Origin of the sequence: Sphingomonas sp. Leaf25, from assembly GCF_001421635.1 — a bacterium.
Lineage (GTDB): Bacteria > Pseudomonadota > Alphaproteobacteria > Sphingomonadales > Sphingomonadaceae > Sphingomonas.
The window spans coordinates 208,730-251,846 of record NZ_LMKU01000023.1; the positions used below are offsets into that span (position 1 = coordinate 208,730).

Sequence of the window (43,117 nt, forward strand, 5' to 3'; positions counted from 1 at the left end):
GAAACTCGCCCTTCCGCGAGTTTTCAAACAGCCTGTTAAGGGTTCCGCCGCCGCGATCTTCCCCCTACATTCAGGGCATGGCCCAGCCGATCCACGAACTGACCGACCGGGCGCGCGACGTGTTTCGGATCGTCGTCGATTCCTATCTGTCTACGGGCACGCCGGTGGGATCGCGCACCATCGCGCAACTGTCGGGGCTGAACCTGTCGCCAGCCTCGATTCGCGGCGTGATGCAGGATCTTGAGGAAGCCGGGCTGCTCGCCGCGCCGCATGTCAGCGCCGGGCGGATGCCGACCGAGAGCGGCCTGCGCCTGTTCGTCGACGGCATGATGCACGCGATGGAGCCGTCGGCGCAGGAACGCGCCGCGCTCTCCGCGCAGGTCCAGAGTGCCGGGCCGGTCGAGGAAGCGCTCGCCGCCACCGCGACCGCGCTGTCCGGCCTGTCGGCCAGTGCCGGGCTGGTGCTGGTGCCCAAGCGCGAACCGGTGTTGCGGCAGGTATCGTTCGTACCGCTGTCGGCCGATCGCGCGCTGGCCATCTTGGTCGGGGCCGACGGATCGGTCGAGAATCGCGTGGTCGATCTCGTCCCCGGCACCGGTTCGGCGGCGCTGGCCGAGGCGGCCAATTACCTGACCGCCCGCCTGTCGGGCATGACGCTGGAACAGGCGCGCGCGCGCATCCTTGCCGAGATCGGGCAGGAGCGCGCCGAACTAGATGCCACCGCGCGCGTGCTGATCGAGCGTGGCCTTGCGGTATGGAGCGAGGACGGCGGCCACCGCCCGGTGCTGATCGTGCGCGGGCAGGCGCGGCTGCTCGACGAGGCGGCGTCGAGCGATCTCGACCGGGTGCGACAGTTGCTCGACGAGCTGGAGGGCAAGGAAGAGATCGCCCGGCTGCTCGAATCGGCACAGGGCGGGGATGCCGCGCGTATTTTTATCGGGTCGGAAAACAAGCTGTTCGCATTGACCGGATCCTCGGTGATCGCCAAGCCGGTGCGCGCGCTCGACGGGCGTGTGGTCGGCGTGGTCGGGGTGATCGGCCCCGTCCGGTTGAACTATGCGCGTGTCGTGCCCATGGTGGATTTTACTGCCGCGACGCTGGCGCGGCTTCTTGGTTGATGAGTAAGAAGAGAGTGGAATGACCGATACTCCCGCGAACGACGATACCGCCGACCTGCGCGAAGCCACCGCCGAGGCCGCGCCCGAAGTCGCCGAGGCGGATCGCGCCGCCGAGCTGGAAGCGAAGCTGGCCGATGCGCAGGCCGAGGTGCTCTATGCCCGTGCCGATCTGCAGAACGTCCGTCGCCGCGCCGAAAAGGAAGTGGCCGATGCCCGCGCCTATGCCGCGACCGCCTTTTCGCGCGACATCCTGTCGGTCGCCGACAATCTCGCCCGCGCGCTGTCGGCGATCCCCGACGATCTGCGCGGCGAGGAGCGGATGAAGGGCCTCGTCACCGGGCTGGAGGCGACCGGCCGCGAGCTGGAGAGCGTGTTCAGCCGCCACGGCATCACGAAGATGAACGCGGTCGGCGAGTCGCTCGATCCGAACCGCCATCAGGCGATGTTCGAGGTGCCGTCAAAGGATGCCGCCCCCGGCACCGTCGTGCAGGAAATCCAGACCGGCTACATGATCCGCGACCGGTTGCTGCGCCCGGCGCTGGTCGGCGTGGCCAAGGCGCCGGAGGGCGACGCCTGACCGACCCCGCCCCGACCGATCTGGCGACGCCGCCGCGTTTCGAACGGATTCCCGATCCCCAGGCGATCGCGAATCCGCAGGCGCTGGCAGCGGCACTGGCGGCGATCCCCGACGACAGCGACCGTGCGGCATTGCGCCGCGCGGCGACCGCCGTGCTGCGCGACGCGCTGGCACGTGGCCGGTCCGAGATCGAACGACGCTTTCGCGACCGGCCGGGTCACGGGCTGGAAACGGCGGCGGCCTATGCGTGGCTGACCGACGTCATCCTTTTGGCGCTGTCGGAGGTGATCGTCGGCCGGGTCCATCCCAATCCCAACCCGACCGCTGCCGAGCGGATGACGCTGATCGCGGTCGGCGGCTATGGCCGGGGCGAGATGGCCCCGCATTCGGACGTCGACATCGGCGTGCTGACCCCGTGGAAGCAGACGCCATGGTCCGAACAGGTCATCGAATCGCTGCTCTACGCGCTATGGGATCTGGGGCTGAAGGTCGGCCATTCGTCGCGCTCGCTCGACGAGATGGTGCGCCAGGCCAAGGGCGACGCGACGGTGCGCACCGCACTGGTCGAGGCGCGCTATGTCTGGGGCGATACCGCGCTCTATGCCGAGGCGGCGCGCCGCTTCAAGGCCGAGGTGCAGGAAGGGACCGCGCGGACCTTCATCGCCGAGAAGCTGTCCGAACGCGACGCGCGGCACAAGCGGATGGGCGACACCCGCTATGTCGTCGAACCCAATGTGAAGGAGGGGAAGGGCGGCCTGCGCGACCTCCACGCGCTCTTCTGGATCGGCAAATACGCCTATAACGTCCGCCGCGCCGCCGATCTGGTACACGCAGGGTTGCTGAGCGCGCCCGAGCTGCGCAAGTTCAATCGCGCCGAGGATTTCCTGTGGGCGGTGCGCTGTCACCTCCACCTCATCACCGGGCGGGCCGAGGAGCGGCTGACCTTCGACGTGCAGACCGAGATCGCGACGCGGATGCGCTACAGCGACCGCGTCGGCAAATCGCGGGTCGAACGGTTCATGCAGTTCTACTTCCTGCAGGCCAAGCGCGTCGGCGACCTGACCGGCATGTTCCTCAGCCATCTCGACGAAACCTATGCCGCGCGCGGCAGCCGGTTCGGCCTGCCCCGGTTGCGGCGCCGGCCGCGCCGGCTGCATGGCTTCGTCCTCGATCGCGGGCGCCTCGCGCTGCCCAAGGACAATTTCTTCGCCGAGGACCCGGTCCGGCTGATCGAGATCTTCGCGCTGGCCGATCTCCACAGCCTCGAAATCCATCCGCTGGCGATGCGCGCGGCGTCGCGCGATGCGCGCCTCGCGGGGCACGTCCGCTCGCATCCGCGCGCCAACCAGTTGTTCCTCGACGTGCTGACGTCCCCGCGCGATCCCGAACTGGTGCTGCGCTGGATGAACGAGGCGGGGGTATTCGGCCGGTTCATTCCCGATTTCGGCCGCATCGTCGCGCAGATGCAGTTCGACATGTACCACCACTATACGGTCGACGAGCACACCATCCGCATGATCGGGCTGCTGTCGCAGGTCGAGCGCGGCATCTGTCGCGACGAGCACCCGCTCGCTACCGCGCTGTTCGGCGGGATCGTGCAGCGGCGCGCGCTGTTCGTCGCGGTGCTGTGCCACGACATCGCCAAGGGGCGCGGCGGCGACCATTCGATCCTGGGGGCAGAGGTAGCGGAACGGCTGTGCCCGCGTCTCGGCCTCACCCCGGCGGAAACCGAGACGGTCGCATGGCTGGTGCGCCACCACCTGCTGATGTCGGCCACCGCGTTCAAGCGTGATCTCAGCGACTTCAAGACGATCCTCGACTTTACCGGCGTGGTGCAGTCGCCGCAGCGGCTGCGCATGCTGCTTGTGCTGACCGTCGTCGATATTCGCGCGGTCGGGCCGGGGACGTGGAACGGGTGGAAGCGCCAGTTGCTCACCAAGCTGTTCGAGACGGCGGAAGAGGTCCTGCGCCTCGGCCACAAGCAGCGTGGCCGCGACGAGCGTATCGCCGAGAAGCAGGAGACGCTGCGCGCCGCGCTCGGCTGGGACCGCGAGACGCTGGCCGCCTATGTCCGTCACCTGACGCCGGCCTATTGGATCGCCGAGCCCGACGACGTCATCGTCGCCAACGCGCGGATGGTCGATCATGCCGGCGACATCCGCCTGTCGATCGAAACCAGCGTCGACGAGGATCGCGGCGCGACCTTGGTGACGGTCCATGCCGCCGACCATCCCGGGCTGTTCTATCGCATCGCCGGGGCGATCCATGCGGCGGGCGGCAACATCATCGACGCGCGTATCCACACCACCCGCACCGGCATGGCGCTCGACAATTTCCTCGTCCAGAATCCGCTGGGCGGGCCATTCGACGAGGCGGGGCAGCTCGAACGGTTGAAGAAGACGATCGGCGACGCGCTCGCCAACCGGATGAAGCTGGGCGACCGGCTGGCCGCCAAGCCGCTGTCGCGGCCGCGCGCCGAAGCGTTTCCGATCGAGCCGAACGTGCTGATCGACAATGCCGCCTCGAACCGCTTCACCGTGATCGAGGTGAATGCCCGCGACCGGCCGGCGCTGCTCCACCATCTGGCGCAGGCGCTGTTCCAGTCGAAGGTGACGCTGCATTCGGCGCATGTCGCGACCTATGGCGAACGCGCGGTCGATACCTTTTACGTCACCGACCTGACCGGCGACCGGATCACCGGGCAATTGCGGCTGAAATCACTCGAACGGCGGATGCTGGACGCGGCGGCGGGCAAGGAGTTCGCGGGCTTCGTTTAATCCCTTGCGGATTGGTGGGGATTGGGGCAGCATCCGGCCATGGACCTGCCGTTCCTGCTGCTGATCGCAGTCATCGCCGTGGTGCTGGCCACCGCCTTCATCGCATCGTGGATTCATCGCGACCGGTCGCGCCGTGCAGCCACCGGCGGCGACTGGTTCGTCTCTGATGGCGCATGGAGCGACGCAGGCCACAGCGGATCGTCGGATTGCGGCGGCAGCGACGGTGGCGGCTGCGGGGGCGGCGACTGAGCCACCCCCGGCCGGGGTCACTGCTTGTAGGCGACGAAGCGGGCCGTCGTGCCCTGCTTCAGATTGGTCGATTCGACGGTCATCTTCTTGCCGTCCGGCGTAACCGTCACGATCATCCGGCTGTCCGCCTTGCCGCCGATCGACGAATCGAGCTGGACCGCATTGGCGCCGAGCCGCCTGGCCGCGATCATCCGCCCGGCGATGTCGCCCTCGACCTTGACCGGGGGGCCACCGAACGTCGCGACATAGTGCGATCCGGTGCCGTCGGCGAACGAGAAGCGATCGCCCTCCAGCCGCATCGTCACCGTCATCGTGTTGTCGGACCCCTTGTCGAACGAGGTCGTGACCCAGCTTCCGCCCAGGACATGCGACCCGGGCGCGCCCGCCGCGCTCCGCCGTGCGGTGCTGCGATAGATGGCGGGCTGACCATTGGCGGTGGCAAGGTCGGTGTCGACCGAGGTCAGCGTCTTGCCATCGGCGGATACGCTGATCCGGTCGGTCTCGACCAGTCGCCCGCCCTTGCGATAGTGGAATTCGACGGTGCGCGGATCGATCTGTTTCAGCGCGGCTTCGTCGAAATAATTCTGGCCGGCGACGCGGTGGAAGCTTCCGTCGGCGGGAATGCCCCATGGCGTGCTGCAACTGACACAGCGATAGCCGGTCTTGTTCAGGGTCAGGACCCACGGCTTCTTCGGAATCTGGGCGCTGCCCAGATCGACCCGCCACCGTCCGTCGAACACGCTCTGTGCCGATGCCGCCGCCGGAAGCACCATCGCCGCCAGCGCGAAACCCAAACCAAGATGCCTCATGCAATCCTCCGAGATTGCGGCCATGACCTGTACCGGCGAGTCGCGTTGCCGCCCCCCACGCATCGCGGCGCGAGTATACGCGGCCCCGGCGATCGTCCCAAAACAATATGTCGGCCAAGGTTTCCGGTGCGTCAGGCGACCTGTCGCACCGGCGTCACGCCCGCCAGTTCGGCGCGGATCGCCGCGACCTCGTCGAGCAGCCGGTTGATCTGCGCCTCGGCCCGCAGGTTGGTTTCGTAATCGAGCCGCACTTCCAGCCGGTCCTTCGCCGCTTGCCGGTTCTGGCTCATCATGATGATCGGCGCCTGCAACGCCGCCAGCATCGACAGCATCAGGTTGAGGAAGATGAACGGAAACGGATCGAACGCATGGCCGCCCAGCACGATCGTGTTGAGCACCGCCCAGCCGATCAGGAACAGGCAGAACGAGGAGATGAAGCCCCACGACCCGCCGATCGCGGCGACCCGGTCTGCAAGGCGTTCGCCCAGCGTCATCGTATCGTCGAACGCGGCATTGGGATCGCGCACGGGCGCGGCGCGGCGGAAGGGATCGGTCAGGAACCGGAGGGTGGTGTTCATCGGGGAGTACCTCGCGCGGGACGACCGGCCGCATCGGCCGGTTCGCGCGCACCCCCCGAAACGATCAGGCGAGTTGCGGAAGCGGCCGATGCGGCGCGGTCAATCGACTGGAATCGTTGTCGGACATGGACCCATTCTCGGGACGTTGGCGGAGTCGAACGGACCACGGCGGGACCGTTCGGGCGGGCAGATGCGCCCGTCGGCGGCGGGCGTCAAGCGACGGGACATTAAAAAACCGTCATGTCCACACGCGGGGACATGACGGTTTTTCGAAGCGACCGGAAACCGGCGGCAGACGCTTATTTGGGCGCGAGCACCATCAGCATCTGGCGGCCTTCCATGCGCGGATAGGCTTCGACCTTGGCGATTTCGTGCAGGGCCTCGGCAACGCGCTGCAACACCGCCATGCCGAGCTGGCCGTGGCTCAGCTCGCGACCGCGGAAGCGCATCGTCACCTTGACCTTGTCGCCCTCGCCGATAAATTCCTCGACCTTTTTCATCTTCGTATCATAATCATGATCGTCGATGTTCGGACGCATTTTGATCTCCTTGATCTCCTGCGTCTTCTGGGTCTTGCGGGCGAGGTTCGCCTTCTTCTGCGCCTCGTACTTGAACTTGCCGACGTCGAGGAACTTGGCGACCGGCGGATCGGCGTTCGGCGATACCTCGACCAGATCGAGCCCGACCTCGGCAGCGGCCTCGATGGCGGCGCGCGTGAACATCACACCCAGATTCTCACCCTCATGGTCGATCACGCGGACCTTGGGCGACTGGATGAATTCGTTGAATCGGGGGCCGTTCATCGGCGGCGGCGCATTGGGGCGTCGCATCATGGGCGGACGGATAGGTGCTGCTCCTGTAGTTGACCAAAGACCTATATAATCAATCTTGCGCGGTTACGAAAGGTTCCGCGCAAGATCGGGTGCCAGCGCCTCCTGCCGGAGCATCGCGACCAGATCGTCGAGGGCGATCACCTGCTGTCCCTGGCTGCCCAGACGGCGCAGCGCGACGGTGCCTTCCTCCGCCTCGCGCTTGCCGACCACCACCAGCGCCGGGACCTTGGCGAGCGAATGTTCGCGCACCTTGTAGTTGATCTTCTCGTTGCGCAGGTCGGTTTCGACGCGGATTCCCGCCGATTTCAGCGCGGCGGCGACCTCGCTGGCATAGTCGTCGGCGTCGGACACGATCGTCGCCACCACCGCCTGCACCGGCGACAGCCACATCGGCATGCGCCCGGCGTGATGTTCGATCAGGATGCCGAGGAAGCGTTCGAACGTGCCGAGGATCGCGCGGTGGAGCATCACCGGGCGGTGACGGTTGCCGTCCTCGCCGACATAGGTCGCGTCGAGTCGTTCGGGCAGCACGCGGTCCGACTGGATCGTGCCGACCTGCCACGTCCGGCCGATCGCGTCGGTCAGGTGGAATTCGAGCTTGGGCGCATAGAAGGCGCCTTCGCCGGGCAGTTCCTCGAACTTGCCCTTGATGTCGTCGGACAGGGTCGACGACAACACCGCCTCGCGCAGTTCGGCCTCCGCCTTGTCCCACATGTCGTCGGAGCCGAAGCGCTTGTCCGGGCGCAGCGCCAGCTTCACCGCATAGTCGGTGAAGCCCAGATCGCGGTACACCGAGTCGAGCAGTTCGCAGAAGTCGCGCACTTCCTGCACCAACTGATCCTCGCGGCAGAAGATGTGTGCGTCGTCCTGCGTGAACTGGCGCACGCGCATGATGCCGTGGAGCGCGCCGTGCGGCTCGTTGCGGTGGCAGCAGCCGAATTCGGCCATGCGGATCGGCAGGTCGCGGTACGACTTGATCCCCTGACGAAAGATCAGGACGTGTGCCGGGCAGTTCATCGGCTTGAGCGCCATCAGATCGGCATCGCCGCTCAGGATCGCGCCCTCGTCCTCGGTATTGGGGATTTCGTCGGGGACGACGAACATGTTCTCGCGATATTTGCCCCAGTGGCCCGACTGTTCCCATTGCCGCGCGTCCATCAACTGCGGCGTCTTGACCTCCTGATAGTCGGTCGCGTCGAGCCGGCGGCGCATATACGCCTCAAGCTGCCGCCACATCATATAGCCCTTGGGGTGCCAGAACACCGACCCTTGCGCCTCGCTCTGGAGATGGAACAGGTCCATTTCCGCGCCCAGCTTGCGGTGGTCGCGCTTGGCGGCCTCCTCCAGTCGCGTCAGATGCGCGTCGAGCTGCTTCTTCGACAGCCAGCCGGTGCCGTAGATGCGGCTGAGCATCGCGTTCTTCTGATCGCCGCGCCAATAGGCCCCCGACACGCGGGTCAGCTTGAATGCCGCCGGATCGAGCTTGGCGGTCGATTCGAGGTGCGGCCCGCGACACATGTCGAGCCATTCGCCTTGGCGATAGATCGTCAGTTCCTCGCCCTCGGGCAGTTCGGCGGCCCACTCGGCCTTGAACGTCTCGCCCTGTGCGGTCCAGCGGTCGATCAGTTGCTGGCGCGTCACGACCTCGCGCACGAACTTTTCGCCGCGCGCGATGATCCGGCGCATCTCGGCCTCGATCAGCGGCAGATCCTCGTCGGTGAACATGCCGCGGCCCGGCGCGGGGGCGAAGTCATAGTAGAAGCCGTCGTCGGTCGCCGGGCCGAAGGTGATCTGCGTGCCGGGATAGAGCGTCTGCACCGCTTCGGCCAGAACGTGCGCGAAGTCGTGGCGGTGGAGTTCGAGCGCGTCGCTCTCGTCCTTCGCGGTCACGAGCGCCAGCGCGGCGTCGCCGTCGAACGGGCGGTTGAGATCGCGCACCTGTCCGTCGACCCTGGCGGCGATCGCCGCCTTGCGCAGCCCCGGCGAGATCGCGGCGGCGATGTCGGCAGGGGTAGTGCCCGGCGTCACCTCGCGGACGGCGCCGTCGGGGAGGGTGATGCGGAACAATGCGGACATGGAAGCGACCCGGTGTGCGAGGAAGGTAAACGCCTGCCGACTAGCCGTTGGGGCGGGGGAGGGCAAGGATGCGCGGCGGCCTCACTCCACCGCCGCGCCCTTGTCCGAATAGGTGATGCGGATGCGGACCCACACCCCGATCAGCGGCTTGCCGCCGACGCGCGGCGGCACGATGCGGAACTGCCACGCCGCCTGCCGCACCGCGCCGGCCAGCCCCGATCCCCGCGCCGACTGGCCGATCTCGCGGCAGTCGGTGACTTGATTGTTCGGGATGGTGCGGCACGCGATCTCGCCCCAGCCGGGCTGGGCGCGCGGCGACAGATAGGTCGACAGCTCGGCATGGGTCGGGCGGCGATACCAGTCGGCGGCATAGAGCCGGTCGCCGCCGCCGCTGCCGCCGCCGGCATCGGCCACCGCGTCGCCATCGCCGCTGTCGCCCTTGGCGGCACCGCTCCCGGCCCCCTCGGTCGCCGCGCTCTTGCCCGGGGCGATCGCGGCACGGGCGAAGTCGCGCCCGGTCATCGGGATCACCCGCGACCAGATGTCGTCGCTGGGCGCGGTCGGCACCGGCGGGGGCGGCGGAATGTCGGGCGGGGGGGCGACCTGCTCGACCGGGGCTGCGGTCGCGGCGCTGCCCGATGCCGCCTTGCGCGCCGCCTGTTTCGCCGGGGCGGCGGCCGGGGCGACCCGGTCGGCGGGCAGCATGTCGACCACCAGCGCCGATTCGGGGCCGGGCGGCGGCGACATGATCGTCGGCGCGATGTGCAGCAGCAGCCACAGGATCAGCAGGTGGATGCCGACGACCAGCGCCAGCGTCGCCACGCGCCGGCGCAGCGGTACGGGCGCCTGCGCGGAATATCGTTCCTGAATCACCTGCGTCGCCACCGGACCGGCCCTTAGCGCAGGCGCGACCGGCGGGCGACGGGAATCATGCGGCGCGGCGGACGGTTCGGAGTCGGTTTGAAAACTCGCGAAAGTGCGAGTTTCGGGTCAGTGCCAGCCCGCTCCCCTTCCCCGCCACCCACGCAAGTATCCTGAATGGGTGGCGGGGAGGGGGAGCGGGCTGGCACCGCCACTCAATGCGCCGCAGCCGAACGCGCCCGGCCGACGACGAAATCGTGCAGTTCGGCGGGATGATCGCTCTGGATCATCGAGACGCCGCCCCGGATCAGCCGCCCCCATACCGCATCGGGATCGGCCAGCGCGGCGGTATCGCCACCGATGCCGCTCACGAAGCCTTCCCACAGGCTGTTCGCCCACAGTCGCCCGCCGGCCTTGCGCGCGGCTTCCACGACACTGGCGAGGTCCGACAGCGCCATGCGCGGAATCTCATAGCCGACCGGGCGGACCGTCGCCTGCGACTGGCGTTCGATCACCTGCGCCAGATCGGTGGTGCCCGACAGCATCGGCATGAACGGGACGGCGGCATAGGGCGCCAGCCCGGCGAGCGGCGGGCTGGCGATCCCCGCCGTCGCCTTCACCAGCACCCGCCCCTCGGCCCCGGCGCGCCGCACCGCCTCGATTACTTCGATGTAAACCGAATCCTTGACGTCGAGGTTGAGGACGATCCGCCCCGCCGCCGCCGCGAGCATCGTGTCGAGCGTCACGACCCGGCGGTCGGTCAGCGCCGCACCGGCCCCGCCGAGATCGTCGCGCAGCCGCAGCGCCTGAATCTGCGCGAGCGTCAGGTCGGCGACCCGGCCGTGCCCGTCGGTCGTCCGGTCGACGGTGGCGTCGTGGATCATCACCAGATGCCCGTCGCGCGTCATCCGCACGTCGGTTTCCATCACGTCGATCCCCTTGGCGACGCAATGCTCCAGCGCCGCCAGCGAGTTTTCGGGTGCGCTGCCCAGGCCCCTGATCGTGGCATGGCAGCCGCGATGGGCGATCACGACCGGGCCGGCGGCGGGATCGGCGATCCGTGCCATGATGCGCAACGCCGGGTCCAGCTCGCGCCGCGCGGCGTCGAGGTCACGCCGGAATCCGGCATCGCCGTGCAGCCGAGCGACCATCGCCGCCGCCGCCTGCCGCCCGGCGGCGACCGCGCTGGCATTATGCGCGCCACAGATGATCCGGCTTTCGCCATATTCCCGGCCCCGCGCGAGGATGTCGCTCGCCCGCGCGGGCAACAGTTCGGCCAGCACCAGCGCGACCGACGTGCCCCATGCCGTATGGCCCGAGGGATAATCGTAGCTGTTCTCCAGCGCGGCGCGCGGCTGGCAGATCGCACCGGCATCGACCAGGAACGGGCGGCGGCGGGCATAACCGCGTTTGGCGACGTTCACCGCCGCCGCCACGTCGCCGCGCATCCGCGTCAGCAACCTTGCCAGCACCGGCGTCGCCTCGAGCGACAGCGGCTGGCCCGCCGCCGCCGTGAAGTCCGCGAGCATGGCGGGGGTGCTTTCATCGACGTCCGCGATCGCCTGTCGCCAGCGCGGCGTGCCCTCCTGCGACCGGGTCGCCCGGAACGTCGCGCGATCGGCTGCGTCCTCGCTTGATCCGGTCACGGGCGGCTGCGGCAGGACGTCGCGCAACGCGACGCCCGGCCCGGCCAGATAAGGTTGCCCGGCGGCGGGCGCCGCCAGCGCGAGCAACGGCAGCAGGACCGTGTACCGCATCAGTAGCGGACCAGCGCGCCGATGTAGAAGGCGCGCCCGTTGTTGATCTCCTCGCGCAGCAGTCCGAAGCCCGGTCCGAACAGGCGCTGCGGGCGGAAGTTGGTCAGGTTCTTGCCCTGCGCCACGATGGTGAAGCGACGGTCGAGCTTCAGGCGGATCTGCGCGTCGAACAGGTCGCTGGTCGCATAGCGCCGGTCCTGCAACGGATCGGACGTGGAAACCGAGAAGAGGACGGGCGACAGGTGGTTCCACGCACCCTGCACCTGCACCGGTCCGGCGGTATAGAACAGCTTGGCGTTGGCGACGGTGTTGGCGCTTTCGAACAGGCCGGACAATTGCCGCGTGCCCAGGCCGTTCGGCGACACCACGCTCGGCGGCGTCGGATCGAGCAGCGTGACGTTGGCGGAAAAGCCGAAGCCGGCGAGCGGGCCGGGCAGGAAGCGCATCCGCGACACCACCGCGTTCAGCTCCACCCCCTTGATCTGCGACGTGCTGCCGTTGACCGGACGGATGCGCGTGACCAGCGTGGGCGTGCCGTCGACCGTCTCGATCGCCTGATTGCGCGCGGTCAGGATCTCGTTCCGGATGTCCTTCAGGAACAGCCCGGCGGAGAACAGGATGTCGCGGTCGACATAGAATTCGGCGCTGATGTCATAGTTACTGGCAAGACGCGGTTTCAGGTCGGGATTGCCGCTGGTGATCGTCCGCCCGCCGCCATCGGCCTGCGAGAAGATCGACACGACCTCGCGCGCCGCCAGATCGTCGTAATTGGGGCGGCCGAGCGTCCGGCTGGCGGCGGCGCGTAGCTTGAACCGGTCGCTGACGTTCCAGTTCACCTGTGCCGAGGGCAGCCAATAGCCGTAATCCTGCTCGCGCTGACCGAACACGAAACTGGTGACGCCGGCCCGCGTGTTGCTGGAGGTCGAGGTAGTGCGCAGGTCGGTCTGTTCGTAGCGTACTCCGCTCGTCACCTCGATCGCATCGGTCGCGTAGCGCGTCATGACGTAGCCCGCGAGAATGTCCTCGCCCAGCGAATAGTCGGGCGTCAGGCTGGCCGAGGTGTTGGCGGTATTCGCGCTGAAGCCGCTGCCGTTGGCGGCGAAGAAATCGGCGGCGAGCCGGGGGTCGACGAACAGCATCGGCTGGTTGCCGCTGTTATAGGCGGAGAAGCGCGCATCGGGATCGTCGACCGCCGACAGCAGGAAATTGCTCGACGACAGCGGGCGGAAATTCAGGACGGTGAAATCGTAGCGGCGGTTGAGGAAGCGGGCATAGGCACCGGTCTGGACGCCCCAGCCGCGTTCGTTGGCCGCCATGTTGACGCCCAGATTGGCCTGCGCGGTCAGCGCGCGTTCGCGGTTGTTGTCGGCGGTCGTGCCATATTCGAACTGGCGGTAATTTGCCGGGTCGAAGGCATAGCCGGCATTGGCGAAGGTGAAGCGGGGAAAGTCGCCGGGCGTGATCGCATAGCGATAGGCGAGGTTCGGCGTATTGGCGATGCGATAGGTCGCGAGCGTCGCATCCTGACGATAGGTCGACACCGCATAGTTGACGCCGAAATCGGCACGGACGGTGTCGGCGGGGGTCAGTTCGGCATGGAAGTCGCCGTAGCGCACCCGGCGTTGCTGGGCGTATTGCGCGAGGTCGACCTGCGCATTGGCATTGGCCACCGATCCGCCGCTTGTCGTCACGTCGGCAAAATTGGTGTAGCGGTTGGTGGCGGCCGTCACCGCGGTATTGGCGATGACGATGTTCGACTGCCGCTCCTCGTCGTTGGTGTGGCGGAAGTCGGCCAGCGTGAACGCGGCGCGGAACAGGATATGGTCGTCGAATTCCAGCTTGCCGAACGCGCCGTAGCGCTGACGGACGTTATCATAGTGCAGCCAGCGGCGGCGATCCGGCGCAACGAGGGCGTTCGACACGTCGTTCGCCGGCGATGTCAGCCGGCTGCCCGTCGTCGGATCGAAATACAGATAATTGTCGGTCGCCGAATTGAGCGAGGCCGAGTCGCGGCGGAAATAGCTGGCCGACACGACGAAGCCGAACTTGCGTTCGGGACCGAAAGTGGCGGCGGCGATCAGTTCGGCCTGGCCCGACGGGGTCGCATCGGCGCGGACCCGGCGATAGTCCCAGGTGCCGATGTCGAAACGCCCGCCGAGGAAGCCCTTGCCGCCATTGTCGAACGCGCTGCGCGTGCGCAGGTTGGCGACCCCGCCGATCGCATTGCCGTTCATCGCGGCATTGACCGACTTGTACACCTCGACCCGCGAGGCGAGCGACGAGGGGATGACATCGAGCGAGACGTTGCGGCGGCCGACCTCGTTGGCGGGCAGCGTCACGCCGTCGATCTGGACGAGGTTATAATCGGCGTTGAGGCCGCGGATCGACAGGAATTGCGCTTCGCCGCGCGCATTGTTCTGCACGGTCGAAACACCCGGCACGCGGGTCAGCGCCTCGCCCAGACCGAAGTCGGGCAGCGTGCCGATCTCATCGGCGCTGATGCTGTCCGAAATGACGGCGATCGTGCGCTTCGCCTCGATCTCGCGCAGCGCCTGAAGCGGCGCGCCGGTGACGACGATCTCGCCTTCGGCCTCGTCCTGCGGCGTGCCGGCGGCGGGCGCGGGCGGCACGCCCTGCGCCATGGCGGGCGCGGCGATGGCCGATGACAGCAACAGGATCGCGCGTGTCGTAACGAACAGTTTCATGGTGTTTCCCCTCTATCCCCGATCTGGTCGGGCGGTTATTATTCACTATAGGTGACATAACTGTGACGGTATGGGAAGACGCAAACATGATTGGATGGGAACGGGAAAAATGATGACGTCGAAGATGCTGATGGCGCTTGCCGGGATGATGGCGCACGGACCCGCCGCCGCATCGGAGCGGCTCTATGCCTGTGGCGACGATCAGATTCGCGAATATCGGGTGAGCGGCGAATCGGTGGTCGAAACCTGGCGCTGGAGCGCGGCGGCGGCCGAGGATCTGCCCGCCGCCTATCGCACGAAGCTGCTGGCGCATATCGACGACTGCAAGCCGGTCGACGGTGGCCGGGCGATCCTCGTCACCGCCTCGACCGGCGGGGTGGTGCTGGTCGACCGGGCGACCGGCAAGGTCCGGTTCCGCGCGACCGCGCCGATGGCGCATTCGGCCGACCTGCTGCCCGGCGGCTATGCCGCCGTCGCGCTGTCGATCCATCCGCGCGGCGACCGGCTGGAACTCTACCGCCTGTCGCAGAGCGAAACCCCGCTGCTCACCCTGCCGCTGCCCTCGGGCCATGGCGCGGTGTGGGATGCCCGCCGCAAGCGGCTGTTCGCGCTGTCGCACGACATGGTGCAGGCGTTCTCGTTCGATCCGCGCGCGGCCACCCCGCAACTCGTCGAAACGCAGCGCTGGACGTTGCCGGGGCGGCGCGACGGGCATGACCTGTCGCCGACTCCCGACGGCGGCTATGTCGTCACCACCGATGATGGCGCATGGACCTTCGATCCGGCGCGCGGCCGGTTCACGCCGATCGCGGCGCTCAACCCGAAGCTGAAGGTCAAGTCGGTTAGCGTGTCGGCCCGTGCGACCGCATGGGTGCAGGCCGAGGAAAGCTGGTGGGCGCACGGCTTCACCGTCGCCAACCGCGCCATGGCCGCGCCGCGCCGGATCGAAACGCCGGGCATGCGGCTCTACAAGGTCCGCTGGCTCCGCTGAGCGGCTGTCTGTAAATTCGCGGGAGAGCGGGCCGGCACCGCAAACAGGGGCAGGTTCGGCGATCCCGATGCCGTCATGCTTGACAGCGGTGCGCCGACGCCGCTTTTCAGGCCGATGAACGGGATCACCGCCGGGGCGTTTCCAGCCCATTTTCTTCGCGACGATGGCCGACGGACCGCGACCGCCAACGAACGGCTGGTCATGGATTTGCTGTCGCGGCTGGGGCCGTCCAGCCGCGCCGACCTTGCGCGACTGACCGGGCTTGCCCCCCATTCGATCACCCGGCTGGTCGAACCGCTGATCGCGCGCGGCCTGTTGCGCGAGGCCGCCCCGATCGCCGCCGGTCGCGGCAAGCCCGCTGCCAAGCTGGCGCTGGAGGGAGGGGCGGCGTTCGCGGTCGGGCTGTCGGTGATGACCGATGCCGTCTCGCTCGTGCTGCTCGATCTGGCCGGCACCGTTGAGGCGGCGCGGACCGAGCGGCTGGTCGACACCGGCATCGATCGCGCCTGTCACCAGATCCGCCGGATGATCGACCATGCGGTTGCCGACGCGGTACGCGATCCGGCGACGCTGGTCGGCATCGGGATCGGCGTCACCGGCTATTTTATCGGCGATGGCGCGCGGCTCAACCCGCCACGGCTGCTCGATCCATGGGCGCTGGTCCCACTCGACACGATGTTGGCCGACGCGCTCGGGCAAAAGGTCTGGATCGACAACGACGGCAACGTCGCCGCGATCGGCGAGGCGATGCTCGGCCACGGTCGCAGCGTGCGCGACTTTGCCTATCTCTATTTCTCGGCCGGGTTCGGCGGCGGCATCATCGCGCAGGGGCTGCCGTTGCGTGGGAGCCATGGCAACGCCGGCGAATTTGCGTCGATCCTGCCGGTCGACTGGCCGCAGCCGAACTTGGAGGCGCTACGGCTGACCTTTGTCGCCATGGGAACCGCCTATCCCGACCTGCATTCGATGCTCGCCGCGTTCGACGTCGACCATCCGGCGGTCGGCGTCTGGCTCGACCGCAGCATCCCCTCGCTCGATCTGGTGGTGTCCGCGATCTCGGCGGTGGCCGACCCGGCGATGATCGTGCTGGGCGGACGCCTGCCCCCCGCCTTGGCCGCGCGAATCATCGATCGGGTCCGCTTCACCAATCCGGAACGACGCGGCCATCACCGGCCGGCCCCCCGGATCATCTCCTCGGTCATCGACGGCGACGCCGCCGCGATCGGCGCCGCGACCCTGCCGCTGCGCGCCGCGTTCTTCGATCCCGACGGGATGAGCGCTGACTGACGGTCGGTTGGAGCGGGTGAAGGGAATCGAACCCTCGTCGTAAGCTTGGGAAGCTTCTGCTCTACCATTGAGCTACACCCGCAACGGGTGGGGAGCGCCATGCGGTCCCGCCGTCGATCGCTATGGTTTCCACGAGCGATGCGTGCGCCTTATCGCGTTGTCCCGTCGGGTGCAAGCAGGGGGTGGCGATCGGACGCCCGGCGGCGGTCCGTCCTGTCGGCGGGGCGGGGCATCGCGGTTACGAATCCTGCTTAACCCGCATTTAACCCTGTCCGCCTACCTCGATACCCATGAGTTTCGAGACGGGAGCGGGCATAGTGCGGATCTTGATCGTGGACGACGAATCGGCGGTCCATGACGCCTATCGCCGGTCGTTCCGGCGCGACGACACCGCCGATATGCTGGGCGCGATGGCCGCCGAGCTGTTCGACGACGTCGAGGCGACGGTCGCGGCCGACGAGCCCGATTTCCGGCTGATCCACCATACCCAGGGGCTGGACGCGGTTGCGGCGGTCGAACGCGGGATCGCGGAGGGTGATCGCTTCGCCGTCGCGTTCATCGACGTGCGGATGCCGCCCGGCATCGACGGGCGCGAGACGGCGACCCGCATCCGCGCGCTCGACCCCGATGTGCAGATCGTGATCGTCACCGGCTATTCCGATTTCTCCCCGCTGGAGATCAGCCGCGCCGCCGGCCCGGCGGACAAGATCTTCTATCTCGCCAAGCCGTTCGAGGTGGAGGAAATCCGCCAGATGGCTACCGCGCTGTCGCACCGCTGGCAGTCCGATCGCGAACTGGCCGACATGCGCGCCGCGCTGGCGGCGAAGGTCGAGCAACTGGAGGAACAGGCGCTCGAACTGGCGGCGAACGAGAGCAAGGCCATCCACATGGCCAACCACGACGTGCTGACCGAGGCGCCCAATCGCCTGGCGTTCCTGCGCGCGCTGACCGAACAGGTGCGTGGGGCCGAGACCTTCGCGATGGCGATGATCGATCTCGACCGGTTCAAGCTGGTCAACGACACGCTCGGCCATCTGGCGGGCGACGAGCTGATCCGCATGACCTGCGCGATCCTGACCGAACAGGTGGCGGGCGAAGGATTCGTCGCCCGGCTGGGCGGCGACGAGTTCGGCGTGCTGATGCCCGTCACCGGCGAGGACGATGCGGTGATGCGCTGCGAGCGGCTGGTCCTTGCCTGTTCGACCAGTTTCCGGGTGTTCGGCCATTCGGTGCAGGGCGCGGCGTCGGTCGGCGTGGTCATCGTCGAGGGTGATACCGGGCGCGAACCCGTCGACGTCATGCGTCGCGCCGATTTGGCGCTGAACGAAGCCAAGCGTTCGGGGCGCGGGGTGGTGCGCGTATTCGACGACAGCATGGACGAATCGATCCGCTTCCGCCGCCAGATCGAAAGCGGCCTTGCCGAAGCGATCGCCAATGGCGAACTGAGCCTCGTCTATCAGCCGATCGTGTCGCGCAACACGCTGGACGTCGTCGCGTTCGAGGCGCTGCTGCGCTGGAACAGCCCGACCTATGGCGCGATCAGCCCGGCGATGTTCATTCCGATCGCCGAGGAATCGAACCTGATCCACGAACTGGGCGACTGGGTGCTCGATACCGCGCTGGCCATGCTGCCCAACTGGCCGGGGCAATATGTCTCGGTCAACTTCAGCCCCCGCCAGTTCCGGCGGCAGAATTTCGTCGGCCATGTGCTCGAAAAGGTGCAGCGTACCGGCCTGCCGCCCAACCGGCTGCAGATCGAGATCACCGAAACCGCGATCTTCGACAATGCCGAACGCGCGGCGGAAACGCTCTACAAGCTCAGGCAGATGGGCTTCCGCATCGCGCTCGACGATTTCGGCACCGGCTATTCGTCGCTGTACAACATCCGCAAATTCGCGCTCGATTGCCTGAAGATCGACCGCAGCTTCATCGACGGCATGGGCCGCGAGCGCGAGAGCGCGGCGATCGTCCATTCGATCATCCATCTCGGCCGGGCGCTGGGCCTCGAAGTCGTGGCCGAAGGGGTGGAAACCGATGCGCAGGTGCAGGCGCTGCGGGTTGCCGGCTGTTCGCATCTGCAAGGCTATTATCTCTCGCGTCCGGTGGCCGGCCCGGTAGCGATCGAGCTTGCCAACAACGGCCTGACCGGCGCGGCGATGCCCGCCACCGGCACCTACGGCGGATGACCGCGCGGTTCCGGCGGGTGCGGCTGCCCCGTCCGCGCTCGCTCGGCGGCAAGCTCATCTGGATGCTGAGTGCCGCTGGCGTGATCGGCGCGGTCGCGATCATGGTGATGCTTGCCGCCGTCATCACCCCCAGTTTCGACCGGCTGGAGGAGCAGGCGGTGCAGGGCCATGTCGAGCGCACCCGCGCGGCGCTACGCGAATTCGCCGGCAAGGTCGAAAGCGCGTCGCGCGACTATGGCGACTGGAACGACAGCTATGCCTATATGGCCGCGCCCAGTGCCGCGTTCGAGCGCGACAGTTTCTCGGTGCTGGCGATGGCCAATCTCGGCATGGACGGCATGGCCTATGTCGCGCCCGACCGCCGCATCGTGATCGCGCGCTGGGTCGATCAGGCGGCGGGCCGCGACGTGCCGGCGATGCGCGCGCAACTGGTGAAGGCGATCGGCGGGATCGATCTCGACGCGCAACTGGGACCGCGCAGTTCGGCCAGCTTCTATATCCGGCTGGGCGACCGGCTGAGCGCGATCGGCGTCGCGCGCGTCCGGCGCAGCGACGGCAGCGGCGATCCACGTGGTTTCGTGCTGATGGCCCGCGCCATGTCCTCGAAGCAACTGGCGGCGCTGGTGCAGCTTCCCGCCGTCATCCGCTCCGATACGCAAGGGACGGCGTGGCGGATGACCACGCGGCCGCGTACTCTGTCGATCGCGGTGCCGATCGCCGGGGCGGACGGTCGCCCGGTCGCCGATGCCGCCTTCACCGTGCCGCGCGATCTGACGCTGCTCGGCCGGCAGATGCTGTGGCTGGCGGTCGGGGGCACGGTGTTGCTGCTCGCGCTCATGCTGCTGGTGCTGACGCGGATCGTCGCGCGGCTGGTGCTGCGGCCGCTGGCGCGGATCGAGCGGCACATGCACGACGTCCGCGCGTCGGGCACGATGCGCGTGCTGCGCGAGGAACGACGCGACGACGAGATCGGCTCGCTCGTCACCAGCTTCAACGCGATGCTGCGCCAGTTGAACGACCTGTCCGAACAGTTGGAGGCGCAGTCGTTCCGCCTCGGCCGGTCGGAAAGCGCGGTGGCGGTGATGCACAATGTCCGCAACGCCTTGTCGCCGATCAGCACGATCCTGTCGCACGGCCTCATCCAGCCGCCGGTCGCCGACCGCGCGCTGCTCGACCGGGCGGTGGCCGAACTTGCCAACGACGATGTGGTCCCGGCGCGGCGGCGCAAGCTGGCCGGGTTCATCACCGCCGCCACGCAAGCGGCGAGCGCGGCGCGGATCGAGCGCATGGCCCAGCTCGAGATCGGGCGGGCGGCGCTGCACAATGTCCTCGACATCATCGGCGAGCAGCAGCAGGCGGCGCATGAACGCCCGCCGCTCGACCCGTGCGACGTGACCGACATCGTCGCGCGCAACGCCGCGATCGCCCGCTATTCGGGCGAACATTCGATCGCCTTCTCGTTCCCGGCACAGCCCTATTGGGTGCTCGCCAACCGGGTGATCCTCAGCCAGGTGATCGGCAACCTGTTCGGCAACGCGGCCGAATCGATCGCCGCGCGGATCGGGGCGGGGGGGCAGATCACCGTGACGATCGCCGAGGCGCAGCATGACGTGACCGTGACGATTTCGGACGACGGCGAAGGCTTCGACCCGGCTACGGCTGCGCTGCTGTTCCAGCGCGGCTATTCGACGCGGTCGCACAAGTCGGGCGGCCTCGGACTGCACTGGTGCGCCAATTCGATGGTCGCGATGGGCGGCGCGTTGCGGCTGGAGAGTGAGGGACCGGGGTGCGGGGCGCATGCGGTGCTGACGCTACAGGCGGCGCAGGCGATGCAGGCGAGCGCCGCTGCCTGATCGAATCAAAAGCCGATCGACGCCTTGCCCGCGCCGACCGCGACCGACGGTAGCGCTTCGGGCGAGGTCGTGTTGTCCCGACGCCGCAGATAGGGGGCGACGACCCCCTTGGCGCGGAACCATTCCTGTCGCTCGGGCGGCAGGCCGGCGAAATTGCCGATCACCCGGCGACATTCGGGAGCGCGGCACTGGCACAGCATGTGCCAGTTGCTCTCGCTGAGCGTGGTCGAATAGTCCCACGCCACTTCCTCGCCCGCCGCGATGTCGCGCAGCGCGACCAGCCAGACGCCGTCGTCGGCGAAGCGCAGCCCCGCGTTGGGATCGCAGCTATGGTTGACGAGGTCGTCGATCCGCCCCGACGGGCCCATATATTCGTCGGGCGTCACCTGGACATAGCGGTCGCTGTTGCCCAGCAATTGCTGCGGCACCCGCGCGGCGCGCAGGCGGGGGCCGGTGAAGGGGAACAGCCGCGCACCCTCGCGGATGGCGGTATTGGCGAACACCGCCTTGCCGAGATGATTGGTGCCGACGCGGAACCGTTCGGCGATGGCGGTCGCCGTCAGCGCGCGCGCGCCACGCCGGCGGGTGCCCCACAGCACCAGTCCCCATACCGCCGCATGCGACGCCAGCTCGACGATCGGATAGGCGAGTTCGCCGACGCTGCGCCCATGCGCGACACCCAGCGCGACCAGCAGCGTGGCAAGGTCGCCGATCGTCCACAGCCCCCATGCCGGCGAGCGTTCGCGCTGCGGATCGGCACGGGCGGCGACCCATGTCGGCCAGAAGCTGACCGGCACCGCCACCACCACCAGCATATGCGCCCAGAAGGCATCGCGGAAGCCGAGCCACAGGACCAGCGCGCCGAGGCTGGCGACGATGCACGCCGTCTCGCTCCGGCTGGGCGAGGCCCAGGCCGACCGCCGCCAGATGCCCAGCATCACGAGGATGCAGGCAAGCGCCGAGACGAGCAGGACGATTGTCTGGAGCGCGCGGGGGTTGACCGCGGCATAGGTCGCCGCCTCGACGCCGGTGCCGATGCTCCAGATCAGCCACGAGGCGCGATTGGGTTCGACCAGATCAAGCCGCAGCGCGCGCAGATACACCGCATAGCCTGCGATGTTCGCGACGAGCGCCACCATGATCCACGGATCGATCCCCACACGTCCCCCTTACCGAAACGTTATCAAGGTGGGTTAACAGCGTCCAGCGGCGTTCGGATACGATCGTACGAATGTGCGCCGCGGTCAGCCGGCGGCGATCAGCGCGAGGATGCGGTCGGCATCGCCCCGGTGGCAGATCAGCAGGTCGGGCAGCCACGTATCATGGCAATTGTAGCGCAGCGGCGTGCCGTCGATGCGCGAGGCGTGCAGCCCGGCGGCGAGCGCCACCGCGACCGGCGCGCAACTGTCCCATTCATATTGTCCGCCCGAATGGAGGTAGATGTCGGCTTGCCCACGCACCACCGCCATCGCCTTGGCCCCGGCCGATCCCATCGGCAACAGCGCGGCATCGAGTGCCTTGGCGACCGCCAATGCTTCGGGGGCGGGGCGGGTGCGGCTGACGACCATCCGCCGGCGCGGCGGGGGCGGCGGCACGAACGGCGCGGGCTCGGTCGCCAGCACCAGTCCGAGTGCTGGCAACGCCACCGCGCCGGTCATCGCCCGGCCCTCGACCGCCAGCGCGACATGCACCGCCCAGTCGTCACGCCCCTCGGCATATTCGCGCGTCCCGTCGAGCGGGTCGACGATCCAGGTCTCCGCCGATCCGCAGCGCAGCTTGTCGTCCGCCGACTCCTCCGACAGGATGAACGCGCCCGGCCGCTCGGCGCGCAGCCGGTCGAGGATCAGCGTGTTCGCCATGCGATCGCCACGATCGCCCAGCGCCTTGCCCTGCTCCGCCCCTTCGGCGCGGATCGCCAGCAGCAGCTTGCCCGCCTCCGCCGCGATCGCACTGGCGAGCAGCGCGTCGCTCACAGCGTGGGCGCCCAGATGCCGAGCACATGCTCGACGATCCGCTCGGCCGCCGCCTCGGGGCTTTCGCGCGTCGTGTCGACATGGATGTCGGGGCGGAGCGGCGCTTCATAGGGGCTGTCGATCCCGGTGAAGTTGGCCAGCGCCCCGCTGCGCGCCTTGGCGTACAGCCCCTTCACGTCGCGCGCTTCGGCGACGCTGAGCGGCGTATCGACGAACACCTCGACGAACTCACCCGCCGGCAGCATCGCGCGCGCCAGATCGCGCTCGGCCCTGAACGGCGAGATGAACGCGGTGAGCACGATCAGCCCGGCATCGGCCATCAACTTCGCCACTTCGCCCACCCGGCGGACGTTCTCGACCCGGTCGGCATCGGTGAAGCCCAGATCGCGGTTCAGGCCGTGGCGGATATTGTCGCCATCGAGCAGGAAGCTGTGCTTGCCGAGCGCATGGAGCCTCTTCTCGACCAGATTGGCGATCGTCGACTTGCCCGATCCCGACAGGCCGGTGAACCACAGCACCTTCGGGCTCTGGTTCTTCTGCGCGGCATGCGCCTGCCGGGTGATGTCGACCGACTGCCAATGCACGTTCTGGCTGCGGCGCAGGCAGAAATCGATCATGCCGGCGGCGACCGTCGCGTTGCTGATCTTGTCGATCAGGATAAACGCACCCAGTTCGCGATTCTCGCCATAGGCTTCGAAAGCGATGCCGCGATCGGTGAACACGTCGGCCACGCCGATGTCGTTGAGGCCCAGCGTACGGACCGACAGTTCGGCCAGCGTGTTGACGTCGATCGCGTGGCGCGGGGCCTGTACCGTCGCCGAGACGGTGCCCGCCGCCGTCTTGAGCCAATAGGCGCGGCCCGGCAGCAGCGGTTCGCCGTCCATCCACACGATGGTCGTGCGGAACTGGTCGGCGACCTGCGGCGGTGCATCGGCGGCGGCGATCACGTCACCGCGCGAACAGTCGACCTCGTCGGTCAGCGTCAGCGTGACCGACTGGCCGGCGACCGCCTGCGGCAGATCGCCGTCCATCGTCACGATCCGCGCGACATGGCTGGTCCGCCCCGACGGCAGCACCCGCACCGCATCGCCCGGCCGCACCATGCCTCCGGCGATCGTGCCGGCAAAGCCCCGGAAGTCGAGGTTGGGACGATTGACCCATTGTACCGGCAGGCGGAAGCCCTTGCGCGCGGCGGCCTCGCCGTCCAGCTCGACGCTTTCCAGATGCTCGATCAGCGCCGGGCCGTCATACCATGGCGTATGGGGGGAGGGGGCGGTGATGTTGTCGCCCTTGAACCCCGACAGCGGAATGGCGGTGAAGCCGGCGATGCCGATCGATTCGGCAAAGTCGCGATAGTCGGCGACGATCCGCTCGAAGACCGACTGGTCGTAGCCGACCAGATCCATCTTGTTCACCGCCAGCACGATGTGGCGGATGCCGATCAGGTGCGCCAGATAGCTGTGCCGCCGGGTCTGGGTCAGCACGCCCTTGCGCGCGTCGATCAGGATGACGGCGAGGTCGGCGGTCGATGCGCCCGTCACCATGTTGCGGGTATATTGTTCGTGGCCCGGCGTATCGGCGACGATGAACTTGCGCTTCTCGGTCGCGAAGAAGCGATAGGCGACATCGATGGTGATGCCCTGCTCGCGCTCGGCGGCAAGTCCGTCGACCAGCAGCGCGAAGTCGATCTCCTGTCCTTGCGTGCCGACCCGCTTCGAATCGCTTTCCAGCGCGGCCAACTGATCCTCGAAGATCATCTTGCTGTCGTAGAGCAGCCGCCCGATCAGCGTCGACTTGCCGTCGTCGACCGAGCCGCAGGTGATGAAGCGCAACAGCGACTTGCGCTGGTGCTGCGCCAGATAGCTATCGATGTCGGCCGCGATCAGCGCATCGGGGGTATAGGCGGGGGCGGTCGTCATCAAAAATACCCCTCCTGCTTCTTCTTTTCCATGCTCGCCGATCCCGCGTCGCGATCGATCGCGCGGCCCTGTCGTTCCGAGGTGGTGGTCAGCAGCATTTCCTGAATGACCTGCGTGAGCGTCGCCGCCTCGCTCTCCACCGCGCCGGTCAGCGGATAGCAGCCGAGCGTGCGGAAACGGATCGACCGTTCCACCGGCACTTCGCCGGGGTTCAGCCGGAACCGGTCGTCGTCGACCATCAGCAGCATGCCGTCGCGCTCGACGGTCGGGCGGGGCGCCGCGAAATAGAGCGGCACGATCTCGATCTTCTCGGCAAGGATATATTGCCAGATGTCGAGCTCGGTCCAGTTCGACAACGGGAACACCCGGATCGATTCACCCTTCGCCTTGCGCGCATTGTAGAGGTGCCACAGCTCGGGGCGTTGCGCCTTCGGGTCCCAGCGATGATTGGCCGAGCGGAACGAGAAGATGCGTTCCTTGGCGCGGCTCTTTTCCTCGTCGCGCCGGGCACCGCCGAACGCGGCGTCGAAACCATAGTGGTCGAGCGCCTGCTTCAGCCCCTCGGTCTTCCACAGATCAGTATGGAGGCTGCCATGGTCGAACGGATTGATGCCGCGCGCCGCCGCGTCGGGGTTGCGATGGACCAGCAACTCCATGCCGGCATCGCGTGCAGCCTTGTCACGCAGATCGTACATCGCGCGGAATTTCCACGTCGTATCGACATGCAGCAGCGGGAAGGGCGGCGGCGCGGGGAAGAACGCTTTTTTGGCGAGATGCAGCATCACCGCCGAATCCTTGCCGACCGAATAGAGCATCACCGGGCGTTCGGCCTCGGCGACGACTTCGCGCAGGATGTGGATGCTCTCGGCTTCCAGCCGCTGGAGATGGGTGAGGGTCGCAAATTCGGTCATGATCGCCCTTCAGGTAGGGGCGCGGGACCGCAGGACAAAGCAAGCATTACTGCGCCTGCCCGCCAGCTCTGCTTTGCCATCGGTGGGGGAGGGGCCGCGTCGACCCGCTCCCCCGACCGCCGATCAGGTGGTCTGATAGTAGGACGAATATTGCTTGGTGTAGTAATAATAGGCACCGGCCGCCTTCGAGCTCTGGTCGACCATGGTGAACATGGCCCCCACCAGATTGGCACCGTCCGACTTCAGATGGTCGGCGGCCGAGATGACCGCATCGGCCGGAGTCGTATCCCACTTGATGACCAGCACGACCGCATCGGCCAGCGCGGCGATGAAGCGACCATCGGCCAGACCGACGAGCGGCGGAAGATCGAGAATGATCGTGTCGTAGCGCTTGCTCAACTCGTCGAGCATCGTCTGCATCTGGCCGCTGCCAAACATGTTTTCCGAGCTGAAATACGGCTTCTGCACGAGGATCTGGTCGAGATTCTCGACCCCGCTCGGCTGGATTGCCTGATCGAGATCGACTTCGCCGTGCAGCACCTCGACGATGCCCGGACCGGTGCTGCTGGTGTCGAGGATGTTGCGCAGCATGGCACGGCGGACGTCGGCATCGACGAGGATCGTGCGATCGCCGCTGATCGCCATCGTGCGGGCCAGACCCAGCGACGTGGTGGTCTTGCCTTCCGACGGCAGTGCCGAGGTCAGCGCGATGATCTGCGGCCGGTCCTTTTCGCGGACACCGAGGATCGAGGCGCGGGCGTTGCGCAGCGCCTCGGCGAACTGCGACGTCGGCTTTTCGATCAGCAGATTCGCCGGTCGCGTGTTCTTGCGCACGTTGGGGATCGCGGCGAGCAGCGGGACGCCCAGCTTCTCCTCGACCTCCTCGACGGTGCGCAGCCCCGACACCATCAGTTCCTGCGTGGTGATGACCGCGATACCGGCGGCAAGGCCGACGAGGAACGACACCATGAACAGCAGCGGCTTGTTCGGCCAGCTTGGGGCACGCGGCGTTTGCGCGGCTTCGATGATCTGCGCCTGCGCGATCGAGTTCTGCGCCGCCTGACGGCTTTCGAGCGCAAGCTGCGACAGCCGGTCATAGGCGGCGTGCTTGCTGTCGGCGTCGCGTTGCAGGCTGGCGGCGATCACCGAGGCGCGGGCATTGTTCGCCTGACGCTCCTCCAGCGCGCGCATCGACGAGCGCAGGCTGGCGGCACGCGCATCGGCGGCGTCGGCATCGGAGCGCAGCGAGCTGACGACGCGGCGCGATTCTTCGGCCAACTGCTTGTCGAGCCCTTCGAGCTGATCGCGGACCTTCAGATAGTCGGGATGGCGGTTGCCGTAGCGGCCTTCCATTTCGGCGCTCGCCTGCATCAATAGCGCGCGCTGGCGGCGCAGATCCTGCACCGTCGCCGAATTGCGCACATCGGATACCGTGTCGAGCGTACCCCGGCTGACCTGTTGCTGCGCCGAGGTCTGTTTCGAGCGTGCTTCGGCGGCGATCGATTCGGCGCTGGCGAGCTGGACCGAGAGCGGGCCGACCTGCTGGTCGGTGATCGTGCCCGAATTGTTCGATGCGCCGCGCACGATGCCGGCCTGTGCCTGATATTGCGCGACGCGCTCGTCGGCGACGCGGACTTCCTGCACCAGATCGGCCATGCGCGATTCGAACCATTTCGACTGGCGCTCGGCGGTGCCGATACGGCTGCCCACCTTGTTGTCGAGATAGGCGGTGGCCATCGCATTGGCGACCTTGGCGGCGATGTCCGCATCGGGCGAGCTGTAGCGCACGAGCAGGATGTAGGTCAGCTTGTCGCGCGAGACGCTGACGTCGCTGCGCACGGCGGCGGCGACCATCTCGACCTTTTCCGTATCGGACACAGGCCCGGTCTTTTCGGCGCGCGCCTGCCAGATGCCGCGGAACTGGGGATGGTTCACGAGGTTCAGGCGGCGCACGACGGTGCGGACAAGATCCATCGAGCCGAGGTTGGTGACTTCGGTTTCGATCGCCTCGCTCGCCAACTGGGCGTTCGCCTCGCTCTGGTTGCGGGTAAGCGGGTTGCGCGACGGATCGATCTGGATCTTCGCGACACCCTGATAGGTCGGGGTGATCCTCAGCGTCAGGAAGACACCGATCGCCGTCACGGCAAGCGTGATCGCCGCCAGCGTCAGATAGCGGCGGCGGATGACGTCCTTCGCGGTGCGGACCACGTCGGCCAACCGCGTTTCATATCCGGCCGCTGCGTTGGAAACTTTCATTCTGGCTCATTCCCCACGTGCGATTCCCGAAAAGGTTCCGCACCATTCCATATCATAAAAACCGGAACGTCGTTACCGCCGTATCCGTACGGAAACCTGCCCGCGCCATTCGGTGGATCCGACACCCAAGCGCAAGCTGCGCTGCGGTGCCGACTTTCCGTAGAAGCTGTCGATTCCGAAACTGAGCGAACGGGTCATCTGAAACCGTGCCTCGAAATTTGCTTGGGTCACGTTGGTCAGTGCGTCGTTTTCCAAATAGCTGCGCCGTACCCGAATGGCGTTTGCACTAAGGATCAGGTTGCGGAGCAGTTCGTGGTCAACACTGATGCCCAAACGGCTGTCGATGAATGCGCTGCCGTTGCCAAGGTTCGCGTCTTGGATCTGCCGCTGCAATGAAACGCCAACGGTAGTCAGTTCCGTCGGGAAGAAATCAAGCCGGCTTTGCAGCGATATTCCGCTGGCATCGTTGAAACGCGGGGCAAGATAGTTGCGGTACGTATAGCCGATTCCGGCAGCTCCACGCATCAAACCGGCGATGTCGAAGCTTACCCCGCCAAGCGCCGTAGCACCGTTTGAGTCACGGTTCGACAGATTGCCGGCAAGAACATTGGGGTATCGAGTTCGATCGGACACTATTTGCGCATAAAAGGCGACAGTAGGCGTTACGCCATACTCGGCAATAGCGGTACCACGATCAATGGTACGATCGCGAAAGGCTTGGGACGCAGATCTGCCATCGATGAACCGAATTGGAGCGAAGCTGTACTCATTGTGATCTAGTATCGCTGTCGCTCGTAATCGACCGCTGGCGTACACGCCTCGCACCGTACCCGAACGTCGCGTGAAATGTGAAAAATAGGTTTGGTTAATCAATAGATCGTCGGAGAAAGGTGACTCGAACACCCGACTAATCTGCGCATCGCCAATGATCGTGATCCGGCGGCTGACGTCGAGTCTGCCCTGCGCGTTGATGTAGCCTGCGTCCTGATTACGCGCTGAAGTCGAAGCATACCGCCGCAAATCACCTGATGCGTCAATGGAAACGCGATGCACTGACCAGTTCGATGCTACTCGAAGTGCTGGCTGATACACCGTAAAAACGTCGCTGCGCTGGATAGCGTCGGTCAGCAGCACGTTGCTGGTGATACCGGTCGCCACCGACAGTTGCGGATTGATGAGGAACGAGCCGACCTGCACGCCGATGGCGTCGAAATCGGGGCGGGCGCGCTCGGTAACGCCCTGGTTCCGGTCACGGCTGAAGTCGGGCAGGACGACGGTGCGGATCAGCGATGGGTTCAACTGCGCTTGTGCCGCGCCACCCGCCAATACCGCCGGTGTGCCGATCGCACTCGACAACACCGCACGCTGCCATGGCTTCAAGCGGTATGAATTCGACGGAACGAGCTTCACTTCCCCGCGCATGCGACACCTCCTCGCCGGTTGGTCACCGGACGATGGAGCGGGACGGTCGGCCCGCGCGATCCGGCTTGCGCCACGTCGGCTCAGAAATAGCGCTCGGCGAGGCGGATGGTGTCGCCCGGCCAGACGCGCAGGTTCGGCGTCAGTTCGTAACGAAGCTCGGCCTGCTCACCGAAGCGGCGGATATTGACCCACGACCGGCGCGCGCGCGGGGTAAAGCCCTGGGCGGTCGCCACCGCGTTCAGGACGGTGAGGCCGCTGACATAGGGATATTCGCCCGGCGCACGGACTTCGCCGAGAATGAAGAACGGCCGGTAGTTGATGACTTCCATGGCGACCCGCGGCGAGCGCAGATAGCCGTCCGCCAGCATGCCCTGTACCAGTGCGGCGACATCGCCGGTGGTCTTGCCGAGCGCGGGCACGTTGCCGATCAGCGGCAGCGACAACTGACCGTCGGTGCCGACCGAAAACTCGCCGGACAGGGTCGGTTCGTTAAACACGGTCAGGCGAATCTTGTCCCCCGCACCGAGCGGATAGGCTTCGGCAGGATTGGCATCGGCGACATACCGGTCGCCGCTCGACAGCGGCGGGGGTTCCGAACTCGAACAGGCGGCCAGCGCAAGAATCATGGCGCCGCCGAAAACCGCTTTCATCTTCACGCGCACCCGCCTTGTTTACCTGCCCCGACATATGTCCTGTATCGGTACGTCCGGGCATTTACAAGAACACGGCCCGCCGCAAAATGGCGGAACAGGCCGGAATCGCGTTGTTCCTTGGTATGAATATTGCCGCTGATCCAGTATCCCGCGCCGCGATGCCCGGCCTTGTCTGTGCAAGGAGCGGCTCGTGGCCAGCAGCTATCGCAGACGCCGCGCGATCCGCTGCAACAAGGTGGGGCGAGGCGGGGTATGGAGCCAGTCGGCCAGCCGTTCGGTGAATTCGGGAGGAGCGCTGGTACTGGCACTCGGGCGGGCAAGCAGCGTATCCGCCCGATCGAGCAGCGCCACGACCTCGGCGGTATCGCGCGCGGCATAGACGCCGGGAAGCTGGGCGAAGTGGCGAATGGTCGACGTCTGGTGCGCGTTGCGATGTTCGCCCAGCCGATGATCGCGGGCGAGCAGGATGATCGGCTTGCCCAGTTCCATCGCGGTGATGATCGATCCCATGCCCGCATGGCTGACCATCAGCGAACAGTCCGCCTGAAGCGCGCGGAAGCGCCCATGGTCGAGAAAGTCGAACGCGCGGATCGTTTGCGGCCGGTAGCTCGAAGGACCGATCTGGCCGACGACATCGTCACGCGCCGTAGCGAGCGCCCAGTCATCGACAGCCCGGACGAGGCGATCGAACGGCAACTGCGTGCCGACCGACAGCAAAATCACAATATCTGTCCGAAATATCGCAGATGACGATAGCGCTTCGTCAGATGTGCCCATTGCGTCAGTCGAAGATCGGCAAAAGGCAGGACCGCCCGGCCCGACATCGACAGTTCGTCGCCATTGGCGATGCTATCGATCCACACGGTGCGCGCGCCATGCAGCTTGGCGAGGACGAGCGCGATCGCGCCGGGTGCGGCGCCGGTCGAGACGACGATGTCGGGGCGATGCTCACGGATGATCTTCCAGATGGCGCGAACGCTGCGCAACATGTCGGGCAACGTGTCGCGCGAGCTGTCCCTGATCTGCAGCACCGGCGCGCCATCGTCCGGCGCGACCATGCCGCCGGCGGTGCTGACAAACTGGCATTCGCAGCCTTCGAACGCCGCGCTCAGCCGTGCCAGTTCGATCCAGTGGCCGCCGGCCGATGCGACCAGCAGGACGCGCGGGCGGGTAACGACCTGGTCGGAGCGACGAGGGGCGCCAGCCGTGGCGATCCCGTTGGCGAGGGCGGGATCGATCATCGAATCGGTCCGCGGCGATAGCACGGGCCCGGATTTGAGGCGCAGGCCATGGCGGTCCGGGTCAGACGCAAGCGTGCCGGCGATCGTGTGCCATGCGTTCCACCCGGGCCTTTCCGCTGCAACCATATCGGCAATATCGACGATGCGCTGCCGCTCGGACCCGGCGGTGAAATCATGCGTCCGGCGCTTCGCTGCCGTGCATTGACCGCCTTGTCGTACCCGGCATAGACGCGACCCGTCTCTTCCCCCAAATAACCCCTTAACTCACGCTATATCGGGAACCGCAGCCTTGCCAAGCACGGATTCAGGCGAACGCATCTATGCTGTCGGCGATATTCATGGCTGCTATGATCTGCTGCGCCAAATGGTCGATGTGATCGGCGAGCATTCGGCAAGGTTGCCGCCGGTGGAGTCGCTCCACCTGATCTTCATCGGCGATCTGATCGACCGTGGTGGCAACAGCGCCAAGGTCCTCGAATTTCTGCATGATCTTCAAACCCGTAGCGACCGGGTGATCGTCCTGCAGGGCAATCATGAGGAAGCGATGCTGCGCGCGCTGGCCGGCGATATGGCGACGCTGCGCGGGTGGCTGAACGTCGGCGGGCGCGACACGCTGCGCAGTTTCGGCATCGATCCGCCGGGGCCGGACGACGACATGCGCGATTTCCTGCGCCGGGCGCGCGTGGCGATCCCGCGGCAATGGGTGCAGTGGATGCAGCGATTGCCGCTCACCGCGCAGTCGGGCGACTATTTCTTCTGCCATGCCGGGGTTCGTCCCGGCGTGCCGCTGCGGCGGCAGTCCCGCGAGGACCTGTTGTGGATTCGCGACGATTTTCTGTACGACGAAAGCGATCACGGCGCGGTGATCGTGCATGGTCACAGCATCGAGCCGACGGTGCAGATTCGCCCCAACCGCATCGGAATCGACACCGGTGCCTATCGGACCGGACGGTTGTCGGCGGTATATCTGGAAGATGATCGCAGCGAAGTGCTGACGGTCGGCGCATGAACGGTGCTCCCTAACCGCTTGTTTACCTCGCGCGGAGTACATTGAGATTCGGGATTTCATCGGGAACGGATCGTCACGGCCCATGGTTATTCTTTCGCGATGCTTGTTTTGCGGCAGTGCAAAAACAGGTGCCGTGGTTGACGCAAATGCCCGGATGCAGTACCGGGGGACATGATTTTCGCGCCGCAACATCATCGATGCGCGCGCAACGGGAGGCGAACGATGCTGAAGAAGGGTGCGCTCGCAATCGCGCTTGCGGGATATGTGATGGCCGGTTCGACGGTCGCGATGGCAGGCCAGCGCGCGGGCAGCGCGGCGTTCCCGGCGGTGAATGCCCCGGTGCAGTCGATGACCGCTCCGGCGAAGCGCAAGGTTGCCAAGGACGCCGAGTTCATTGCGGCCGGTGGCCTGCTGATCCCGGCGATCATCGGCGGCATCGTGCTCATCTCGATCATCGTCGTCGCGGCCAGCGGCGGCAGCGACTCGAGCCCGAACTAAGCGACGGGCGGGCCGGTCAGGCTCGCTGATCGAACGATAGTGATGGCGTCGTAGCAACAGGCTGCGGCGCCGTTGTCGTGTCCGGCGCTGGTCGCCGGGGTTCTGGCGAGCGAGTCGTTGATCTTTGGTCATGGTAGTCGGAGTCGTGCCTAGCCCATGCGGCGGGCGATTTCGTTCATGAAGCGGACGTCGTCGCCAGCCGCCAGCCATGGTGATTCGGCGGCGACCGCGCCGAGTAGGTCAGTCAGGTCGTCCAGTTCGGCCTTGGCGAAATTGCCGAGAACGTGCGGCGTTACCCGGTCCTTGTGGCCCGGATGGCCGATGCCCAGCCGGATGCGGCGGAAGTCGGGGCCGATGTGCTGGTCGGTCGAGCGCAGGCCGTTGTGGCCGGCATGGCCGCCGCCGGTCTTCACCTTCAGTTTGAACGGGGCGAGGTCGAGCTCGTCGTGGAACACGGTCACGTCGGCGGGGGTGAGCTTGTAGAAGCGCATCGCCTCGCCGATCGCGCGGCCGCTTTCGTTCATCCAGGTGCCGGGCTTGAGCAACAGCACCTTTTCCGGGCCCATCCGGCCTTCCTGAACCCAGCCCTGAAAGCCACGCCGGGGGGCGGCGAAGCCATGGACCTCGGCGATCGAATCGACGGCCATGAAGCCGATATTGTGGCGGTGCATCGCATATTGCGGCCCTGGATTGCCCAGACCTGCCCATATTTTCATACACTTAGCCTCCAAACGCGAAGAAGCGGGGCCGCCGTGTCCGGCCGCCCCGCTCCATCAAGATACCGGCGAAAGGGCGGATCAGCCCTCGGCCTTGTCCTCTTCGTCGGCGGCCGCTTCGGCTTCCGCCTCGGCAGCGGCTTCGGCCGACTGTGCTTCGGCGACTTCGGCGTCGAGCGCTTCGTCCGCGGCGGTCGGGACCGTCGGCGGCACGATGGTGGCGACGGTGAAATCGCGATCCTCAACCGCCGGTTCGGCACCGTTCGGCAGCGACACTTCCGAAATGTGGATCGAGTCGCCGACTTCGCGGCCGGTCAGATCGACGACGATCTCGGTCGGGATGTTCGACGCTTCGACCACCAGTTCGATTTCGTGACGCACGACGTTCAGCACGCCACCGGCGCGCTTGATGCCGGGGGCTTCGTCTTCGTTGACGAAGGTCACGGGCACGGCGACGGTCACGGTCGCATTCTTCGAGATGCGCAGGAAGTCGACATGGATCGGCTGGTCCGAGACGACGTCGAACGCGACGTCCTTGGCCAGCGTACGCACCTTCTTGCCACCGACGTCGACCATGATGACCGAATTCATGAAGTGGCCCGTCATGAGCTGCTTCATCAGTTCGCGGGCGTTCAGGTGGATGCCCTGGGGCTCTTCCTTGTTGCCATAGATCACGGCGGGGACGCGGCCATCGCGACGCAGGGCACGGGAGGCTCCCTTGCCAACCCGGTCGCGCGTCTCGGCCGACAGGTGCAGCGTGTCGCTCATCTTGTCTTCCTTAAAGATACGGTGTTGCAGATCTTGGCCGCGCCGGACCTCCAGGGATGACCCCGGCGTAACGGACAAGCGCGGGCGACTAGGCGAGAATGGCAAAAAAGGCAAGCGTGGCAAAGTTTACAAAGTTTACACTAGCGACGTCGGTACGGTGCGCCAACCGGCGGCCCGGAACGGCAGGGCGGAACAAGGAATAGTGGCACCGGCCGATGTAGGACAGCGTCGGGAAAAGACGGGTTATCCGCCCCTATTGCACCCGTTCGATCACCATGCCGCTGGCCGCGAGGCGCGCAGGCACGCCGCCGGGACCCAGCAGATGCCCGGTGCCGATAGCGACGAACAATGTCGTCGCGGGCGTCATCCGCCGGCGGATGGCGTCTGCGAAGGCGGCGTTGCGACGGTCGAGGAGGGTCGCGCGGAATGCCGGGCCGGCGGCCGCCATGTCGGTGTCGAGCAAGGTGCGGAGCGCGGACACCTGTCTAGACCCCCATGCGGCGACCAGCCGGTCCATCGTCGCCACGCCGTCCCCCGACAGCGCCTGCGCCAACATCCGCCGCTGTACCGATGCCGGCAGCGCAGCGAACATGCCGAGTTGGGTGCGCTGGGTTTCCAGCCCGACGACCTGCTTGCCGGTGCGTCCGGCCAACCGGGCGAGCAGCGTTTCGGGGGCGGGGGTGCTGGTGTAGCCGGCGCGCGCCAGCCGCGCGCCACCGATCGAGGTCGCGGCGAACCACGCGCCGTGGCGGTCGAACGATCCGGGCGGAAAGCCCAGCGCCGCCGCGCGGGCATCGCGGCGGCGGCGCAGATCGGCGGGCAGCGGCTGCGGCTGCGCGACCGCGGACAATGCGGCGGCGGTTTCGACGGGCGTGGGCGCGACCAGTTCGAGCAGCAGCGTGTCGCTCGCCGCGAATGCCTGCGCGACCCGGCCGGTCAGCCATGGCATGGCCGGCCGTAGCTGATGCACCGTTCCGAACAGCCATACCGTCGCGCCGTTCCCCCGCGCCACCCACAGCGCCGGGGTGAGCGGCAGCGGGGCGGCGAGCGGGCTGGCCAGCGCGACCCAGTAGAGCAGCGCGGCAGCCAGGCGGGCAATCATCCGCGCAGCCGCTGGACGATCCGCGTGGCGATCAGCGTCGCGGCGGCCAGCCCCCAGCCGATCATCGCCGGGTTGCGCAGGCCGAGCGGACCCTGCGCCAGCGACAGGACCGGCAAGATGGTCAACGCGACGATCGCGGCGAGTGACAGCGCGGTGGCGATCTGGCCGCGTTCGACCTCGTCGGCCGCTCGCCACAGCCGATACTGGACGGCGAGTGCCACGAGCATCGTCATCGCGACGCCGACATAGCCGATATGGTCGCGCGTGCTGACGGTCGTCCCCGGATCACGCACCGACCAGATGCCTTCGACCAGCCCCAGCCCGAACGACGCGGCGATCGGTGCCAGCACGACGAGAACCACCGCCAGTCCGACCCATTGCCACCGCCGCCGCTTGCGGGATCGTTCGCGCGTGGTGCCCCAGTTATCGTGCATCGACATCATCCTCGAAAATATCCTCGATCGGCAGCGCGAACAATCGGCTCATGCGAAAGGCGAGCGGGAGCGAGGGATCGTGCTTGCCGGTCTCGATCGCGTTCACCGCCTGCCGCGACACGTCGAGCCGCCCGGCGAGTTCGGCCTGGCTCCAGTCGCGTTCGGCACGCAGCACCTTCAGGCGGTTCTTCATGGCGCGGACCGGCGCAGCGTGAAGGTGGCGAGGCCGGCAAGGAGTGCCGCCAGCCATGCGTAGATAAGGCCGAACCTCAAATCGAGGAAGAAGAGCGGCGGAACAAGCAGCCCGAGCAGCAGCCCGCCGACCGCGAACCCGTCGATCAGGCGGCGGCGTTCGAATTCGTCGCTGGCGCGGTAGAGGCGGATCACGCCGGCGAGCGCGATCGCGACCACGAGGAGCCAGTAGAGGATCGGGATCCACAGCGGGAACCGGCCGTCGGGCATCACGCCGCCATTCGCCGCATAATGTTTCGATCCATGGTGAAGCGCGAAGGGCGAGGCGAGGACCACGGCGGTGATACCGGCGATCCAGCGCCGGCGGGCGCGTTGCCGGGCGGTGGCGCGGCGTTCGCCCCATTGGGGGTCGGGCATGTGGGGCCTTTCGGATTGGGGTGGTTGGATATGGGCGGGGCTTTTCCCCGGTCGTCATGCCGGATTTGGTCTGGGGGCTATGATCCCGTGAGAGCAACGATGGGTGCGTCCGCGGAACGGGTTCGGGGTGACGATGGGGTGAGGGTGGCGCTTCTTGTCACGGTGTTTCGGGTCCATGGATCCCGGCCTTCGCCGGGATGACGGAAAGGGCGGGTCTTTTCCCCTCCTTCGTCACCCCGGACTTGTTCCGGGGTCTACGGTTCCAACAAAGCAACGCCGGGTGCGTCTGCGGGACGGTGGACCCCGGAACAGGTCCGGGGTGACGATGGGGTTGGGGTGGTGTTTCTTGTCGCGGGGTCTGTCAGCGCCAGCTCAGCGAAATCGCGGCGTCGCCCAGTTTTGCGGCGATGGCGATGCCGTGGGCGGTATCGACCGCGACCGGGAGCGGCACGGTGACGACCCGTGGCAGATCGAGCTTCACCCCTTGGAACACCACGAGGATGAAGAAGCCGATCGCCAGCAGGCTGGGGCTGCGTCGTGCCGGTTGCGATGCCATCGGATTATCCCCTGTGTCGTTGGATGCTGACATTGTGTCGTGCTTACCTGACTATGTATCGAGTGATTCGCGCTTATTGTCAATACAACCTGACATAATATCGTGTGATCGTGACACGGGGGTCGCTTGACCCGCGCGGCGGGCAGGCGCTAGGCGCTGGGGCCTGTTTTCCCTTACGCGACGAGGCTCCGTGTCCGCCCCGCTCAGTTTCCAGAAGATGATCCTGACCCTCCACGAATACTGGAGCGATCGGGGCTGCGTGATCCTGCAACCCTATGACATGCGCATGGGGGCGGGGACGTTCCACCCGGCGACGACGCTGAAGGCGCTGGGCCCGGAGCCGTGGAACGCCGCCTTCGTCCAGCCGTGCCGCCGCCCGACCGACGGCCGCTATGGCGAGAACCCGAACCGGTTGCAGCATTATTACCAGTATCAGGTGATATTGAAGCCTTCGCCGCCCGACTTGCAGGAACTGTATCTGGGGTCGCTGGCGGCGATCGGGATCGACTTCACCCACCACGACATCCGCTTCGTCGAGGACGACTGGGAGTCGCCGACGCTGGGTGCTTGGGGCTTGGGCTGGGAAGTGTGGTGCGACGGGATGGAAGTCACCCAGTTCACCTATTTCCAGCAGATGGGCGGGTTCGACTGCAAGCCGGTGGCGGGCGAGCTGACCTATGGGCTGGAGCGGCTGGCCATGTATATCCAGGATAAGGACAGCGTGTACGACCTGGCGTTCAACGACGTTGTCGATGGGAGGGGGGGCGTGACCTACGGCGACGTGTTTCTCGAAAACGAGAAGCAGATGTCGAAGTGGAATTTCGAGGTCGCCGATACGGAGTCGCTGTTCGACCTGTTCCGCAAGGCAGTGGCCGAGTGCGAGAATGCGCTGGCCGCCGACGTGCCGATCGCGGCCTATGAACAGGCGATCGAGGCGAGCCATATCTTCAACCTGCTGGGTGCGCGCGGCGTGATCTCGGTCGCCGAGCGGCAGGCGTATATCGCGCGCGTCCGCGATCTGGCGAAGGGATCGTGCCAGAAGTGGATCGAGATGCGGACGCCCGAATGGCAGGCGAGCTTTCCGGGGTGGGTGGCATGAGCGATTTCCTGCTGGAGCTGCGCTCCGAAGAGATTCCGGCGCGGATGCAGGCGCGTGCGCGCGAGGATCTGGCCAAGCTGTTCGTCGCCGAGCTCGCCAAGGCGGGGATCGCCGCGCCGCGTGTCACGACCTATGCGACGCCCAGGCGGCTGGTGCTGATCGCGCATGATCTGCCCGAGGCTACGGAAGCGGTGCGTGAGGAAGTGAAGGGGCCGCGGGCATCCGCCCCGCCGCAGGCGCTCGAAGGGTTCCTGCGCAAGACCGGGTTGACGCGCGAGGTGCTGATTGAGCGCGACGGCGTGTTGTTCGCGGTGACCGAGGTGCCGGGGCGGCGGACTGCCGACGTGCTGGGCACGGCGATCCCGGCGATCGTGCGGGCGTTTCCGTGGCCCAAGTCGATGCGCTGGGGCGCGGTGTCGCTCAGTCCCGAATCGCCGCGCTGGGTGCGGCCGTTGCAGGGCATCGTCGCGCTGTTCGGCAGCGACGTGGTGCCATGCGAGGTCGCGGGCGTGAGCAGCGGGGCGACGACGCTCGGCCATCGCTTCCACCATCCGGGTCCGATCACGATCGGGTCGGCGGGCGATTACGTCGAGAAGCTGCGCGCGTGTCATGTGATCGTCGATCAGGACGAACGCGCCGCGATCATCGCGGTCGGCGCCAAGATGGCGGCGCGCGGTGCCGGGCTGGAACTGGTCGAGGACGAGGGGCTGCTGGCGGAGAATGCGGGGCTGACCGAATGGCCGGTGCCGTTGATCGGGCGGTTCGACGCAGCCTATCTGGCGGTGCCGCCCGAGGTGATCCAGTTGACCGCGCGGGTGAACCAGAAATATTTCGTGTGCCGCGATGGCGAAGGGCGGCTGGCGAATGCGTTCGTCTGCACCGCGAACATCGACGCGGCCGATGGCGGCGAGCGGATCGTCGCGGGCAACGCCAAGGTGCTGGCGGCGCGGCTGTCCGACGCGAAGTTCTTTTACGAGACGGATTTGCGCACGCCGCTCGATGCGCTGCTGCCCAAGCTTGCGAAGATCGTGTTTCACGAGAAGCTCGGCACGGTCGCCGACAAGGTCGAGCGGGTGGCGAAGCTGGCCGAGTGGCTGGCGCAGGAAGGCATCGTGCCGGGCTGCGATCCGGCGCTCGCACGGCGCGCGGCGGAACTGGCCAAGGCCGATCTCGTCACCGGCATGGTCGGCGAGTTCCCCGAATTGCAGGGGCTGATGGGCGGCTATTACGCCGCCGCGCAGGGTGAAGACCCGCAAGTCGCCGAGGCGGTGCGCGATCACTACAAGCCGGTGGGCCAAGGGGATGACGTTCCTATCGCGCCGGTAACGGTGGCGGTCAGTCTGGCGGATAAGCTGGATACGATTGTCAGCTTCTTTACTGTGGAAATGCCTCCTTCTGGTTCACGCGATCCATTCGCCCTACGTAGGGCTTGCCTAGGCATTATTCAGATAATTGACCGGGCGGGTATTCGCGTTCCGCTGCTTAATGCGTCGTCCCGAATCGCTGCTTTGGTCTGGGATCAAAGGATTGATGCTGAACAGAAGCGCGACAACGACCGCGTTCGCCTCGTATCAGATGCACTCGACATTCTTGGTTTGAGTCGAGCAGACATCTTACCGTCCGAGCGGCTTCGCTTGGCAATCGCAACGCATCCGACGATTGAGGTTTTGGACTCTGCCGCACCTGACAAAGTTCTCAATTTCTTCGCCGACCGCCTCAAAGTCCAGCAACGCGAGGCCGGCGTCCGCCACGACCTGATCGACGCTGTATTCGCGCTGGGTGGAGAGGACGATCTCGTCCGCCTCCTCGCGCGCGTCCATGCGTTGCAGCGGTTCGTCACCACCGAGGACGGCGCGAACCTGCTCGCCGGGTACAAGCGCGCGGCGAATATTCTGAAGAAGGAAGCGCCCGCCGATGCCGAGGTCGCCCGCGACTATACCCCCGAACCGGCCGAGGCGGCGCTGATCGCCGCGCTCGATGCGGCCGAGCCGCGCGCGGCCGCCGCGATCGAAGGCGAGCGGTTCGAGGAGGCGATGGCGGCGCTTGCCTCCTTACGCGCGCCGATCGATGCGTTCTTTACCGAGGTGACGGTCAACGATGCCGATCCGGCGAAACGCGCCGCGCGGCTGGCGTTGCTGGCAAGGGTGCGTGGCGCGGTGCATAGCGTTGCCGACTTTGCCAAAATCGAGGGATGACCTGACGGTTTAACCCGTTTAACGGGACGCCATGGCCTTTGAGGCTCGCGAATCACGATACCCCGCTGCGGGCCTGTGCCCGATCCAGCGGACAGCATGAGGATTGCACGGCAGCATGACCCAGTATGTCTATCGCTTCGGCGGCGGGGTGTCGGACGGCGGATCGGGCGACAAGACGCTTTTGGGCGGCAAGGGCGCGAACCTGGCCGAGATGGCCTCCATCGGCCTGCCGGTGCCGCCGGGGTTCACCATCGCGACGACGATGTGCACCCGCTATTACGACGAAGGACAGGCGTTCCCCGATTCGCTGCGGGACGAGGTCGCCACCGGCATCGCCCATATCGAGGGGATCACGGGCAAGACCTTCGGTGACGAGCGCGATCCGCTGCTGGTGTCGGTGCGGTCGGGTGCGCGGGTGTCGATGCCGGGCATGATGGACACGGTGCTCAACCTCGGCCTCAACGACCGCACGGTCGAGGGGCTGGCGCAGGTGTCGGACGATGCGCGCTTCGCATGGGACAGCTATCGCCGCTTCATCCAGATGTATTCGGACGTGGTCCTCGAACTCGACCATGGCCGGTTCGAGGAAGCGCTGGAGATCGCCAAGGAAGATCACGGCTATTACCTCGACACCGAGATGACCGCCGCCGACTGGCAGGCGCTGGTCGCCGAATACAAGGCGCTGGTCGAGGAATTGTGGGGCAAGCCGTTCCCGCAGGACGTGCATGACCAGTTGTGGGGCGCGGTCGGCGCGGTGTTCGGATCGTGGCAGGCGGACCGTGCCAAGGTCTATCGCCGGCTGAACGACATTCCGGCCAACTGGGGCACCGCCGTCAACGTGCAGGCGATGGTGTTCGGCAACATGGGCGACACCAGCGCCACCGGCGTCGCCTTCACCCGCGATCCGGCGAAGGGCGACAATGCCTATTACGGCGAATTCCTCATCAACGCGCAGGGCGAGGATGTCGTCGCGGGCATCCGTACCCCGCAATATCTGACCAAGGCGGCGCGCGAGGGGGCGAACGCCAAGCCGGCGTCGATGGAAGAGGCGATGCCCGAGGCCTATGCCGAGCTGGCCGCCGTGTTCGACCGGCTGGAGCGGCATTACCGCGACATGCAGGACATCGAGTTCACGGTGCAGCAGGGCAAGCTGTGGATGCTCCAGACGCGCTCGGGCAAGCGCACCGCCAAGGCCGCGCTCAAGATCGCGGTCGACATGGCTGAGGAAGGGCTGATTACCCGCGAGGAGGCGATCGCGCGGGTCGATCCGCAGGCGCTCGACCAGTTGCTCCACCCGACGCTCGACCCCAATGCCGCGCGCGACGTGCTGACCAAGGGACTGCCGGCGTCGCCGGGGGCCGCCAGCGGCATCGCGGTGTTCGACAGCGATACGGCCGAGCGCCGGTCGAATGCGGGCGACGCGGTGATCCTGATCCGCACCGAAACCAGCCCTGAGGATATTCACGGCATGCACGCGGCGCGCGGCATCCTGACCGCGCGCGGCGGGATGACCAGCCACGCCGCCGTCGTCGCGCGCGGCATGGGGCGGCCGTGCGTGTCGGGCGCGGGGTCGATCTCGATCGATGCGAAGGCGGGGGTGATGAAGGTCGCGGGCCGGGAGATTCGCGAAGGCGACATCGTCACCATCGATGGTGCTACCGGCGAGGTGATGGCGGGCGCGGTCGCGACCGTCCAGCCCGAACTGGCCGGCGATTTCGGCACGTTGATGGAATGGGCCGATGGCGTCCGCCGGTTGAAGGTGCGCGCCAACGCCGAAACCCCGCTCGACTGCCGCACCGCGCGCGATTTCGGCGCGGAGGGCATCGGCCTGTGCCGCACCGAACATATGTTCTTCGAACAGTCGCGCATCACCTCGGTCCGGCAGATGATTCTCGCCGAGGACGAGGCGGGGCGTCGCGCCGCGCTCGACAAGCTGCTGCCCGAACAGCGCAGCGACTTCGTCGAGATTTTCGAGGTGATGGTCGGGCTGCCCTGCACCATCCGCCTGCTCGATCCGCCGCTGCACGAATTCCTGCCGCACGAGGAAGCCGAGTTCGCCGAGGTGGCCGAGGCTGCGGGAATCGAGGTCGAGCAGTTGAAGCGGCGGGCGGCGGAGCTGCACGAGTTCAACCCGATGCTGGGGCATCGCGGGTGTCGACTGGGCGTGACCTATCCCGAAATCTACGAGATGCAGGCGCGCGCGATCTTCGAGGCGGCGGTGATCGTCGCCGAGAAATCGGGCGATGCGCCGATCCCCGAGGTGATGATCCCGCTGGTCGGCACCCGCCGCGAGTTGGAGCTGATGAAGGCGGTAGTCGATAAGGCGGCCGAGGCGGTGTTCGCCGACAAGGGACGGCGGATCGAATATCTGGTCGGCACGATGATCGAGCTGCCGCGCGCGGCATTGAAGGCCGGCGAGATCGCCGAGGTGGGCGAATTCTTCTCGTTCGGCACCAACGACCTGACCCAGACGACGCTGGGCGTCAGCCGCGACGATGCCAGCCGGTTCCTCGGCGCCTATGTCGAGCAGGGCATCTACGCGCGCGATCCGTTCGTTTCGATCGATGTCGAGGGCGTGGGCGAGCTGATCGAACTGGCCGCCGAGCGCGGGCGCAAGACGCGGGGCGACATCAAGCTCGGCATCTGTGGCGAGCATGGTGGCGATCCGGCGTCGATCGCGTTCTGCGAGAAGGTCGGGCTCGATTACGTGTCGGCCAGCCCGTATCGCGTGCCGATCGCCCGGCTGGCGGCGGCGCAGGCGGCGTTGGCCAAGTGAGGGGGGCCAGATGAGGGATGCGGCGCGCGTGACGCGCGACGGGTTCGACCGGATCGGCCCGTTCCATCCCGCCTTCGTGTGGGGGGCGGTGATCGTCATCGACCTGATCGTCGTGATCGCGCTGTTGCTGGCGGTGACGAAGATCGGCGACAAGGTCGAGGATGTGGTGTCGCCCGGTGGGCCGGAATGGGTGACGTTCTAGGCGGGATCGACATTCAACGAAATGCCGTCCGAATCTGCTCCCCTCCCTGACAAGGGAGGGGCCGGGGGTGGGTCGGCCCGAGAGGAAACGTGCGCGCTCCACAACCGGCCTACCCCCCCCC

Annotated in this window: 37 protein-coding genes and 1 tRNA gene; 14 read left to right on the plus strand and 24 right to left on the minus strand. The window is 66.8% G+C overall.

Annotation, left to right across the window (positions count from 1 at the left end; genetic code table 11):
• Positions 1-77 precede the first annotated feature (77 nt).
• The 4 genes from hrcA to ASE78_RS08770 are packed head-to-tail and all read left to right on the plus strand — an operon-like array spanning position 78 to position 4,721.
• Positions 78-1,118, plus strand: coding sequence for a heat-inducible transcriptional repressor HrcA (hrcA, locus tag ASE78_RS08755; RefSeq protein ID WP_056495811.1), 1,041 nt, complete (start codon positions 78-80; stop codon positions 1,116-1,118).
• Positions 1,119-1,137: 19 nt separating this feature from the next.
• Complete coding sequence (grpE, locus tag ASE78_RS08760; RefSeq protein WP_055760972.1) at positions 1,138-1,695, plus strand: nucleotide exchange factor GrpE; 558 nt, start codon at positions 1,138-1,140, stop codon at positions 1,693-1,695.
• 20 nt (positions 1,696-1,715) lie between these two features.
• The gene (locus tag ASE78_RS08765) at positions 1,716-4,472 is read left to right on the plus strand and encodes a [protein-PII] uridylyltransferase (protein ID WP_056495814.1); all 2,757 of its coding nucleotides are present in this window, start codon (positions 1,716-1,718) and stop codon (positions 4,470-4,472) included.
• Between the two features lie 39 nt (positions 4,473-4,511).
• Positions 4,512-4,721: a hypothetical protein gene (locus ASE78_RS08770; RefSeq protein WP_056495817.1), complete on the plus strand. Its 210-nt coding sequence runs from the start codon at positions 4,512-4,514 to the stop codon at positions 4,719-4,721.
• Between the two features lie 17 nt (positions 4,722-4,738).
• On the opposite strand, the gene ASE78_RS08775 is transcribed toward ASE78_RS08770, so the two are convergent.
• The 7 genes from ASE78_RS08775 to ASE78_RS08805 form a co-directional block, all read right to left on the minus strand.
• Positions 4,739-5,530 (minus strand): hypothetical protein, encoded by a 792-nt coding sequence (locus ASE78_RS08775; RefSeq protein ID WP_156351372.1) that lies wholly within the window; start codon positions 5,528-5,530, stop codon positions 4,739-4,741.
• 131 nt (positions 5,531-5,661) lie between these two features.
• Complete coding sequence (locus ASE78_RS08780) at positions 5,662-6,108, minus strand: DUF1003 domain-containing protein (RefSeq protein WP_056495823.1); 447 nt, start codon at positions 6,106-6,108, stop codon at positions 5,662-5,664.
• Positions 6,109-6,407: 299 nt separating this feature from the next.
• Positions 6,408-6,941, minus strand: coding sequence for a translation initiation factor IF-3 (gene infC, locus ASE78_RS08785; protein WP_055760955.1), 534 nt, complete (start codon positions 6,939-6,941; stop codon positions 6,408-6,410).
• A 63-nt stretch (positions 6,942-7,004) separates the two neighbouring features.
• The gene (gene thrS, locus ASE78_RS08790) at positions 7,005-9,017 is read right to left on the minus strand and encodes a threonine--tRNA ligase (RefSeq protein ID WP_056495825.1); all 2,013 of its coding nucleotides are present in this window, start codon (positions 9,015-9,017) and stop codon (positions 7,005-7,007) included.
• An 81-nt stretch (positions 9,018-9,098) separates the two neighbouring features.
• Positions 9,099-9,902, minus strand: a complete 804-nt coding sequence (locus ASE78_RS08795; RefSeq protein ID WP_056495828.1) for a hypothetical protein — start codon at positions 9,900-9,902, stop codon at positions 9,099-9,101.
• Positions 9,903-10,093: 191 nt separating this feature from the next.
• Entirely contained in the window at positions 10,094-11,635 is a 1,542-nt protein-coding gene (locus ASE78_RS18935; RefSeq protein WP_162236481.1) for a glycerophosphodiester phosphodiesterase family protein, read from the minus strand.
• Positions 11,635-14,340, minus strand: coding sequence for a TonB-dependent receptor (locus ASE78_RS08805; RefSeq protein WP_056495829.1), 2,706 nt, complete (start codon positions 14,338-14,340; stop codon positions 11,635-11,637). The genes ASE78_RS18935 and ASE78_RS08805 overlap by 1 nt, the downstream gene beginning before the upstream one ends.
• Positions 14,341-14,449: 109 nt before the next feature.
• Between ASE78_RS08805 and ASE78_RS08810 the strand changes: the two genes are divergently transcribed.
• The gene (locus tag ASE78_RS08810; RefSeq protein WP_056495831.1) at positions 14,450-15,331 is read left to right on the plus strand and encodes a DUF6528 family protein; all 882 of its coding nucleotides are present in this window, start codon (positions 14,450-14,452) and stop codon (positions 15,329-15,331) included.
• Between the two features lie 114 nt (positions 15,332-15,445).
• Positions 15,446-16,618, plus strand: coding sequence for an ROK family transcriptional regulator (locus ASE78_RS08815; RefSeq protein WP_056496424.1), 1,173 nt, complete (start codon positions 15,446-15,448; stop codon positions 16,616-16,618).
• An 8-nt stretch (positions 16,619-16,626) separates the two neighbouring features.
• On the opposite strand, the gene ASE78_RS08820 is transcribed toward ASE78_RS08815, so the two are convergent.
• A tRNA-Gly gene (locus tag ASE78_RS08820) sits at positions 16,627-16,700 on the minus strand.
• Positions 16,701-16,908: 208 nt separating this feature from the next.
• Between ASE78_RS08820 and ASE78_RS08825 the strand changes: the two genes are divergently transcribed.
• Both ASE78_RS08825 and ASE78_RS08830 read left to right on the plus strand, forming a co-directional pair.
• Positions 16,909-18,804, plus strand: coding sequence for a putative bifunctional diguanylate cyclase/phosphodiesterase (locus tag ASE78_RS08825; RefSeq protein WP_056495833.1), 1,896 nt, complete (start codon positions 16,909-16,911; stop codon positions 18,802-18,804).
• Positions 18,801-20,657: a CHASE4 domain-containing protein gene (locus tag ASE78_RS08830; RefSeq protein WP_056495836.1), complete on the plus strand. Its 1,857-nt coding sequence runs from the start codon at positions 18,801-18,803 to the stop codon at positions 20,655-20,657. Before ASE78_RS08825 ends, ASE78_RS08830 begins: the two co-directional genes overlap by 4 nt.
• A gap of 5 nt (positions 20,658-20,662) precedes the next feature.
• Here ASE78_RS08830 and ASE78_RS08835 read toward each other — a convergent pair whose 3' ends face one another.
• The 9 genes from ASE78_RS08835 to ASE78_RS08875 all read right to left on the minus strand — a co-directional run bounded on the left by ASE78_RS08835 (position 20,663) and on the right by ASE78_RS08875 (position 31,032).
• A complete protein-coding gene (locus tag ASE78_RS08835) occupies positions 20,663-21,817 on the minus strand; it encodes an SET domain-containing protein (protein WP_082467091.1) in 1,155 nt (384 codons plus the stop codon).
• Between the two features lie 84 nt (positions 21,818-21,901).
• Positions 21,902-22,630 (minus strand): 3'(2'),5'-bisphosphate nucleotidase CysQ, encoded by a 729-nt coding sequence (locus ASE78_RS08840; protein ID WP_082467092.1) that lies wholly within the window; start codon positions 22,628-22,630, stop codon positions 21,902-21,904.
• Positions 22,627-24,549 carry a sulfate adenylyltransferase subunit CysN gene (gene cysN, locus ASE78_RS08845; RefSeq protein WP_056495842.1) on the minus strand — a complete coding sequence of 641 codons (1,923 nt, stop codon included), beginning with the start codon at positions 24,547-24,549 and terminating at the stop codon, positions 22,627-22,629. The genes ASE78_RS08840 and cysN overlap by 4 nt, the downstream gene beginning before the upstream one ends.
• Positions 24,549-25,460 carry a sulfate adenylyltransferase subunit CysD gene (gene cysD / locus ASE78_RS08850; RefSeq protein WP_055760926.1) on the minus strand — a complete coding sequence of 304 codons (912 nt, stop codon included), beginning with the start codon at positions 25,458-25,460 and terminating at the stop codon, positions 24,549-24,551. Before cysD ends, cysN begins: the two co-directional genes overlap by 1 nt.
• A gap of 123 nt (positions 25,461-25,583) precedes the next feature.
• Complete coding sequence (locus ASE78_RS08855) at positions 25,584-27,716, minus strand: GumC family protein (RefSeq protein ID WP_055760924.1); 2,133 nt, start codon at positions 27,714-27,716, stop codon at positions 25,584-25,586.
• A gap of 72 nt (positions 27,717-27,788) precedes the next feature.
• Positions 27,789-29,138, minus strand: coding sequence for an outer membrane beta-barrel protein (locus ASE78_RS18275; protein ID WP_082467093.1), 1,350 nt, complete (start codon positions 29,136-29,138; stop codon positions 27,789-27,791).
• 80 nt (positions 29,139-29,218) lie between these two features.
• Positions 29,219-29,764, minus strand: a complete 546-nt coding sequence (locus ASE78_RS08865; protein ID WP_235514957.1) for a polysaccharide biosynthesis/export family protein — start codon at positions 29,762-29,764, stop codon at positions 29,219-29,221.
• 228 nt (positions 29,765-29,992) lie between these two features.
• A complete protein-coding gene (locus ASE78_RS08870) occupies positions 29,993-30,514 on the minus strand; it encodes a glycosyltransferase (RefSeq protein ID WP_056495847.1) in 522 nt (173 codons plus the stop codon).
• The gene (locus tag ASE78_RS08875; protein ID WP_162236482.1) at positions 30,511-31,032 is read right to left on the minus strand and encodes a glycosyltransferase; all 522 of its coding nucleotides are present in this window, start codon (positions 31,030-31,032) and stop codon (positions 30,511-30,513) included. The genes ASE78_RS08870 and ASE78_RS08875 overlap by 4 nt, the downstream gene beginning before the upstream one ends.
• Positions 31,033-31,321: 289 nt before the next feature.
• Here ASE78_RS08875 and ASE78_RS08880 point away from each other — a divergent pair, with 289 nt between their 5' ends.
• Both ASE78_RS08880 and ASE78_RS08885 read left to right on the plus strand, forming a co-directional pair.
• Positions 31,322-32,041: a metallophosphoesterase family protein gene (locus tag ASE78_RS08880; protein ID WP_056495854.1), complete on the plus strand. Its 720-nt coding sequence runs from the start codon at positions 31,322-31,324 to the stop codon at positions 32,039-32,041.
• Between the two features lie 222 nt (positions 32,042-32,263).
• Entirely contained in the window at positions 32,264-32,539 is a 276-nt protein-coding gene (locus ASE78_RS08885; RefSeq protein WP_055760908.1) for a hypothetical protein, read from the plus strand.
• 149 nt (positions 32,540-32,688) lie between these two features.
• Here ASE78_RS08885 and pth read toward each other — a convergent pair whose 3' ends face one another.
• The 7 genes from pth to ASE78_RS08920 form a co-directional block, all read right to left on the minus strand.
• On the minus strand, positions 32,689-33,255 hold the full coding sequence (gene pth, locus ASE78_RS08890) for an aminoacyl-tRNA hydrolase (protein WP_056495857.1): 567 nt from the start codon (positions 33,253-33,255) through the stop codon (positions 32,689-32,691).
• Positions 33,256-33,336: 81 nt separating this feature from the next.
• Complete coding sequence (locus ASE78_RS08895; protein WP_055760903.1) at positions 33,337-34,023, minus strand: 50S ribosomal protein L25/general stress protein Ctc; 687 nt, start codon at positions 34,021-34,023, stop codon at positions 33,337-33,339.
• A gap of 253 nt (positions 34,024-34,276) precedes the next feature.
• Complete coding sequence (locus ASE78_RS08900; protein WP_056495860.1) at positions 34,277-35,125, minus strand: TraB/GumN family protein; 849 nt, start codon at positions 35,123-35,125, stop codon at positions 34,277-34,279.
• The gene (locus ASE78_RS08905) at positions 35,122-35,559 is read right to left on the minus strand and encodes a hypothetical protein (protein WP_156351374.1); all 438 of its coding nucleotides are present in this window, start codon (positions 35,557-35,559) and stop codon (positions 35,122-35,124) included. The genes ASE78_RS08900 and ASE78_RS08905 overlap by 4 nt, the downstream gene beginning before the upstream one ends.
• A complete protein-coding gene (locus tag ASE78_RS08910) occupies positions 35,549-35,752 on the minus strand; it encodes a helix-turn-helix transcriptional regulator (RefSeq protein WP_055760894.1) in 204 nt (67 codons plus the stop codon). Before ASE78_RS08910 ends, ASE78_RS08905 begins: the two co-directional genes overlap by 11 nt.
• A complete protein-coding gene (locus ASE78_RS08915; RefSeq protein WP_056495866.1) occupies positions 35,749-36,168 on the minus strand; it encodes a hypothetical protein in 420 nt (139 codons plus the stop codon). Before ASE78_RS08915 ends, ASE78_RS08910 begins: the two co-directional genes overlap by 4 nt.
• A 361-nt stretch (positions 36,169-36,529) precedes the next feature.
• Positions 36,530-36,724 carry a hypothetical protein gene (locus tag ASE78_RS08920; RefSeq protein ID WP_055760886.1) on the minus strand — a complete coding sequence of 65 codons (195 nt, stop codon included), beginning with the start codon at positions 36,722-36,724 and terminating at the stop codon, positions 36,530-36,532.
• Between the two features lie 217 nt (positions 36,725-36,941).
• Between ASE78_RS08920 and ASE78_RS08925 the strand changes: the two genes are divergently transcribed.
• From ASE78_RS08925 to ASE78_RS08940, 4 genes are all read left to right on the plus strand, one after another.
• A complete protein-coding gene (locus ASE78_RS08925; RefSeq protein WP_056495869.1) occupies positions 36,942-37,823 on the plus strand; it encodes a glycine--tRNA ligase subunit alpha in 882 nt (293 codons plus the stop codon).
• A complete protein-coding gene (glyS, locus tag ASE78_RS08930) occupies positions 37,820-40,018 on the plus strand; it encodes a glycine--tRNA ligase subunit beta (protein ID WP_056495872.1) in 2,199 nt (732 codons plus the stop codon). Before ASE78_RS08925 ends, glyS begins: the two co-directional genes overlap by 4 nt.
• A gap of 115 nt (positions 40,019-40,133) precedes the next feature.
• Positions 40,134-42,794 (plus strand): pyruvate, phosphate dikinase, encoded by a 2,661-nt coding sequence (gene ppdK / locus ASE78_RS08935; protein WP_056495874.1) that lies wholly within the window; start codon positions 40,134-40,136, stop codon positions 42,792-42,794.
• Between the two features lie 10 nt (positions 42,795-42,804).
• Entirely contained in the window at positions 42,805-42,996 is a 192-nt protein-coding gene (locus tag ASE78_RS08940; protein ID WP_056495878.1) for a hypothetical protein, read from the plus strand.
• The last annotated feature ends 121 nt before the right edge of the window (positions 42,997-43,117 follow it).

What these genes read in the sequence shown, in the direction of transcription:
- hrcA (WP_056495811.1), top strand. Translation starts at nt 78, where the DNA reads ATGGCCCAGCCGATCCACGAACTGACCGACCGGGCGCGCGACGTGTTT.
- grpE (WP_055760972.1), top strand. Translation starts at nt 1,138, where the DNA reads ATGACCGATACTCCCGCGAACGACGATACCGCCGACCTGCGCGAAGCC.
- ASE78_RS08770 (WP_056495817.1), top strand. Translation starts at nt 4,512, where the DNA reads ATGGACCTGCCGTTCCTGCTGCTGATCGCAGTCATCGCCGTGGTGCTG.
- ASE78_RS08775 (WP_156351372.1), bottom strand. Translation starts at nt 5,530, where the DNA reads ATGAGGCATCTTGGTTTGGGTTTCGCGCTGGCGGCGATGGTGCTTCCG.
- ASE78_RS08780 (WP_056495823.1), bottom strand. Translation starts at nt 6,108, where the DNA reads ATGAACACCACCCTCCGGTTCCTGACCGATCCCTTCCGCCGCGCCGCG.
- infC (WP_055760955.1), bottom strand. Translation starts at nt 6,941, where the DNA reads ATGATGCGACGCCCCAATGCGCCGCCGCCGATGAACGGCCCCCGATTC.
- thrS (WP_056495825.1), bottom strand. Translation starts at nt 9,017, where the DNA reads ATGTCCGCATTGTTCCGCATCACCCTCCCCGACGGCGCCGTCCGCGAG.
- ASE78_RS18935 (WP_162236481.1), bottom strand. Translation starts at nt 11,635, where the DNA reads ATGCGGTACACGGTCCTGCTGCCGTTGCTCGCGCTGGCGGCGCCCGCC.
- ASE78_RS08805 (WP_056495829.1), bottom strand. Translation starts at nt 14,340, where the DNA reads ATGAAACTGTTCGTTACGACACGCGCGATCCTGTTGCTGTCATCGGCC.
- ASE78_RS08810 (WP_056495831.1), top strand. Translation starts at nt 14,450, where the DNA reads ATGATGACGTCGAAGATGCTGATGGCGCTTGCCGGGATGATGGCGCAC.
- ASE78_RS08815 (WP_056496424.1), top strand. Translation starts at nt 15,446, where the DNA reads ATGAACGGGATCACCGCCGGGGCGTTTCCAGCCCATTTTCTTCGCGAC.
- ASE78_RS08825 (WP_056495833.1), top strand. Translation starts at nt 16,909, where the DNA reads ATGAGTTTCGAGACGGGAGCGGGCATAGTGCGGATCTTGATCGTGGAC.
- ASE78_RS08830 (WP_056495836.1), top strand. Translation starts at nt 18,801, where the DNA reads ATGACCGCGCGGTTCCGGCGGGTGCGGCTGCCCCGTCCGCGCTCGCTC.
- cysN (WP_056495842.1), bottom strand. Translation starts at nt 24,549, where the DNA reads ATGACGACCGCCCCCGCCTATACCCCCGATGCGCTGATCGCGGCCGAC.
- cysD (WP_055760926.1), bottom strand. Translation starts at nt 25,460, where the DNA reads ATGACCGAATTTGCGACCCTCACCCATCTCCAGCGGCTGGAAGCCGAG.
- ASE78_RS08855 (WP_055760924.1), bottom strand. Translation starts at nt 27,716, where the DNA reads ATGAAAGTTTCCAACGCAGCGGCCGGATATGAAACGCGGTTGGCCGAC.
- ASE78_RS18275 (WP_082467093.1), bottom strand. Translation starts at nt 29,138, where the DNA reads ATGCGCGGGGAAGTGAAGCTCGTTCCGTCGAATTCATACCGCTTGAAG.
- ASE78_RS08865 (WP_235514957.1), bottom strand. Translation starts at nt 29,764, where the DNA reads ATGATTCTTGCGCTGGCCGCCTGTTCGAGTTCGGAACCCCCGCCGCTG.
- ASE78_RS08875 (WP_162236482.1), bottom strand. Translation starts at nt 31,032, where the DNA reads ATGATCGATCCCGCCCTCGCCAACGGGATCGCCACGGCTGGCGCCCCT.
- ASE78_RS08885 (WP_055760908.1), top strand. Translation starts at nt 32,264, where the DNA reads ATGCTGAAGAAGGGTGCGCTCGCAATCGCGCTTGCGGGATATGTGATG.
- pth (WP_056495857.1), bottom strand. Translation starts at nt 33,255, where the DNA reads ATGAAAATATGGGCAGGTCTGGGCAATCCAGGGCCGCAATATGCGATG.
- ASE78_RS08895 (WP_055760903.1), bottom strand. Translation starts at nt 34,023, where the DNA reads ATGAGCGACACGCTGCACCTGTCGGCCGAGACGCGCGACCGGGTTGGC.
- ASE78_RS08900 (WP_056495860.1), bottom strand. Translation starts at nt 35,125, where the DNA reads ATGATTGCCCGCCTGGCTGCCGCGCTGCTCTACTGGGTCGCGCTGGCC.
- ASE78_RS08905 (WP_156351374.1), bottom strand. Translation starts at nt 35,559, where the DNA reads ATGCACGATAACTGGGGCACCACGCGCGAACGATCCCGCAAGCGGCGG.
- ASE78_RS08910 (WP_055760894.1), bottom strand. Translation starts at nt 35,752, where the DNA reads ATGAAGAACCGCCTGAAGGTGCTGCGTGCCGAACGCGACTGGAGCCAG.
- ASE78_RS08915 (WP_056495866.1), bottom strand. Translation starts at nt 36,168, where the DNA reads ATGCCCGACCCCCAATGGGGCGAACGCCGCGCCACCGCCCGGCAACGC.
- ASE78_RS08920 (WP_055760886.1), bottom strand. Translation starts at nt 36,724, where the DNA reads ATGGCATCGCAACCGGCACGACGCAGCCCCAGCCTGCTGGCGATCGGC.
- ASE78_RS08925 (WP_056495869.1), top strand. Translation starts at nt 36,942, where the DNA reads ATGATCCTGACCCTCCACGAATACTGGAGCGATCGGGGCTGCGTGATC.
- glyS (WP_056495872.1), top strand. Translation starts at nt 37,820, where the DNA reads ATGAGCGATTTCCTGCTGGAGCTGCGCTCCGAAGAGATTCCGGCGCGG.
- ppdK (WP_056495874.1), top strand. Translation starts at nt 40,134, where the DNA reads ATGACCCAGTATGTCTATCGCTTCGGCGGCGGGGTGTCGGACGGCGGA.
- ASE78_RS08940 (WP_056495878.1), top strand. Translation starts at nt 42,805, where the DNA reads ATGAGGGATGCGGCGCGCGTGACGCGCGACGGGTTCGACCGGATCGGC.